The 47602-nt window shown below is 58.6% G+C and carries 26 protein-coding genes; 14 read left to right on the top strand and 12 right to left on the bottom strand.

The annotated features are described in order from the left end of the window. Positions 1-399: 399 nt before the first annotated feature. Entirely contained in the window at positions 400-1329 is a 930-nt protein-coding gene (locus FHC48_RS20725; protein WP_220420583.1) for a LysR family transcriptional regulator, read from the bottom strand. A 90-nt stretch (positions 1330-1419) separates the two neighbouring features. On the opposite strand from FHC48_RS20725, the gene FHC48_RS20720 reads away from it, so the two are divergent. The 3 genes from FHC48_RS20720 to FHC48_RS20710 all read left to right on the top strand — a co-directional run bounded on the left by FHC48_RS20720 (position 1420) and on the right by FHC48_RS20710 (position 3081). Next, the gene (locus tag FHC48_RS20720; protein ID WP_008502292.1) at positions 1420-1896 is read left to right on the top strand and encodes a GNAT family N-acetyltransferase; all 477 of its coding nucleotides are present in this window, start codon (positions 1420-1422) and stop codon (positions 1894-1896) included. 124 nt (positions 1897-2020) lie between these two features. Beyond that, entirely contained in the window at positions 2021-2689 is a 669-nt protein-coding gene (locus tag FHC48_RS20715; protein WP_008502293.1) for an epoxyqueuosine reductase QueH, read from the top strand. A gap of 119 nt (positions 2690-2808) precedes the next feature. Then, complete coding sequence (locus tag FHC48_RS20710) at positions 2809-3081, top strand: YqjD family protein (protein ID WP_008502294.1); 273 nt, start codon at positions 2809-2811, stop codon at positions 3079-3081. 29 nt (positions 3082-3110) lie between these two features. Here FHC48_RS20710 and FHC48_RS20705 read toward each other — a convergent pair whose 3' ends face one another. Next, the gene (locus FHC48_RS20705) at positions 3111-4574 is read right to left on the bottom strand and encodes an EAL domain-containing protein (protein ID WP_059364318.1); all 1464 of its coding nucleotides are present in this window, start codon (positions 4572-4574) and stop codon (positions 3111-3113) included. Positions 4575-4850: 276 nt separating this feature from the next. Here FHC48_RS20705 and FHC48_RS20700 point away from each other — a divergent pair, with 276 nt between their 5' ends. Next, entirely contained in the window at positions 4851-5735 is an 885-nt protein-coding gene (locus FHC48_RS20700) for a hypothetical protein (RefSeq protein WP_023327430.1), read from the top strand. A gap of 35 nt (positions 5736-5770) precedes the next feature. Here FHC48_RS20700 and FHC48_RS20695 read toward each other — a convergent pair whose 3' ends face one another. From FHC48_RS20695 to FHC48_RS20680, 4 genes are all read right to left on the bottom strand, one after another. Next, entirely contained in the window at positions 5771-6946 is a 1176-nt protein-coding gene (locus FHC48_RS20695) for an HlyD family type I secretion periplasmic adaptor subunit (protein WP_220418733.1), read from the bottom strand. Further along, positions 6943-9123, bottom strand: coding sequence for a type I secretion system permease/ATPase (locus FHC48_RS20690; protein WP_059364320.1), 2181 nt, complete (start codon positions 9121-9123; stop codon positions 6943-6945). The genes FHC48_RS20695 and FHC48_RS20690 overlap by 4 nt, the downstream gene beginning before the upstream one ends. 72 nt (positions 9124-9195) lie before the next feature. Then, complete coding sequence (locus FHC48_RS20685) at positions 9196-27201, bottom strand: Ig-like domain-containing protein (protein ID WP_220420582.1); 18006 nt, start codon at positions 27199-27201, stop codon at positions 9196-9198. Positions 27202-27322: 121 nt separating this feature from the next. Then, positions 27323-28660, bottom strand: a complete 1338-nt coding sequence (locus tag FHC48_RS20680) for a TolC family outer membrane protein (protein ID WP_023344095.1) — start codon at positions 28658-28660, stop codon at positions 27323-27325. Between the two features lie 738 nt (positions 28661-29398). On the opposite strand from FHC48_RS20680, the gene FHC48_RS20675 reads away from it, so the two are divergent. Together FHC48_RS20675 and FHC48_RS20670 are read left to right on the top strand one after the other, a co-directional pair. Further along, positions 29399-30142: a DeoR/GlpR family DNA-binding transcription regulator gene (locus FHC48_RS20675; RefSeq protein ID WP_059364322.1), complete on the top strand. Its 744-nt coding sequence runs from the start codon at positions 29399-29401 to the stop codon at positions 30140-30142. Between the two features lie 13 nt (positions 30143-30155). Next, a complete protein-coding gene (locus FHC48_RS20670) occupies positions 30156-31223 on the top strand; it encodes an oxidoreductase (protein ID WP_059364324.1) in 1068 nt (355 codons plus the stop codon). Between the two features lie 98 nt (positions 31224-31321). Here FHC48_RS20670 and cybB read toward each other — a convergent pair whose 3' ends face one another. Next, positions 31322-31852: a cytochrome b561 gene (gene cybB / locus FHC48_RS20665; RefSeq protein ID WP_021242559.1), complete on the bottom strand. Its 531-nt coding sequence runs from the start codon at positions 31850-31852 to the stop codon at positions 31322-31324. A 189-nt stretch (positions 31853-32041) separates the two neighbouring features. Between cybB and gap the strand changes: the two genes are divergently transcribed. Next, positions 32042-33043, top strand: coding sequence for a type I glyceraldehyde-3-phosphate dehydrogenase (gap, locus tag FHC48_RS20660; RefSeq protein WP_023327422.1), 1002 nt, complete (start codon positions 32042-32044; stop codon positions 33041-33043). 49 nt (positions 33044-33092) lie between these two features. Here the strand turns inward: gap and FHC48_RS20655 are convergent, their stop codons facing one another. After that, entirely contained in the window at positions 33093-33887 is a 795-nt protein-coding gene (locus tag FHC48_RS20655; protein WP_059364328.1) for a YdcF family protein, read from the bottom strand. Between the two features lie 327 nt (positions 33888-34214). On the opposite strand from FHC48_RS20655, the gene FHC48_RS20650 reads away from it, so the two are divergent. From FHC48_RS20650 to FHC48_RS20630, 5 genes are all read left to right on the top strand, one after another. Further along, positions 34215-35534: an MFS transporter gene (locus FHC48_RS20650; RefSeq protein WP_059364343.1), complete on the top strand. Its 1320-nt coding sequence runs from the start codon at positions 34215-34217 to the stop codon at positions 35532-35534. Positions 35535-35692: 158 nt separating this feature from the next. Continuing rightward, positions 35693-37345, top strand: a complete 1653-nt coding sequence (locus FHC48_RS20645) for an MFS transporter (protein ID WP_008502308.1) — start codon at positions 35693-35695, stop codon at positions 37343-37345. Between the two features lie 22 nt (positions 37346-37367). Continuing rightward, on the top strand, positions 37368-38450 hold the full coding sequence (locus FHC48_RS20640) for an HlyD family secretion protein (RefSeq protein ID WP_025911245.1): 1083 nt from the start codon (positions 37368-37370) through the stop codon (positions 38448-38450). Beyond that, positions 38447-39826, top strand: coding sequence for an efflux transporter outer membrane subunit (locus FHC48_RS20635; protein WP_059364329.1), 1380 nt, complete (start codon positions 38447-38449; stop codon positions 39824-39826). The genes FHC48_RS20640 and FHC48_RS20635 overlap by 4 nt, the downstream gene beginning before the upstream one ends. A gap of 147 nt (positions 39827-39973) precedes the next feature. Then, on the top strand, positions 39974-40633 hold the full coding sequence (locus FHC48_RS20630) for an O-methyltransferase (protein WP_008502311.1): 660 nt from the start codon (positions 39974-39976) through the stop codon (positions 40631-40633). Positions 40634-40715: 82 nt separating this feature from the next. Here FHC48_RS20630 and hrpA read toward each other — a convergent pair whose 3' ends face one another. Further along, complete coding sequence (gene hrpA / locus FHC48_RS20625; protein ID WP_059364331.1) at positions 40716-44618, bottom strand: ATP-dependent RNA helicase HrpA; 3903 nt, start codon at positions 44616-44618, stop codon at positions 40716-40718. A gap of 205 nt (positions 44619-44823) precedes the next feature. On the opposite strand from hrpA, the gene azoR reads away from it, so the two are divergent. Next, entirely contained in the window at positions 44824-45429 is a 606-nt protein-coding gene (gene azoR, locus FHC48_RS20620) for an FMN-dependent NADH-azoreductase (protein ID WP_008502313.1), read from the top strand. A 90-nt stretch (positions 45430-45519) separates the two neighbouring features. Next, positions 45520-46206, top strand: coding sequence for an RluA family pseudouridine synthase (locus FHC48_RS20615; RefSeq protein WP_059364333.1), 687 nt, complete (start codon positions 45520-45522; stop codon positions 46204-46206). A 7-nt stretch (positions 46207-46213) separates the two neighbouring features. On the opposite strand, the gene FHC48_RS20610 is transcribed toward FHC48_RS20615, so the two are convergent. The 3 genes from FHC48_RS20610 to FHC48_RS20600 form a co-directional block, all read right to left on the bottom strand. Next, positions 46214-46753, bottom strand: a complete 540-nt coding sequence (locus FHC48_RS20610) for a DUF2058 domain-containing protein (RefSeq protein ID WP_059364335.1) — start codon at positions 46751-46753, stop codon at positions 46214-46216. Between the two features lie 154 nt (positions 46754-46907). Continuing rightward, on the bottom strand, positions 46908-47189 hold the full coding sequence (locus tag FHC48_RS23565) for a type VI secretion system tube protein Hcp (protein ID WP_259281190.1): 282 nt from the start codon (positions 47187-47189) through the stop codon (positions 46908-46910). Between the two features lie 315 nt (positions 47190-47504). After that, positions 47505-47602 (bottom strand): IS1 family transposase (locus FHC48_RS20600; RefSeq protein ID WP_000851394.1); only part of this gene is annotated, 98 nt, incomplete at its 5' end.

The raw sequence follows: 47602 nt of genomic DNA, 5'->3' as shown, positions 1-47602 counted from the left end.
CGCTTACTGCTGAATTCACTGTCGGCGAAGGTAAGTTGATGACTCATGATGAACTCTGTTCCATGGCTCCAGATGACAAACATGATCTCATATCAGGGACTTGTTCGCACCTTCCTTAACACCCTTAAGTTATCAATATCATATACCTCGCCACCATCTTGTATTGATTTTTATGGTGAAGTTGATGTTTTAACCTCTTGCCCCTCGCTCGCCTTTTTTCACAAAAGCTGTTTTCCCTAATTTTGTCTGACCAAGATTAGCATTATTTAATTGCTTCGCTAATTCAACTTTATTCACGAGGTGCCGGAACATGCGCTGCAAACGGATATCTACCTGCCGTTAAATTGACGATCCGGTACTGACCGTCCTTTCTGCCGGGCGGCACTGCGCTTACCCGGCCTACCGTCCCCTGGCAGCCTGCGCCAGCGTTTGCAGTTCCTCCTTCAGCCAGCGCGTTGCGCCCCGCTGGCCGCTGCGTTTATGCGAGTAAATTTTCACTTCAAACGTGCGTATCGAGAACGGTAAAGGAAAAATCCTCAGGCCTGCTGCCGTAACCAGCTTCTCAGCGGCGTAACGAGGAATGGCCATCAGCAGGTCACTTTCCGCTACGATAAACGGTGCGCTGAGCATCGACGGCGTTTTGATCGCGATTTGTCGGGTATAGCCCAGCTGCTCAAGCCGTACGTCAAGAACGCCCTGCTTCTCATTCCATGGCGTCACCACCAGGTGTCGGGCAGCGAGATAATCCTCCAGCGTCAGCCGCGTCCGGCGCGCGTTGCTAATGACCACATACTCATCTTCAAACCAGTCGATCTCTTCCAGCTCCGGGTGCCGGATATCATCCTGAGTGCTGAAGCCCAGCGCCAGATCCACCTCGCCCGCCAGCAGTCCCGTCAACGCCGGGCTGTGCGGCAGATAGCGCAATTCGAAACGCAAGCCCGGGGCCGCAAGCTGCAGTTTGTGCATCAGCGCCGGGAAAATGCACAGCGCGGTAAAGTCCGTTATCGCAATTTGTAAGCACTCCGAACTGCTGGCTGCATCAAACTCCGGCTGCGGAGTCAGCTCATGATTCAGGAACGACAGTGCGGAAGCAATGGAAGGCGCGAGCTGAGAGGCATACACGCTGGGGGACATGCGGTGCCCTTCGCGGAAAAACAGCGGGTCATTCAGGGTGGCACGCAGGCGCGACAGCGCATGGCTGAGCGCGGATGTGCTCATCGCCAGCTCGTCAGCGGCCAGCCGAACGGAGCGGTGGCGGTAAATCGCGTCGAAAACGGGCAGCAGGTTTAAATCAAGACGTCTCAGGGCCGGATGCATAATATTCATCATTTGTTGATTTCATTGCACTTAATTCTTCAGACAATACGCCGTATGCTTAACGCCATCAATCAAGACGCACGCTAAAAAGCAGGAAAAACAATGAGCATCACCCTTCGTCAGGCACGCCCCGAAGATGCGGCAGCCATTTACGCCATGATTTATGAGCTGGCGGTGTATGAAAAAGCCCCGGAAGAAGTGGTTACCACGCCGGAGGAGATCCGGGAAACGCTCTTTGGCGCAGGCACAAAAACCGAAGCGCTGATCGCGGAGTGTGAAGGCAAAATCGCCGGCTATGCCGTGTTCTTCACCAGCTATTCAACCTGGCTTGGCCGCAACGGGATTTATATGGAAGATCTGTATGTTTCCCCAGCTTATCGCGGCCTGGGGGCGGGAAAAGCACTGCTGAAACATATCGCCCAGCTCGCCGTACAACGGCAGTGCGGTCGCCTTGAATGGAGCGTGCTGGACTGGAACCAGCCCGCCATCGATTTTTATCTGAGCATTGGCGCGCTGCCGCAGTCCGAATGGGTGCGCTACCGTCTTGACGGAGAAGCGTTGCTCAAATTTGCCGAATAGCGGCACGTCATACCCGAGAAGATCCCGCCCCGCGGGATCGCGCTTTCCTGCGTCGATCCCGTCTCAACAGATTATGAATTTATGCTACCCTTCCATAAATTTCATAAACATAGTGCAGAACGCCATGACGACAGCCCCTTTTATCCGCCCTCAACTCACCCTGCCAAACGGCGCTGACAAACTGCTGCTGCACTCCTGCTGCGCCCCCTGCTCCGGTGAAGTGATGGAGGCTATCCAGGCGTCGGGCATTGAGTACACCATTTTCTTCTATAACCCCAATATCCATCCGCAAAAGGAATACCTCATTCGTAAGGAGGAAAATATTCGCTTTGCGGAAAAGCACGGCGTGCCGTTTGTTGATGCCGATTACGACACCGATAACTGGTTTGAGCGCGCGAAAGGCATGGAATGGGAACCCGAGCGCGGCGTTCGCTGCACCATGTGCTTCGATATGCGTTTCGAGCGTACGGCGCTCTATGCGGCAGAAAATGGATTCAGCGTCATCAGCAGCTCGCTGGGGATCTCCCGCTGGAAGAACATGCAGCAGATAAACGACTGCGGCCAGCGTGCGGCCGCGCGTTATCCGGGTATGGTGTACTGGGACTATAACTGGCGTAAACAGGGTGGCTCCTCGCGCATGATTGAGATCAGCAAGCGGGAACAGTTTTACCAGCAGGAATACTGCGGCTGCGTTTATTCGCTCAGGGACAGTAACCTGCACCGTAAGTCACAGGGACGCCCGCTGATCCGCATTGGGAAACTGTTTTACGGTCAGGATGACAATGAGAAATAACGGGTTCCGGGTATAGAGATATATCCGAAAACCGCCCTTTCAGGTGCCGAATTTAGCCTTTCGTCTGCCGTATCCACAAAGAGCGGCTATCCTTTAATTATCAACAAAAGGAGGCAAAAATGTCTGATTTCGGTACTGATAAAAACACCCAGTTTGCTGAAGATAAAGCAAAAAATAAATTTGATGAACTTGCAGGTTCAGCGCAGCAGCAGTTTGGTGAATTCGTTGATTCACCAAAACATCAGGTTAAAGGTGCTGCTAAAAAATATGCCGCTCAGGCCAGCGATGCCGTTTCCGATGTCACTGAAGCCGTCAGAAACAATCCCCTCACCGGCCTCGTTGCCGCGGGTGCAATCGGTATAGTTCTCGGCTTGTTGCTGGGCCGGAAATAACCCAGGGCCCTTCGGGGCTTTATTTTTTCTTAACTAAACAACCTGACCATGCGGTCTAACTCCTCCTCTTTCACGGCGCGTGATAAATAATATCCCTGAAAGTTCTTGATGCCCAGCTCGACTAATTTCTCAAACTTTTCTTCACTATCAACCCCCTCTGCAATACAGTCCGTTCCGGTCATGTCGCTGTAAACCTGTATCGCTTTAATCAAATTATAGTCATTGTCGTTTGCCACAAAATGCTCAACGATGTCCCGATCCAGCTTAAGCCCATCGAAATGCACCTGGCGCACCGGGAACATGGTTTGATGGTTAGAGAAGCAGTCATCCAGGAACAATCGACACCCCGTATTGCGTAAAAGCCGCATGGTTTCAGGGATCCTTTTGTCCTTCGTCACGTCAATATCTTCTGCAAATTCAAAAACCAGCTTTTCGGCCCACTGCGGTTTGAGCAGCATGCCGATGGCTTTCCGTGCCATATCAGGCAAAGCATTCCCGGACGCCAGACGAGGCGGAATATTCACTGAAAAATAGTATTTCCCGTTATACTTATTAATACCTGAAACGGCGGCATGGATGACCAACGCCGTAATTTTCAGCCAGATTTCATGATTGGAAACATCCGTTAAAAAACTGGCAGGCTTGACAATTTTACCGTTTTTATTCCAGCGAATCAGGATTTCAAACCCAACCCCTTTTTTATCTCGATCGGTAATAATCTGATATGCCGGGAATATTTCCCGATTACGTAACGCATTAAAAATTTCGGCTTCTTTTTCCGTGAACCCCACTTTTTGACGCGGGTGTTTATCAGGTTTATCTGCTTTAAAATTGTGCGGATCGTGTAACCAGCGCTTAATTAAACGTAATTTAAGCACACCTTCCTTTCGGTGGGTGTAAACCGTTTTATTCGACAATCCCATTCTATCGCACATTTCCTTTACGGACATACCACGATAGAAATTTAATAAAACGTCAATCTCTCTTCTTGTTAACCACTTTAGATTTTCTTCCGAGCCAATATCCATGTAGCGTTCGCGTAATACACGTGAACGATCCTTAAAGCTTTTGTAATGGGTATTAAAACAGCCTACTACATCCGAAACGCTGGCTACGCGAATCAATGATAATTGATAACTGTTATTTAAAAGACTGCCCAGCGTGCGGTACAGCCAGCCGTCAGGAATATCACCATACAGGGTGACATGCCGAATAACGGGGAGTGCATTGAGTACCGAGGCCAGTCGCTTCAGGCTTTCCAGGAGATTGACGACACCTTTCCCGAGGAACACCACGATATGGGCATCCTGATTTTTAAGGATATTTTCAACATCCTGTTGGGATGCCTCATCTCCGTTAAAGTGAATTTGGGAAGCGTGGATTCCGTACTTATTGAGGATCGAACAATACCCCTGAAATGTGAAGCCGCAGGCTGAGATGACAAATTTATGTTCATCGCAAACCCCATTTTTGAGAGACATTTTTTGGGTCATAACCTGCTCCTGGGCACCAAAGCGCCATTTCTGTTTGAGTATGCGTAAAATCTATTTCATCTGTTGCGTAGTATAATTTTACAGTAGCACCCAGGGTTAAGAAACTGTTATCAGTCTAATTCACCGGAACATCTTTGCGTTAATCACAAACGTTTAACTATACTTTTCTTTTCAAATAACCACGGCAAATATTTTATTCTCAGGGCATAATGAAAATTCCGAAAAAGAAGACTGGACACTTCATCTATCGGCTCATTCAAATACGAGAAAAATGCTATGGATAATCATATCTCATCCAGGGCCTTGCTACATCGAAGGGATGTCATAAAGAGCAATCCACGATTCGGTGAGGCAATATTAGAGCACTACACAATTAATGACACCATCTACAAAAAACAACCTTTGTTCTACAAGACAATGCTACAAGAATCACGGTTCAACATTATTCTCTCCATGTGTTGTTTTATTTTTGGAAATCAGGCCGAGTCAGTTTCTGAAATTAAAGAGTTATGTTCTCGCTATAAGATAGCCAGCCCCAACAGCGTTATTGCGATCATTACGATACTCAGAACCACCGGGCGCATCAGGACCTGGCGCTGTACGGAAGACAGACGAAAGACGAGAATCGCGCCAACCGAAAAAGGCCTGAATGAACTAAAGCGTTATATGTCCGGCGCTTTTTTGCCCGTCAGTATTCTTTATCCGACATTTAATATTAATGTAAACCTGCTGGATAATGATATTTTGAGAAGTAACTTCTTCCGCCGCGCGGCAGAATATCTTTTTCGGGGATTAACGTTCAGAAAGGTTTTGCCTGAAGTAGGATTATTTATTGATAAAGATGGTGGCCGTATGATTATGCTTTATCTTTACCTGCAGGCTATGAAAAACAAATCCGCCCATGGTGCCGTTATTGACTATTCAGCCAGCACGCTCGCAAAAGAATTTTTTGTATCGCGCATCCACGTCAACCGGATTATCAAATCAGCTCAGGAGGCAGGCTATCTGAAAGATCGGGGTGATGGTCGGCTATCGGTCTATCCGGCGTTTATCGAACTCGTCGAAAATTATGCCGGATTATATTTTGCGTATGTCACGCATTACATCAACGTGGTTCCTAAAGAGCGACGCCACCTTCACAACGTGACGTCAACCGTATAATTCACCAGGCGTTCGGTGTTCCGAACGCCCTTCACCTATCGTTCCCGCAGCGCCTCTTTTGCCTTATTCAGCGGTTTCAACAGATAATCCAGAATGGTTTTGCTGCCGGTTTTAATATCAACGGTGGCAATCATGCCCGGAAAGACCGGGAATTCCTGACCCTGCTTATTGGTCAGATGGTTACTGTCGGTACGAATATAGACGCGATAGTAATAAACATCTCTTTTCACCTCATCCTGCAGGGTGTCCGGTGAAATCATGGTCACTTCCCCTTCCAGCCCGCCGTAAATGGAGTAGTCATAGGCCGTCACTTTCACCAGCGCCTTCTGGCCAGGATGGATAAACGCCACATCGCGCGGCGAAATTTTCGCCTCAATCACCATCTGATCGTCAAGCGGAACCAGACTCATCAGCTTGCCGTTCGGCGGGATGACGCCGCCCACGGTCGTGACGTCAATATCCTTTACGATCCCGCGAACCGGCGCATTGAAGGTCAGTCGGGTCAGGGAGTCTTCCCGACCCTTCATCACCGAACGCTGGGCTTCAATCTCCGCATTGGCTTTCTCCAGCTCTTCACGGGCGCGGACGTAATACTGGTTTTTCATCTCGGTGATTTTATTCTCAAGCTCATTTTTTTGACGCTCAAGACGCAGCACCTCCACCTTGCTGGCCGCCCCCTGGGTCACCAGCGGACGGGTCAACGACAGCTCGCGTTGCACCAGCTCGGCACCCTGACGTAAACCAGCCAGCCCTTTTTCAAGGCTCTCGCGACGGGACTGATAGAGCGCCGTTTCCTGCTTAACCAGCTCAACGTCGTCATCCAGCTCCTCGGGAAACGTCAGCTCCGTGTCGTTAACTTCGGCCTTCAGGCGTGCCGCCGTGGCCAGCGCCGCATTCAGACGCGACTCGCTCTCCAGCACGCTCGACTCGGTTTTTGTCCGATCGAGCTGCGCGAGCTGCTGGCCGCGCTCGACGATGTCGCCTTCGCGCACCATCAGGCTGTGGATAATGCCGCCTTCCAGGGACTGGATGACCTGCTCATGAGAAGACGGTATCACCTTACCGCTGCCGGTCGTCACCTCATCAAGTTGGAACAGGCTCGCCCAGGCGATAAACGCCGCCAGCAGGGCGAACAGCGACCATGCCACCAGCGTGGCGCGCGGAAGGCGCGGCTCCTTCAGTCGGCTATTAAAACGGGAGAAATCATTCATGCTGCGCCCTCCTCTGCAACCGCCGCCGGTTTCATGGTCACGGTGCGCTGTGCTGTCTTTTGCGGCGCCATGCCGTGCTGGTGCAGGATGGCGTCGCGCGGGCCGTCCATCACGACCTTGCCGTTTTCCAGCACGATGATGCGGTCGACCAGGTCCAGAATCGGCAGGCGATGCGTCGCCACCACCAGCGTCCGGCGCTTACCCAGCCATGTGTGAAGATGCTGAATAAACTGCTTCTCGCTCATTTCGTCCAGCCAGGCGGTAGGCTCGTCCAGCAGCAGAATAGTCGGCGAGGTGATCAGGGCGCGCGCCAGCAAAAGCGCCTGTCGCTGACCGCCGGAGAGGCCCGTTCCGCCCTCGTTGATGATAGTGTTCAGTCCCATTTTCTGTTTGCGCACAAACTCCAGCGCGCCGCTGTTGACCAGCGCCTGGTGAATCTCATCGTCGGTCGCCAGCGGGTTACCCATCAGGATGTTGTCCCGCACGGAGCCAAAGAACAGACGGGCCTGCTGGCTCAGCAGCTGCATGTCGCGACGCACGTCGGCCGGGTCGAGATGATTAAGGGCAATATCGTCCAGCAGAATGCTGCCCTGCTGCGGCTCCTGCATGCCCGCCAGAAGCTGTAGGAGCGTGCTTTTGCCGGAGCCATTGCGCCCGAGCACCGCCACGCGTTCTCCGGCGCGGATCTGCAGCTTGCTGATGTTGAGCACGGTGAGTTTCTCTTCCTCGTCGTAGTAAAACCCGACGTCCTTAAGCGCATAGTCGCCGCGCAGGTGGGCTTTGTGCACCTTCTTGCCGTGCTGCGGATCGTCAATCGGCCGCTGCATCAGGTCGTCCAGCCCCTTGCGGGCCACTTTTGCCGACTGCCAGCGCGAGAGCACGCCTGAGATCTGCGACAGCGGCGCAATGGTCCGCGACGCCAGAATCGAGGTGCCCACCAGCGCACCGGTGGTCATGTCACCGCTGATGACCAGATAGCAGCCCACCAGCAGCACCACCGCGTAAACAATGGACTGCACCTCCTGCGTCCAGGTGAGCAGCAGGCCCGTCAACCAGCGCTGCTTCATGCCGACGCTGGCGGCGACGTCGTTGGTGTTATTCCACTGGTTCTGGAAACGCTGCTCGGCGCGCATCAGCTTGATGTCTTCAATGCCCTGCACCGCTTCCACCAGCGTGGCGTTACGAATGGCGGATTCACGCATCCCTTCGCTGGAGAGTTTCCCCAGCGGGCGCTGCACCAGCAGGCCCGGAATAAGCAACAGCGGCACGGCGAGCAGGACCACCAGCACCAGCGGACCGCCAATCATCCACAGAATGAAGACGAACAGCAGGAAGAACGGCAGATCGGAGAGGGCCGCAATGGTCGTCGAGGTGATCAGCTCGCGCACCGACTCCAGCTCGCGGATCTGCGCGATAAACGATCCGGTTGATTTTGAGCGTGCGCCGTTTTTAATCCGCAGCGCGTGGGCAAAGACGCGTTCAGAGATACGCAGATCGGCTCGCTTCCCCACCACGTCAGAAATGTGCACGCGCAGCATGCGCATGATGAATTCGAACACGATGGCAATCATCACGCCGCCGAACAGCACCCACAGCGTGGCTTCTGACTGCGACGGTACCACCCTGTCGTAGACCTGCATGGAGAAGACCATGCCGGAAAGCGCCAGCACGTTGGCGACCAGCGCCACCAGCATAATGTCGCCGTAGCGTCGCCAGTCCTTCAGCGCCAGCTGCCAGAACCAGTTTTTTTCATACGGTTTGATGTAGTCATCCACGCGGGCATCCGGCGTGGACTCGAGCGGGCGCAGCACCATCAGGCCCTTTAATCGCGACCCGAGCGCCTCGCGCGTCAGCGTCGTCTCCAGGCCGCCGTCGCCGCTGAACTGCAGGCTGACGTTGCCTTCGTTGTCCATGCGGTTGATCACCGCAATCTGCCCGCCGGTGAATTCCGCCAGCAGCGGCAGACGCCACGGATCGAGGGATGCCGCTTCCGCCGCCACCACGCGCATCCCCAGCCCAAGCTGGCGCGCCATCTCCTCCAGCACCAGCTGGCGCGGCGACTGGCTTTCATGGTTAATCGTGACCCGAACGTGCTCCACCGAAAAGTCCAGCCGGTAGTGCTTCGCGATGATGAGCATGCCCTGCAGCCAGGGTTCGTACTGTGGATGTGTCTTCATAATCTCCGGGGTAACGCAATTCGTCTAAAGAAACGCCAAAAGGCCGCGGGGATCGCTCCCCGCGGCGTTGTTTTACGCAATTAACAGTTGATGGTTCGCCAGCAGCGTCGCCAGATCCGTCTGCACGCCGTTCAGCGTCACCAGGGTGGTTGGCGAGAACTGACCGCCGGTACCGTCCAGGTCAACCTGGATCTCGGTATTGCTGCCGTTCTGCACCACGCGGATGTAATCGCTGATATTGCCCGCGCCGCTGTCCAGCGTGGCCACGCCGTTCACATAGCTCGCCGAGCCCGTGCCGGTATAGCCGCTGCCGGAGAGCAGATCGCGCAGGTCAATACGATCCGTGTCCGCCGTCCCTTCCCAGGTGCCGACCGTAAAGCCGTTCACCACGTCGTGACCGTTACCGCCCGTGGCATCCGAAGCGTTGATCAGCTTGTAGAGCAGCGTATCGTGACCGCCGCTGCCGATGTTGAAGGTGTCGTTTCCGCCACGGCCTTCGAACCGGTTATCACCGCTGTTGCCGGTGATGACGTCGTCGTAATCCGAGCCGTTAATCCCTTCAATGTTCAGCAGACGCGTGGTGCCGAAGCCGGTGTCCTGCGCGGTTGAGAGGCGCAGGTCAACGGTCACGCCAGAGGTCGCATTGCGGTAATCCACCACGTCCATCCCGCCGGTGTTGCTCCAGGTGTCATGGTCGGAATGGGTAGTCCAGCCGCCGGAACCGTTGTAGGTATACGTGCCATTTTCGGCGATGAAGGTGTCGTTATACCCGGTTCCGGTAATGGTTCCGCTGTGGCCGCCGGTGGCCGCTTCGGCCGTCAGGACGTAGCCCTCTTTGCCGTTGCCCGCCTCCAGACCGCTCCAGGTGACGTTATCCGACACGCCGTTGGTGATCTTCAGGATCTCGGCCGAATAGGTTTCATTCGGATCCAGCCCGTAGAAGCTCACCAGCGCGGACGTATCGTTCGACCCGATACCGGACTGGGCGTTGATGATCTGCGAGGCCACCAGCACGCCCGCGGCGTTGTAGAGGTTGACCGTATTGCCGTAGTAGGCGTTGATGCCCTCGCTGTCGACAATGTGCAGATGCATCGCGGTGCCGTCAGCAATGGTTTTGCTGTTTTGCACCAGCACCACCTTGCCGTTCTGCTGAGAGACCAGCAGGTCCTGCGCGCCGTCCCAGTTGTAGTCCACTGCCGCCACGCCGGTGGCGTAAGCAATGCCGGACGCCAGCTGGCTGGCGGTCCAGGTGGAGCCGTAGCCGTTGTTGGTGAACAGCGTCGCCGTCTGCGAGCCGCCGTAGGTGCTGAGCTTGACGATGTCCATCTGCCCGTCGCCGTTCCAGTCCACCGCCACCGACAGATAGCCCGCCGCTGCGTTAGACGCCTCCACCGCGCTCTTGGTGGCCGAGAACTTCCCGGTACCGTCGTTGTAGTAGATCACCCCGCCGTTGTTGTTGTAGCTGCTGCCCAGGTACAGATCCATGTAGCCATCGCCGTTGAAGTCCGCCCACGTCATGGACGCCGCCGTGGTGGTATTCGAGGCATTGGGCACAAACACGTTCGTCAGGTTCTGACCGATGGAGAGTGTGCCGTTGCCGTTGTTGTTGATCACGGTTAACGAGTACGCGCCGCTGCGGTTGGTGTGCTGAACCACATCCACGGTGCCGTCATTGTTAATATCGACGCCGGAGATTTCACGCATGGTGGTGAACTGTCCCCAGAACCCCGCGCCGCCGTAGGTGCCGTCAGGCGAGAGTACCCCGTTTTTGTTGATCAGATAGGTAATGGAGTCCGCGCCGGAGTCACCGTACGCCAGGTCCAGATACCCATCCCCGGTTTTATCGTAGGCAATCACGCCGCCGTACCAGATGGTGGTGCCCATTGCCAGCTGGCTGGCGTTATAGGTGCTGCCATCGTAGGTCCACATCACCTGCGTTGACCCGGCGTAGGTATTTTCCGTCGCGAAAATGTCCTGCGTGCCGTTACGGTCAAAGTCGGCGGCGGTCTGGCTCACCACGTAGTAGTTACGGGTGTTAGTCAGCGTATTGCCGGCATAGGTCGAGCTATCGCTGCTGGAGTAAGACTGGCCGTTAGCGATGATATTCCACAGACCGCTGCTGTTCATGCCGAGGGTCATGGTGGAGTTGTTGCTGTTCCCCGCCGTGGTTGCCCAGTCGGTGTTCACCGAGGTGGTATCAATCACCAGGCTGCCGGTCGCCGTACCGGTGGTATTGCCGTTACCCGCGCTGCTCTTCACCTGCGCGGTCACGCTGTAGCTCGCCACGCCCAGCGCATCGCCGTCCGGGATCTGCAGATACCAGGTGTTGTGATCCGGGTCGACCACCACCGCACCGCCCGTCTGGGAGGTGTAGGTTTTGCCGTTCACCGTCACCACCAGGTATTCACCGTTCACCAGGTCAGCGGAGACGGTACCGCTGACAATCGGGGTGGTATCCGACGTGGTCTGCGCGGTAATCGCCGCCGTGGTGGTTGGAATGCTGGTATCGACGTTCAGCACAAAGCCGTCCGATTCCGTGTAGTTTCCGGCCCTGTCGGTGACGCGCACGATGTAGGTGTGATTCCCGTCGCTCAGGCCGTTGTCCTGGAAGGACCAGCTTGCGCTGCCGTTCATGGTCACCTGGCCGAGCAGAACCCCGTCACGGTAAAGCTGCACGATCTCGCCGTCGTCCGGGGCGCGGTTCAGCGTCCCGTTGATCAGCGGCGAGTTATCGTCCGTTGCCACCGCGCTGCCAAAGGTGCCCTGACGCTCGCCTTCGCCGTCGGTATAGCTCACGACCGTACCGACCGTGGTCGGCGGCGTGGTGTCTACCGTGACGACCTGAGACGCGGTGGAACCCACGTTGCCCGCCTGGTCGATAATCCGCACCTGGTAGGTGTAGTCTCCATCAGGCAGATCGCGGGTATCGGTGTAGCTCCAGCGCTGGTTGGTGACCGTGGTATCGAGCCAGGTATTCCCACCGTCCAGGCTGATCTGCACGCGCTCGTCGTTTGCCAGCGCGCTGCCCAGCGAACCGTTGATGGTCAGCGTGGTGTCCATGGTGATGAAATCACTCCCGGACTGGCCGGTATCGTCGCTGATGCTGTCGATGGTAACGCCGTACTGCGGCGCCTGCGTGTCCACCGTCACCGCCTGCGAGGTGGTGGCCCCGACGTTACCCGCCTGGTCGACAACCCGCACCTGATAGTTATGGCTGCCGTCGGTCAGGGTACGCGTATCGCTGTAGCTCCACTGGGTGCCGCTGACGGTGGCGTACACCCAGGTCGTGCCGCCGTCCATGCTCACCTGCACGTACTCGCCCACGCCGAGTTCAGCGCCGAGCGTTCCGTGCAGGGTGTACGAGGTCGAACTGGTCAGGAAGTCGTTATTGTCGAAGCCGGTATCCACGGTGATGTTATCCACCGACACCGTGATCGCCGCATCCGGAGCAATCGTATCGACGGTCACCTGCTGATGGGCGCTGGCTCCCACGTTACCGGCGGCATCCACCACGCGAACGTAGTAGTCATAGGTCTGGTTACCCAGCGTGCGGCTATCGACGTAGTACCAGCTGTTGCCGGTGACAATCACGTTCTGCCAGGTGACGCCGCCGTCGAGGCTGATCTGGGCGTATTCGCCGTCGGCCAGCGTCGCGCCGAGCGAGCCGTGCAGCGTCAGGGACGTGTCGCGAGTGATAAAGTCGCTGCTGCTCAGGCCGGTATCGTCGCTGATGCTGTCGATGGCGATCGTTTTGCTGGCGTCCGGTGCAACCGTATCAATGGTCACCACCTGAGAGGCGGTGGCGCTGATGTTGCCCGCATCGTCAATCACGCGCAGCAGGTAGTTGTAATCCCCGTCGGCCAGCGTGCGCCCATCGACGTACGTCCAGCTCAGGCCGCTGACGCTGACGTCGATCCAGGTGACGCCGCCGTCAAGGCTGATCTGCGCGTGGTCGCCGCTGCCCAGCGACGCGCCGAGCGTGCCTTTAAGGCTGATCTGGTTGTCGCTGGTGATAAAGTCGCTGCCGGACAGGCCGGTATCCTGCGTAATGGAATCCACGGTAATGGTGGTTGCCGCAGGCTTCGTCAGGTCAATCACCACGTCCTGGCTGTCCGTGGCCCCCACGTTGCCCGCGTTATCAATCACGCGGACCTGGTACTGATACGTCCCGTCCGTCAGGGTGCGGCCATCGGCGTAGCGCCAGGTGGTGCCGGTCACGGTCAGGTCGATCCAGGTGACGCCGCCGTCGAGGCTGATCTGCGCCTTCTCGTTATTGCCGAGCTGCGCGGTCAGCGAGCCGTTGACGACGACCTGGCTGTCGTTAGTGATGAAATCCGTTGCGCTCAGGCCGGTGTCGTTTTGCAGCGAATCAATGCTGATCCCCATCGACGGCGCGGTGAGATCCACCGTGACGGTATGGTTATCGCTGGCGCTGTTGCCGATGGTGTTGCTCACCTGCGCGTTAATGACGTAAGAACCGCCGTCTGCCAGCGCGGCCACGTCAGCGCTTCCCACCGTGTAGCTCCAGGTACCGTCATTCTGGACGGTAGCCGCATAGGTTTTACCGTTCAGCGTGATGGTCACCGTCTGGCCTGCCGGCGCATCGGTGGTGCCGCTGATGACCAGCGGCGTGCCGTGCTCGGCGGCGTTGACGATGTCGTCCTGCGCAAAGGCGTTAATGGTGATGGTTGGAACATCGCCGTTCAGCGTCACGTCGTGCGTTGCGCTGCCCGGGTTGCCCGCCTTGTCGCTCACCGACGCGGTGATGGTGTACTCCCCGTCGCTCAGGCCGAGGAAATCACGGCCCGGCACGAAGACCGACCACGATCCGTCCGCCCCGACGGTCGCCTGATAGCTGTGCCCGTTGAAGGAGACGGTCACCGTCTGGCCCTGTTCCGCCGTGGTCGTGCCGCGGATGGTCTGGCCCGCCAGCTGCTCCGCGTTGTTGACGATATCGTCATCGGCCACGGTGCTGATGGTCACGGTTGGCGCGACGGTATCCACCGTTAAGGTGTGCGTGGTCTGGCCGCTGTTACCGGCTTTGTCGTTGACCGAGGCGGTGACCGTCAGCGCACCCTGGCTCAGGGTGGCCAGGTCGGCTGCCGGCACGTCGAGCGTCCAGGTGCCGTCGCTGCCGACAAGCGCAGTGTAGGTTTTTCCTCCCAGCGTCACGGTAACGGTCTGACCCGCCTCCGCGCTGGAAGATCCGTGCACGGTCAGCGGCTGCTGCGCTTCCGCGGCGTTCAGCATGTCGTCAACCGACAGCGTCCCAATGCTCACCACCGGCGCAGTGGTATCCACGCTGATGCCGTGCGTTGCCGACGCGCTGTTGCCCGCGCTGTCCTGTGCCGACACCGATACCTGATAGCGTGCGCCATCGGCCAGAGCGCCCACGTCGGCGGCCGGTACGGTGGTCGTCCAGGTGCCGTCGCTCTGGATCGTAGCCGTATAGGTCTTGCCGTTCAGGGTCACGGTGACCTGGGTCCCGCTGGCGAACTGCGCGCTGGAACCGTTAATCACCAGTGACGAACCGGCTTCAGCCGCGTTGATGACGTCGTCACCGCTAACGGTGTTCACCGTCAGCGCCACGGAGGCGGTGTTGACCACCACGTCATGGGTCTGGGTGCTGCTGTTACCCGCGCTGTCGGTAATGGTCGCGCTGAGGGTCACGGTGCCGTCGGTCAGCGCGGAAATCACGCTGGCCGGAACGCCCACGCTCCAGTTGCCGCTGGCATCAACGGTGGTGGTGTACTGGTGCGAACCGAGGGTGATAACCACTTTATCACCGACGTTCGCGCCGGTTGCCGACCCGCTGACGATCTGCGCCTGGCCGTGCTCCACGCTGTTAATGACGTCATCGCCCGCCACCACGTTAAAGCTGACGGTCGGCGGCGTGGTATCAAGCGTAATCGTCTTACCCGCGCTGCCCGGGTTCCCCGCGGCGTCGCTCACGCTCACCTGCACGGTGTAGCCGCTATCCGCCAGTGCGGTCAGATCGCTGCCCGGCACGTTCACGCTCCAGACGCCGCCCTGCTGCACCTGGGCGGTATAGCTCTTCCCGCCCAGCGTCACGGTGACCGTCTGCCCGGCTTCCGCCGTGGTGGTGCCGGAAATGGCCACGCCCGCAGCCGCTTCGCTGGCGTTAATCACGTTATCGCCTGCGACCGTATCAATGGTCACGGTTGGCGCAGTGGCGTCCACGCTGTATTCGCGGCCCGCCGAGGCGCTATTGCCGTGCGCGTTGGTGACGCTCACCTGCACGCTGGCGTCACCGTCCTTCAGGCCCGCGAGATCGGCGGAAGGCACGGTGGCCGTCCAGTTACCGTCGGCATCCACCTTCGCGGTGTACGTCTTGCCGCCGAAGGTAACGATAACGGTCTGGTTTTCCTCCACGTTCGACGTGCTGCCGGAGAGCACCAGATCCGCGCCTTTTTCCGCCGCGTTAATCACGTCATCGGTGGCAATCGCATCGATGCTGATAGCCACCGCCGCCAGATCGACGGTCACGTCATGGCTGATGGTCACCGGGTTGCCCGCCGCGCTCTGGCCTGCAACGGTCACGGTGACCGTACCTGCTGCGAAGGCCGCGACGTCTGCCGCCGGGATCGCCGCGCTCCAGGAACCGTCTGCCAGCACGGAGGCCGCATAGGTTTTGCCATTGACGGTCACGGTGAGCGTTGTGCCTGCCGCCAGCCCGTCGCTGGTGCCGGAGACGATCAGGTTTTGAGTATGTTCGATGCTATTGATCACATCGTCGCCCGCTACCGTATCAACGCGCAGGCCCGGCAGGTTAGCGTCGATCGCGATCTCGCGCTCGCCGGTCCCGGTGTTGCCATGGCCGTTGGTGACGGTTGCTGACACGGTCAAATCGCCATTGCCCAGCGCCGTCAGGACGGACTCCGGCACGTTCACGGACCAGGTCAGATCGTTCTGCACCGTTGCGGTGTAGGTGTTGCCGCCAATGGTCACGTTGACGGTATTGCCCGCTTCCGCGTTCGTTACCTTGCCGCTGAGGGTCTGGCCCGCGGCCACTTCCGCCGCGTTAATGACGTTATCGCCCGCGATGGTGTTGATGGTGACGCCCGGCAGCGCGGTATCCACCTGCAGATTCGCGGTGTTGCTCACGCTGTTGCCCACGCCGTTGGTCGCGGCCGCGCTCAGGGTGTAGTTGGCTTCGCCCAGGCTCGCCAGATCCGCCGCCGGGACCGTCATGCTCCAGGTGCCGTCTGTCGCGGTCGTCGCCGTGTAGTTTTTGCCGTTGAGGGTCACGGCCACCACGGTGCCTTCTGCCAGGTTGGCGCTGGTGCCGCTGACGCGCAGATCCTGACCCTTCTCTACCGCGTTCAGCACGTTATCGTCGCTGATGGCGTTGAAGCTGACCGAAGGCAGACCGGTATCGACGGTCACGTTATGCGTGCCGGTGCCGGTATTGCCCGCCGCGTCGGTAACCGATGCCGTGACGGTCACGCTGCCGTCGCTGAGGCCGGAAATCACGCTTGCCGGAACGCCCACGCTCCAGTTCCCCGCCGCGTCCAGCACGGTGGTATACGTCTGGCCGCCGATGGTGACGGTGACCTTATCGCCCGCTGCCGCACCGGTGGCGGTACCGCTGATGATGTGCGCCTGGCTGTGTTCTGCGAGGTTAATGACATCGTCGCCCGCCACGGTATTGATGGTCACCGCAGGAACGGTCACATCCACCGTCAGGTTGTGATCAACCGATGCCGGGTTGCCCGCCTTGTCGCTTACCGATGCGGTAACGGTCACGCTGCCGTCCGTCAGGGCCGCAACATCGGCCGCCGGAACGTTCAGCGTCCAGCTGCCGTCCGCGCTGACGGTGGTGGTGTAGTCTTTGCCGTTCAGCGACACGGTGACCGTCTGGCCCGCTTCGGCGGTGCTGGTGCCGGACACGGTCAGTTCGCTCTTCGCTTCGGCGGCATTCAGAATGTCGTCCGTCGCCAGGGTGTTAATCGTGACGGTCGGCGCGGTGGCATCCACGCTGTACTCACGTCCCGCCGAGGCGCTGTTGCCGTTCACGTTGGTGACGCTCACCTGCACGCTGGCATCGCCGTCCTTCAGGCCAGCCAGATCCGCAGACGGTACGGTCCAGGTCCAGTTGCCGCTGTCGTCTACTGTCGCACTATAGATTTTGCCGTTCAGGGTGATGGTCACGGTCTGCCCGGCTTCCACGTTGGTAGTCGCACCGGAGAGCACCAGATCCGCGCCCTTCTCCGCCGCGTTAATCACGTCGTCGGTCGCAATCGGATTGATGCTGATGGCAACGGTCGCCAGATCTACCGTCACATCGTGGCTGATGGTAATCGGGTTACCCGCTGAGCTGTCGCCGGTAACGCTGATTTTGACGGTGCCTTCCGGCCACGCGCTCACGTCCGCTGATGGAACAGCCGCGCTCCAGCTGCCGTCCGCCAGCACCGTCGCCGCATAGTCTTTACCGTTGACGGTGACGGTCAGCGTCGTGCCCGGCGCCAGCCCGTCGCTGGAGCCGGTGACGATCAGGTTCTGCGCGTGCTCGATGCTGTTGACGACATTGTCGCCCGCCACGGTATCCACGCGCAGTCCCGGCAGGTTAGCGTCGATAGCGATCTCGCGCTCGCCGGTCCCGGTGTTACCGTGGCCGTTGGTAACGGTCGCCGTCACGCTCAGGCTGCCGTTACCCAGCGCCGTCAGCACGTCAGACGGCACGTTGACAGACCAGGTCAGATCGTTCTGCACCGTTGCGGTGTAGCTGTTGCCGCCAATGGTCACGGTCACGGTATTGCCCGCTTCGGCATTCGCCACGGTGCCGCTCAGGGTCTGGCCTGCGGCCACTTCCGCCGCGTTGATGACGTTATCGCCCGCCACGGTGTTAATGGTGACCGTTGGCAGCGCGGTGTCCACCAGCAGGTTCGCGGTGTTGCTGACGCTGTTGCCCACGCCGTTGGTGGCGGTCGCGTTCAGGGTGTAGTTGGCCTGACCCAGACCGGCCAGATCCGCCGCCGGAACCGTCAGGCTCCAGGTACCGTCTGCCGCCGTCGTCGCCGTGTAGTTTTTGCCGTTCAGGGTCACGGTCACCACGGTGCCTTCCGCCAGGTTGGCGCTGGTGCCGCTCACGCTCAGATCCTGACCTTTTTCCACCGCGTTCAGCACGTTATCGTCGCTGATGGCGTTGAAGGCCACGGACGGCAGACCGGTATCGACGGTCACGTCATGGCTGCCGGTGCCGGTGTTGCCCGCCGCGTCGGTGACGGACGCCGTGACGGTCACGGTGCCGTCGCTGAGGCCGGAAATCACGCTCGCCGGGACGCCCACGCTCCAGTTCCCCGCCGCGTCCAGCACGGTGGTGTAGGTCTGGCCGCCGATGGTGACGGTCACCTTATCGCCCGCGGCCGCGCCGGTGGCGGTGCCGCTGATAACGTGTGCCTGGCTGTGTTCAGCCACGTTAATCACATCGTCACCCGCGATGGTGTTGATAGTGACCGCAGGAACGGTCACATCCACCGTCAGGTTGTGGTCCACGGACGCCGGGTTACCCGCCTTGTCGCTGACCGATGCGGTCACGGTGACGCTGCCGTCGGTTAATCCTGCCAGATCGGCCGCCGGAACGTTCAGCGTCCAGCTGCCGTCTGCGCTGACGGTGGTGGTGTAGTCTTTGCCGTTCAGCGACACGGTGACCGTCTGGCCCGCTTCGGCGGTGCTGGTACCGGAAACCGTCAGATCGCTCTTCGCTTCGGCGGCGTTCAGAATATCATCCGTCGCCAGGGTGTTAATCGTGACGGTCGGCGCGGTGGCATCCACGCTGTACTCACGTCCCGCCGAGGCGCTGTTGCCGTTCACGTTGGTGACGCTCACCTGCACGCTGGCGTCGCCGTCTTTCAGACCCGCCAGGTCGGCGGCTGGCACCGTGGTCGTCCATTTGCCGTCGGCGCCTACGGCTGCGGTGTAGCTCTTGCTGCCGAAGGTGATGGTAACGGTCTGGTTTTCCTCAACGTTCGAGGTCGCCCCGGAGAGCACCAGATCCGCGCCCTTCTCGGCGGCGTTAATCACGTCGTCAGCGGCAATCGCATCGATGCTGATGGCAACGGTCGCCAGATCCACCGTCACATCGTGGCTGATGGAAACCGGGTTACCGGCGGTGCTCTGGCCTGCAACGGTCACGGTGACCGTACCTGCTGCCAGGTCACCCACATCCGCAGCCGGGATGGCCGCACGCCAGGTGCCGTCGGCCAGCACGGTGGCCGGGTAGGTTTTGCCGTTTACGGTGACGGTCAAGGTGGTACCTGCGGTCAGGCCATCGCTGGATCCGGTCACAATCAGATTCTGCCCGTGCTCGATGCTGTTGATCACGTCGTCGCCCGCCACGGTATCCACGCGCAGGCCCGGCAGGTTAGCATCGATCGTGATATCGCGCTCAGCGGATCCGCTGTTGCCGACGCCGTTTGTCACGCTGGCGGTCACCGTCAAATCGCCGTTGCCCAGGGCGGTCAGGACAGATTCCGGCACATCGACGGACCAGGTGAGATCGTTCTGCACCGTTGCGGTGTAGCGGTTGCCGCCAATGGTCACGGTCACGGTGTTGCCCGCTTCGGCATTCACCACCTTACCGCTGATGGTCTGGCCGGCAGCCAGCTCGGCGGCGTTAATCACGTCGTCGCCCGCTATGGTGTTGATAATCACGCCCGGCAGAACGGACTCCACGTTTACCGTGTGCGACGCGCGGGTGCTGTTGCCGACGCTGTCCGTCGCCGAGGCGGTGACGGTATAAAGCGCCTCGCCCAGCTGACCGACCTCACTCGCCGGAACGGTGGTGGTCCATTTTCCGTTATCGTCCACCTGCGCACTGTACGCTTTGCCGTTGAGCATCACGGTCACTACCGCGCCTGCCGCCAGGCCGGACGCCGTACCGGAGATCGTCAGATCCTGGGTTTTCTCGGTGCTGTTGATCACATCGTCACCGGAAACGGTGTCAATGGTCAGCCCCGGCGCGGTCAGGTTCACCGCCACACCGTGCGTGGCGCTGTTGCTGTTGCCCGCTTTATCGGTCAGCGCCGCGGTAATAGTGTAATCCCCGGCGGCCAGCGCGGTAACGTCTGCCGCAGGCACGCCCACGCTCCAGTTGCCGGAGGCATCCAGGGTGGCGGTGTACGATTTGCCGTTGAGGGTGACGGTGACCACGTCGCCCGCCGCCGCGCCGGTCACGGAGCCCGTGACAATCAATGCCTGCGCGTGCTCGGCGCTGTTGATCACGTCGTCGTCGGACACGGTGTGAATGGTCAGCTGCGGGACGGTGGTATCGACCAGCACGTCGCGATCCGCAGAGGCCGGGTTGCCCGCCTTATCGGAGACCGCCGCGCTAATGGTGTAGTTACCGTCGGTAATCGCGCCGACATCCGCGGAAGGCACGGTCACGCTCCAGCTGCCGTTTGCCTGCACGGTGGTGGTGTAGTCCACGCCGTTCAGGGTCACGGTGACGGTCTGGCCCGCTTCGGCGTTGGTTACACCATTAACGACCAGATCCTGCTGCGCCTCGGCCGCATTGATGATGTTATTGTCGCTGACAATCTCGATAGACACCGTCGGCGCGGTGGCGTCCACGCTGTACTCGCGGCCTGCCGACGCGCTGTTGCCGTTCACGTTGGTGACGCTCACCTGCACGCTGGCATCGCCGTCCTTCAGGCTGCCCAAATCGGCAGACGGCACGGTGGCCGTCCAGTTGCCGTCGGCATCCACCGTCGCGGTGTACGATTTGCCGCCGAAGGTGATGGTAACGGTCTGGTTTTCTTCCACGTTGGTGGTGGAGCCGGACAGCACCAGGTCCGCGCCTTTCTCCGCCGCGTTAATCACGTCGTCAGAGGCAATCGGGTTAATGCTGATGGCGACTGTCGCCAGATCCACCTTCACGTCATGGCTGATGGAAACCGGGTTGCCCGCCGCGCTATGACCTTCAACCTTCACGGTAACCGTGCCCGCGCCGAGCGCGCTGACGTCGGCCGCCGGAATGGCCGCCGTCCAGGTGCCGTCCGCCAGTACGGTGGCCGCGTAGGTTTTGCCGTTGACGGTGACGGTCAGCGCCGCGCCCGTTGCCAGACCGTCGCTGGAACCGGTGATAATCAGATTTTGAGCGTGTTCAATGCTATTGATCACATCGTCGCCCGCCACGGTATCGACGCGCAGGCCCGGCAGGTTGGCATCAATGGTGATGTCGCGCTCGCCGGTGCCGGTGTTGCCGTGGCCGTTAGTGACGCTGGCTGACACCGTCAGATCGCCGTTACCGATGGCGGTTAAGACCGAGGACGGCACGTTGACCGACCAGCTCAGATCGTCCTGAACCGTCGCGGTATAGGTATTGCCGCCGAGGGTAATAGTGACAGTGTCACCGCTCGCCGCACCGCTCACTTTCCCGCTCAGGGTCTGTCCGGCAGCCACTTCCGCCGCGTTAATCACGTCGTCCGTTGCGACCGGATTGATGGTGACCTGCGGCAGCGCGCTGTCAACCAGCACGCTGTGGCCGGTGCTCGCGCTGTTGCCCGCGGCGTCAGTTACGCTCGCCGTCACGGCGTAGCTCGCTTCGCCCAGCGCCGAGACGTGTGCCGCCGGAACGGTCACGCTCCAGTTCCCGCTCGCGTCGGTGGTGGCCGTATAGTTAATCCCGTTCAGGGTCACCGTAATGGCGGTTCCTTCCGGCTGGTTGCTGGTGCCGGACACCTGCAGATCCTGACCTTTCTCGGCCGCATTGATCACGTCGTCAGCCGCCAGGGTATTGATGGCGACCACCGGCGCGGTCAGGGAGACGTCAAATTCGTGCGTCGCAGTGGCGCTGTTACCGGCTTTGTCGGTGAGGGTCGCGGAGATCGTCTGGTCGCCGTTGACCAGCGCGCCCACGTCCGCCGCCGGAACGCCCACGCTCCAGCTGCCGGACGCGTCCAGCATGGCGGTGTAATCTTTACCGTTCAGGGTCACGGTAATCACGTCGCCCGCCTGCGCGCCCGTGACCTTACCGGAGACGATCAGCGCCTGGCCGTGCTCGGCAATATTCACGATGTCGTCGCCCGCGACGATGTTGAAGCTAATCTGCGGTACGGTGGTGTCCACCAGCACCGATGAGCCCGCGCTGGCCGGGTTACCTGCTTTATCGGACACGGTCGCCGTGACCGCGACGCCGCCGTCGGTGATGCCCGCGAGATCGGCCGCAGGCACGTCGAGCGTCCAGCTGCCGTCCGCCTGCACCTGCGCGGTGTACTGATTGCCGTTGAAGGTCACCGTGACCGTCTGGCCCGCTTCGGCAGTAGAGGTCCCGCTCAGGGTCAGATCCTGCGCCGCCTCTGCCGCATTCAGCATGTTATCGCCGCTGATGGTGTTGATGGTCACCGTCGGCGCGGTGGTGTCGACGCTGAATGCCTGCGCCGAAGACGCGGCGTTGCCGTTCACGTTGGTGACGCTGACCTGCACGTTGGCGTCGCCGTCTTTCAGGCCGCTCAGATCGGCAGCCGGAACGGTCCAGGTCCAGTCGCCGTTGACATCCACCGTCGTGGTGTACGTTTTTCCTGCGAAGGTAATGATGACGGTCTGGCCCGCTTCAACGTTGGACGTGGTGCCGGACAGCACCAGATCCTGGCCTTTTTCCGCTGCGTTAAGGACGTTGTCGTCGGTCACGCTGCTGATGGTGATGGCAACCGGCGCGAGATCGACGTCCACGACGGTCCCGATAGCCACCGGGTTGCCGGAGGCATCCTGCGCGCTTGCCTTGATATCCAGCGAGCCATCTGCCCACTGGGACACGTCCGCCGCCGGTACCGCCGCCTGCCAGGTGCCGTCCGCCAGCACCGTTGCGGAATACGCTTTTCCGTTGATGGTCACGGTGACGGCGCTGCCCGCCGCCAGATCGGTGCTGGTGCCGGACACAATCAGGTTCTGAGCGTGCTCAATCACGTTGATCACGTCGTCGCCTGCGACCGTATCAATACGCAGCCCCGGAAGCTGGGCGTCGATGGTGAAGTCGAGCGAAGAAGAACCGGTATTGCCGTGCGCGTTGGTGACGCTGGCCGATACGGTGAGATCGCCGTTGCCCAGCGCGGTCAACTGGCTCTGGGTTAACGGCAGGCTCCAGGTGAGATCGTCCTGCACGGTGGCAGTAAAGGTCTGGCCGCCAAGGGTAATCGTGACAGTGTCACCTGGCTCCGCATTTGTCACCTTACCGGTCAGGGTTTGCCCTGCCGCCACTTCCGCCGCGTTAACGATATTGTCGCCCGCCAGCGTGTCGATCGTTACCACCGGCAGCGAGCTGTCCACCAGCACATCGTGCGAGGTTGAGGCGCTGTTGCCGACGCTATCGGTGACGTTCGCCGTCACGGTGTAATTCGCTTCGCCCAGCGCCGAGACGTTTGCCGCCGGAACGGTTACGCTCCAGTTTCCGCTGGCGTCAGCGGTAGCCGTGTAGTGAACGCCGTTCAGGGTCACCGTAATGGTCGTGCCTTCCGGCTGGTTGCTGGTGCCGGAAATCTGCAGATCTTCGCCCTTCTCGGTCGCGTTGATCACGTCGTCCGCCGCCAGCGTGTTGATACCGATAACAGGCGTCACGGTATTCACCACCACATCCAGTGAACTGCTTCCGGTATTGCCGGATCGGTCGGTCACGGAGACGTCGATGGTCCAGGTACCGTCCGTCAGCCCCTGCACGACAGACGCGTGCAGGCCAAGGCTCCAGTTGCCCGCCGCATCCACCACGGTGGTGTAATCGACGCTGTTAATAGTGATAGTCACCCGATCGCCCGCTGCCGCCCCGGTGACGGAGCCGCTCAGGATCTGAGCCTGTGCATGGGCGAGCTGGTTAACGGTATTGGTGTCGGTGACGAAGTGGTTGATGGTCACCTGCGGCACGGTCGCGTCCACCAGACCCACGCGGTCGGCGCTGCTGCTGTTGCCCGCCACGTCGCTTACGGTGGCCGTCACGGTCACGATGCCATCGTTGAGGGCACCGACGTCAGCCGCCGGTACGATCAGCTGCCAGGTTCCGTCCGTCTGAACCGTGGTCTGATACGTTTTGCCGTTCAGCGTCACGGTGACCGTCTGGCCCGGTTCCGCAGTACTGGTGCCGCTTAAGGCTAAATCCTGCTGCGCCTCTGCCGCATTGATGATGTTATCGCTGGTGAGGTTATCGAGGGTAATCGCCGGCGGCAGCGTATCCACCGTGACCACGCGCGACGCGTCGGCACTGTTACCGTTGACGTTCGTGACGCTGACGCTCACCTGCGCGCGCCCGTCGATCAGGGTTTCCATGGCGCTGGCGGGCACGGTCAGGCTCCAGGAGCCATCCTGCTGCACCTGGGCGGTAAAGGTCTGGTCGGCGAATTTCACCACCACGGTCTGCCCCGCCTCCACGCCCTGCGTCTTTCCGGAGAGAGTTAAATCGGCACCTTTTTCTGCCGCATTCAGCAGGTCATCGCCGGAGACGGTATCAATGGTGACCGCCACGGCGTTGAGATCGAGTTCAATCGGGTGTTCAGCCGCAACGGTATTGCCCCAGGCATCTTTTGCGCTGACGCTAACCGTCACCTCTCCCGCGGTCCAGGCCTGCAGGTCCGCAGCAGGAACGCCAATGCTCCAGCCGCCGCTGGCGGTAACCACGGCGTTATATTCGACGTTGTTAATGGTGACGACGATCGGCGTGCCCGCGGCCAGGTGGGTGCTGACGCCGGTGACGGTCAGATCCTGCTGCTGTTCGATGGCGTTGACCACGTCATCGCCGGAAATGGTGTTCACACGCAGGCCCGGCAGCTGTGCGTTGATGTTGATATCGCGCTCGCCGGTACCGGTATTGCCGTGCGAATTGGTCACCGACGCGGTGAAGGTTAAATCGCCGTCGCCGAACGCCTTAAGATCCGCTGACGGGATTTTCACGCTCCAGGTCAGATCGCTGCCCACCGTGGCGGTGTAGCTCTTGCCGCCCACGGTGACAGAAACGGTATCGCCCGCCGCCGCGCCGGTAACGCGACCGCTGAGGGTTTGATCGACACCCGCTTCGGCGTTATTGACCAGGTTGTCGCCCGCAAAGGTGTTGATGATCACCTGCGGCAGCACGGTATCCACCAGCAGCGTCGCCCCGGCAGAGCCGCTGTTACCCACGCTGTCAGTGCCGCTGACGCTGACGGTGTAGAGGGTGTTCGCCAGATTCAGCACGTCGGAAACCGGCACCTGGACCGCCCAGATGCCGTTTTCAACGGTGGCCTGATAGCTGACGTTGTTCAGCGTCACGGTAATGGCGCTGCCGTCAGGCAGGTTGCTGGTACCGGTCAGGCTCAGCGGCTGCATCGCCTCCTGGGCATTCAGCACGTTGTCCTGGCTAATGGCGTCAATCGTAAATTCTGGCGGGTTGCCGCTCAGCGTAATACCGTGCGTGGCGCTGCCGGTGTTGCCCGCCGCGTCGGTCACGGATACTGAAATCGTGTGGTTGCCTTCACCCAGCGCGCCCAGCACGGATGCCGGAACGCCCACGCTCCAGCTGCCGTCCGCCAGCACCACGCCGGTGAAGGACTGGCCGCCAACGGCCACGGTGACCACATCGCCTGCCGACGCGCCGCTCGTCTGCCCGGAAATAATCTGCGCCTGGCCCTGTTCGCTGGTGTTCAGTATGTTGTCGCCCGCCACGGTATCGATGGTGACCACCGGCGCGGTGGTATCCACCGTGAAATCTGCGGTGACAGACGAACCGTTGCCCGCTTTGTCGCTGACGTTCACCGTCAGGGTGTGATTACCCTCGTTGAGCGCCTGCACGTCGTCCGCAGCAAGCGTGACGGACCAGGTACCGTCGCTGCCCACCGTGGCGTTGTAGTTTTTACCGTTCAGCGTGACCGTGACGATCTGACCGGCTTCCGCAGTCGTTTTGCCGGTCAGCGTCAGCGGCTGGCTGTGCTCGGCGGCATTAATGATGTTGTCCTGCGCGAGGGTATCGACAGAGAGGGTTGGCGCGACGCTATCCACGCCGATTGTCTGGCTGCCGCTCACGGTGTTACCTGTCGCGTCTTTGCCGATGACGTTGACCGTCCAGGTGCCATCGCCCAGGGCCTGCGCGTCAGCCGCGGGCACGTTAACACTCCACGTCCCGTCAGCCCCCACTTCCGTCGTATAGGTTTTACCGTTCAGCGTCACGGTGAGTGCGGTACCTTGCGCCAGATTCTTGCTGGCACCGGAGAGCGTAAAGCCCGCGGATTGCTCGCTGGCGTTAAGCACGTTGTCGCCCGCCGTGGTAGCCAGCGTAATGGCAGCCTCGGCGGTCGAGACCGTTACGGTAATGTTGCCCGCATCGGTGGTTTTACTGCCGTCGATCTGCACCACCGACCAGGTGTGTTCCCCGTCCGTCTGGGTCGGTAATTTTACCGTCCAGGTGCCCTCTTTACCGACCATGGCGCTGGCGATGGTGCTGCCGCTGCTGTCTTTGATCTGGATGGTCGCGCCCGGCTGGCCGGTACCGCTAAAGGTTGGCGTGTTGTCGTCCGTGATCGCGTTTGCTGTCAGCACGCCCTGCTTGTCGCCCGCTTTATCCGACAGCAGGAAGGTTGGCGTGGCGCTTTCCACTTCTTTCGTATTATCAATAACTTTTGTTTTAGTCTCGCCGTCGCCGCCGTTTGCCAGCAGCGCCCCGATGGCACCGCCGCCTAATGCAGCTCCCGCAATCCAGCCCCACGGGGCGTCGCTTAAGACGCTTCCCTGCTCGAGGAAAGGTTGAATGCTGCTAATCGGTGTGGCCTGCGCGGTTAGCTCGGTCACCGCCACGCCTGACGCTTCCCCGGTATCGGCAAAAGAAATATGCGTCAGTTCCTGACGATCGTTGAACACCAGCTCTGACTGGTTGTGCGTCTCAGGATCTTCAACAAAATAGTTATTGCAGCGAATCACGCTGCCATCTTTCATATAAATGAGGAGGTCTTTACCCTGGCGGACATATCGCACCACATCCTGAGCAGAACCCTGGATTTCAATCACGCTCGGGGAGGAAATAGAGACCGACAAATTTCCTTCGCCGGTTAATTTCGTTTTCTCCGCCGTTTTGCGAATGATGACATCAACAACCTTTATGTTACTCATATTTCTCTCCTTGCAGGTGTGCGGATTCCTGTGGATATGTCCACCAGACGGATGTAGCTATCCCTGGGAAAAAACACCCATTATTTTCAGACTTATTTTGCGCGACAATACGCGTCTTTTTTTAACTCAAATCGGGTAGTTTTGCGGCAGCGTTTTTCTCTATTCCAATAAGCGGCATTAAATTATCAACCGCGGAAGCATAATTAATTGCTGAACTCCAGCCATCATACTCAGCGATTATTTTCGCCGAGGTGGCCTGCCAGACATCCTGCTCAACGCTGAGCAGATCGTTAATGCTCCGCTTGCTCAGGGTGTACTCATTTTTATAAACATCACGGGCGCGCAGCGCATTTTCCAGCTGCTGTTTCCCGGCCTCCATTCTTCCCCGCGCGCCGGTCCAGTCCGCCTGCGCGACGGAGGCTTTTTGCAGGACGTCGAAACGCGCCTGATCGACCTGAGAGGAGGCCATCGCCCGCGCGCCTTCAGCCTGCCGCACGCGTGCAGAGACCGCGCCGCCCTGATAAAGCGGTGCGTCAATGTTGAGTTGGATCTGGTCGTCCCAGTACGAACGGTTGTCCGACTCGTAACGGGTACGTCCGCCCTTCAGGCTGAGGGTCGGCCAGTGCTGGGACTTCGCCGTCTCCACGCCATACTGGGCAGAGCGCTCCATGTTTTGCGCGGCCATGACCGCCGGTATCAGCGAATAATCAATGCGGTTGAGCGAATCAGGTTCAACCGCGAGGTTTGCGGGTACAGGCGAATAGTTTTCTGCCTGCATGCCGGTTAATACCGCAAGCCTTGCGCGGGCGCTGTTTAAGGCGGCCTGATACTGCGCGACCGTTGCCTGCATACCGGCAATACGCGTGCGGGTCTGGAGCTCATCGGAGGTCGAACTCACGCCCGCGTCGGCGCGCAGCTTTGCCAGCTGCTCAACATTTTTCAGGGCCTGAACGTTCTCCTTTGCTGCCTGCAGCAGATCGGCATAGCGTTTGACCTCGACATAGCTCAGCGCCGTTTTTTCCGCCACGTCAGAGAGCGTGCTCATCAGCTGGTAGCGATAGCTATCGCGCTGGGCGGAAGACTGGCTGATGCTGTTATTGGTCTTGCCAAAATCATAGATCAGCTGCGTCAGGCTCAGTCCCCAGGCGGCTGAATTCTTCAGCGACCCGCTGGAATCGGTGGTCTGGCTATGGCCCGTGCTCCCGTTCAGCGATATTTGCGGCATCCAGCCGCTGCGCGCTTCATCTATTTGTGCCTGACCAATACCGAGCTGCGCGGCCTGCTGACTAATAGACGGATCGCGATCGATAGCAAAAAGAATACTTTCTTTTAAGGTTGTCCTGGCAACCGGGGCAATACCCACCTGACTACTATTGGCGTACGCCGTATTTATGGCTAATGAAATGAATGCCAGCGCTGCTGTAAATCGGCGTAACATTGGCTTTCGTAATATCGTCATTTTATCTCCCTGACTCTGAGTGACACTGAAGCAATTACCCAAAAAGAGGTATAGATAATTAGACAAATATCTTTTTTAGCATCCTTGCCGAATTTTAGGTAAAACTCCCCATACCCATTTCCCCCTGGAGATGAGATCTGCCTGCGTCTTATTTAATTAAGAATTTACTTATTTCCTAAAGTGGTTAGCAGCATAACAAAATGTGTTATAGGCCACTACACCCACAATGTTAATGTGGTGTTACAATTAAGAAAAAAGATGGGGTTTCTGGACAAAAGTCTTAAAATGACCTTTCAGATGAAACATATAAACCGTCTGTTATTTAAGGAAAATTCTTAATTTGCTCCCTGCACATTTTTGCGTTAATTTCCGCGCGGGTCAGACACAAAGATTTTCAAAGAAGTGTCAATTTAAGTAGCCAAACAGGATGAATTGGGATTTATCGCTATTAAAAAACTAATTAAAGCAATTAATATCTATAAATATCTATTTTGTCGAAACTTAACTCCAGACAATGGTGTTGCGCTGGTTACATAATCCAAACCGTTAAATAAAACATAACAATAACATTATGATTAACAATCAAAACGTCTTGCTTATACCTGTTTAATGAAATTTTAATAATCACGCATCTGAATCATCACCTCACTCCCCGACATCAAAACCACGTTGCCCTTCTCTCTGCGTTAAAATGCTGTATTATGCAAACTATTGCGATATTTTGCAGGAATGTAACCGATGCACAAAACTGCACGACAGCGCCACGTTCTGGATATCCTGAGCGAGCAAGGCCAGGCCAGCATCACCGAACTGGCAGAAAAGCTGCAGGTTTCAGCCGATACCATCCGTCGGGATCTGACCGACCTGGAGAACCAGGGTCTGGCGCAGAAGAACCACGGCGGAGCCATCGCGCTGAATCTTTCCGCCATGAACCGTCAGGGCCGCAATACGCTGCTGCCGGAAACCAAACAGCGCCTCGGAAAACAGGTCGCCCAGCAGGTCCCTGCGGGTTCTACCCTGTTTCTGGATGCGGGCAGCACGGTAATGGCTGTCGCCTCCTTTCTTCGCGGGCCGCTCACCGTCATAACCACGTCGCTGGATATCGCCCAGCATTTTAGCGACCGGGAAGACGTTGAACTGATCCTGCTCGGGGGGAAATGGGACCACCAGCAGCGCCTGTTTGCCGGAAGCGCCACGTTGTCGTTGCTGTCCCGTTATCGGGCAGATATCGCCATCCTCGGGGCGTGCGCCATTCATGCCGAACTCGGTTTGAGCGCCGGTAAAGAAGCGGATGCCGAGGTTAAGCGCGCGATGCTTGACGCAAGCCATGCGCACTGGATTGTTGCCGACCGCCTGAAGGTCAACCGCTGCGAGCCGTATCTGGTTTCCGGGTTATCCAACATTCAACAACTCTTTTTAGATCGTCCCTGGCCTGAGCTTGGGGACCCTGGCGCATTGCAGGTCACGGTGTGCGCGAATTAACGTGGAGAAGTTCATGAGTACAGTTCGAACAATTAACATTGCGCTGATCGGGTATGGATTTGTGGGCAAAACCTTCCATGCCCCGTTAATCCAGTCTGTGGACGGGCTTAAGCTGGCCGTGGTCTCTTCTCGTGATGAAGAGAAGGTTAAACGCGATCTGCCGGACGTAGAGGTGGTCGCCACCCCTGAAGAGGCTATTCAGCATCCGGATGTTGATCTGGTGGTGATTGCCTCCCCCAACGCCACGCACGCCCCGCTGGCGACGCTGACTCTGAACGCCGGCAAGCATGTCGTGGTGGATAAGCCTTTCACCCTCGACATGCAGGAAGCCCGCGACCTGATTGCGCTGGCGGAGGAAAAGCAGCGTCTGCTCTCCGTCTTCCACAACCGCCGCTGGGACAGCGATTTCCTCGGCATTAAGCAGGTTATTGAGCAGGGCACGCTCGGCAAGGTCAAACACCTGGAGTCGCATATCGACCGCTTCCGCCCGGAAGTGCGCGTGCGCTGGCGCGAGCAGAACGTCCCCGGAAGTGGCTTATGGTTTGACCTGGGTCCTCATCTTATCGACCAGACGCTGCAGCTCTTTGGCCTGCCGCAGTCGGTTCAGGGGAATATCGCGACGCTGCGCGACGGTGCAGAAATTAACGACTGGGCGCACGTGGTCTTAAACTACCCGGAGCATAAGGTGATTTTGCACGCCAGCATGCTGGTGGCGGGCGGTACGGCGCGCTTTGCCGTCCACGGGGACAAGGGCAGCGTGGTGAAGGCCAGAATCGATCAGCAGGAAGCACAGCTGCTCTCCGGGGTGATCCCCGGCAGTGAGGCCTGGGGCGAAGACAGCGACAGCATGGTGTTCTTTGGCGCTGACGGCGCATCGCAGACGATCCCTACCCCGAAAGGCGATCAGCGTCAGTACTACATCAACGTGCGTAATGCGCTACGCGGGGAAATCGCCAATCCGGTCCACCCTGTTGAGGCATTAGCGGTGATGGCCGTGCTGGAAGCGGCGGTGACGTCGTCGGAAACGGGGTCAACGCAGACGCTGGCGTTAACGGCTGAAGAGCGTGCTCTGTTGGGTTAAAAAACAAGCCGGGTGACGCGTAGCGCTCCCGGCCTACGATTCTGGAATTGCATCGTAGGCCGGGTAAGGCATAGCCGCCACCCGGCAAGCGTTAAAGACTACGAACGCTTTTTCGGCATCATGCGCAGAAGGGTATTATCTTTCCAGAAATAGTGGTGCATCAGCGCCGCCGCGGCGTGCAGGCCAATCACAAAATAGCCCAGATTTGCCAGCGTCTCGTGCCACTCTTTCAGCATATCTACCAGGTCAAAATTGGACTCCGCCGCATGCGGCATCGCCAGGCCAAAAGCAAACCAGTCGCTGCCCCGGTTATACATCATCACAATGCCAATCAGCGGCAGCGCAATAAACAGCAGATACACCACCAGATGCCCCAGATGAGACATCCCCGTCACCATCGCTTTTGGCTTCGGTTGAATCGGTGGTGCACGGAATTTCAGGCGAACCAGCAGACGCGTCACCATCAGCACCAGGATACTGATCCCGCATGAGACGTGGATCATGTTGATCGTCGGGCGCGCGGTGCGCGGGAAGAAACCTCTGAACTCCATGGCGCAGTAGGCGACGATGATTAATAGAAACACCAGCCAGTGGATGCCGATTTGCAGGCTTGTATATTTAGTGCGCATGTGATTTCTCGATTAAAAACAGTTACCGCGCCAACATAATCTCCTTTCCTTAAAAATTCATTAACTTTTCTGTATGGTTTTTCAAATACATCCTCCCGCATGAAGCATCTTCAATTGCCGCCCTGCCCGTGATGGTCTAAGCCTGGATGAGTTCAAACTGTCACATCGACACGTTTACAGGAGAACACCATGAGTAAAATTGGCATTAACGGATTTGGACGCATCGGACGTCTTGTTCTGCGTCGCCTTCTTGAAACCCAGGACAGTAATACCGTCGTCGCCATCAACGACCTCACCTCTCCCAAAGTGCTGGCCTACCTGCTCAGGCACGATTCCAACTACGGTGGCTTCCCGTGGAGCGTGGATTTCACCGAGGATGCGCTGATCGTTGACGGTAAAACCATCGCGGTCTATGCCGAAAAAGAGGCAAAGCACATTCCGTGGAAAGCCGCGGGCGTGGATATCGTCGTGGAGTGCACCGGCTTTTATACGTCTGAAGAGAAATCACGGGCGCACCTGGACGCGGGCGCGAAGAAGGTGCTGATCTCTGCGCCCGCGGGGGACATGAAAACCATCGTCTACAGCGTGAACGACGAGACCATTGACGCCAGTGATACCATTATTTCCGTCGCCTCCTGCACCACCAACTGCCTCGCCCCGCTGGCAAAAGCCCTGAACGACGCGTTTGAAATTAAGGTGGGCACCATGACCACCATTCATGCCTATACCGGTACCCAGGCGCTGGTGGATGGCCCGCGCGGGAAAGATCTTCGCGCCTCCCGGGCGGCGGCAGAGAATATCATTCCGCACACCACCGGCGCCGCCAAAGCCATTGGTCTGGTGATCCCTGCGCTCAGCGGCAAACTGAAAGGCCACGCCCAGCGCGTGCCGGTTAAAACGGGCTCCGTTACCGAACTGGTGGCCATTCTGGGCAAGAAAGTGACCGTTGAGGAGATTAACGCCGCGCTGAAAAAGGCCACTCAGGGCAATAAATCGTTCGGGTATACCGATGAAGAGATTGTGTCGTCAGATGTGATTGGCTCGCATTATGGTTCGGTGTTTGACGCCACGCAGACGGAGGTGTCAGAAGCGGGAGACCTTCAGCTGGTGAAAGCCGTTGCCTGGTATGACAACGAGTATGGGTTTGTGACGCAGCTGGTGCGGACGCTGGATAAGTTTGCGGCGCTGTGATTTTTCCCCCTCACCCTCTCCCCAATGGGGCGAGGGGATTGTTCCGTGCCTAAATTATTTTACGTGCGCCCTTCAGGACAGGATCCTGCTGTAGCTGTTTCCACGCTGCCATGACGGCCTCGGGGAATTCAACGTGAGCAATATAATCCCGCCCGGCCGGGCCATAGCCGTTAGCGTCGTCATACAGGCGCGGCAACTCCCCCATAACCAGTGAAAGGTAACGGTCAACGGGCCACAGCCCGGTGTGGCCCTCGCTGAATTCCACGCCCTCGTTACCGTTTTGCAGCGTCGGCGTAAACCCGGGATGGCTGATCCACTGCGGTGAAACGGGCTCATCACGACACACGCGGGCAAACGTCGCCATCGTGCGGCGCTGCATCGTCGGATCCTGCACCACCAGCACCCGCCCGGTCGTTCGATGACGCTGTTTCAGCATGTTCCAGCTAAAGCGCGCGTTTTCACCGCAGTTGGTGGAGCGATCCTCAACCCACAGACGCGCCTCGGGGATCTGCCAGAACGCCCGCGCAATGTCGGCAAGAATGCTCGCTTCGGCCCGCCCTGTGACCGGTACGGTGTGGTAACGCGGATGATTGCCAATGGCGGTATATAAAAAGGGGGTCGAATGGCCGATGCCGCCGCTGATCAGAAGCGGTACATCTCTCTGGGCGGCAATACGGCAGGCCGCGTCAATGGTTGGGATCACCGCGTTTCCGGCCAGAATCACCGCATCGACTTCCGGGCTCGGACGGGTCGCGCTCAGGTCATCCTGCGCCAGCCATGCGCCGACAGTATTGATGGCCGCCAGCGTGGCATCCGCCAGAACGGGAAAATGGGGCTGAACCATGGTGAACTCCTCACGTTGTTGAAGCGCCGAATTTATCATTTTTCTGAAATAACCAGAAACATCCAAAAATCATCGGGTTGCACCTGCCTATTATGCTTTTGATTTCCAGCCCTACAAAACATTGTATTGTGCAGGCGGCATGAAAAAGCACCCAACGCTGCTTATTTCGCCGTGATCTGACCAGTTTTATCCCCCCTGCGCTTGCCAAAGACAACATCCAACCCTAAGTTGCTTAACAATTTCACAACCTTTTTTATCATCACAGGTTGCACCTGAAGCGCGCCAGGTGACACCTCTCTCATCATCAACGTGGCGGGGTTTCAGGTCATGACAGAACATGAAAGTACGACGACGGTGTTACGTAAAAATAAAAAGGTGTTAATCGCCAGCCTTACCGGGAGCGCCATTGAATGGTTTGACTATTTTCTCTACGGTACGGCGGCCGCGCTGGTCTTCAATAAGATCTTTTTCCCGATGGTCGATCCGGTGATCGGACTCATCCTCTCTTATCTCTCTTTCTCATTAACCTTCTTTATTCGCCCCATTGGTGGGGTACTTTTCGCCCACATCGGCGACCGCATCGGACGGAAAAAAACCCTCGTGCTGACCCTCTCTTTGATGGGAGGTGCAACCGTTATGATTGGCCTGCTGCCCACGTATGAGATGATTGGCCTCTGGGCGCCTGCGCTGCTGATCCTGATGCGCATCATTCAGGGGATGGGCATCGGCGGTGAATGGGGCGGCGCGCTGCTGCTGGCCTATGAATACGCGCCAGAAAAACGTAAAGGCTTCTTCGGCAGTATTCCGCAGGCGGGCGTCACCATCGGCATGCTGATGGCAACCTTTATCGTGTCGCTGATGACCCTGTTCAGCGAGGAGGATTTTCTCTCCTGGGGCTGGCGCATCCCGTTCCTGCTGAGCTCGGTGCTGGTGTTGCTCGGCCTGTGGATCCGCAAAGATATTGACGAAACGCCCGATTTTCAGAAAGTGAAAGCGTCCGGCCAGGTGGCTAAGACTCCCCTGCGCGATACGCTGAAACATCACTGGCGTGAAGTGCTGATTGCCGCCGGTTTGAAGGTGGTTGAAACCGCGCCGTTCTATATTTTCTCGACCTTCGTGGTGAGCTATGCCACCAGCACGCTGACGTATCAGAAATCGCAGGCGCTGGAAGCCGTGACGCTGGGAGCCCTGGTGGCGACCCTTATGATCCCGCTAATGGGGCTGCTCTCCGATAAGGTAGGCCGTCAGCGCATGTACGCAATCAGCGTCTTCGTGCTGGGCCTGTTTATCGTACCGTGGTTTATGCTGCTCAATACCGGCACCACGTGGGGTATCGTGCTCGCGACGGTCATCGCCTTTGGCGTGTTGTGGGCCCCTGTCACGGCGGTACTCGGCACGCTGTGCTCTGAAATCTTTAGCGCAAACGTGCGCTACACCGGCATTACGCTCGGCTATCAGCTGGGTGCCGCGCTGGCAGGCGGTACCGCGCCGCTGATTGCCACCGGCCTGCTGGCAAAATACGACGGCGACTGGGTGCCGGTGGCCTGGTATCTTGCCGTCACGGTGACCATTTCTTTAATCGCGATTTTCTGCGCCAGCCGCGTTAAGCGCGCCACTCTCATCCAGGCGCAGCCCGAACGTCTCTGACCCTTCCCGGCCCGTCCTGCGGGCCGCTCTTTTTCCTTAAATTTCCCTTCACCATTTGATTAACATGCGTAAATCATATTCACTTGAATTATCATTTGCGGGAGTCGTAGAATCGCTAGCCCGCTAATTATTCAATCATTTCTAAGGTAAACGACGTTATGCGCCTGCCCGAACGCGACCCTTATGCTCCTCGCGAGTGGCAGCCACATGAGAAACCCGCCCTGCTGGGTTCGCCCTCCACGCCCGAACACAGTACGCCAAAACGCATTGCCTATGGCGTCGTGGGCCTGCTGGTCTGCCTGACGGGCGCGCTGGGGAATGCGGTGGTGACCGCCAACCTGCAAAATTTGCAGGGGACCTTCGGCGCCTGGTCAACCGAAATCGCCTGGCTGCCCGCGGTTTATGTGATGACCAACATCTCCATCAACCTGCTGCTGGTTAAATTCCGCCAGCAGTACGGCCTGCGCGCCTTTACGGAAGGTTTTCTGGTGCTGTACGTGCTGGTCACCTTTTTCCACCTGTTCGTTAACGATCTCAGCTCGGCGCTGATGGTGCGCGCCGCGCACGGCATGGTGGCCGCCGCGCTCAGCTCGCTGGGGATTTACTATCAGATCCAGGCCTGGCCTGCGAAGCACCGCCTGAAGGCGCTGACCATCGGCATCACCGGATCGTCGCTCGCCATCCCGCTGGCCCGCCTGTTTTCAACCGAGCTGCTGCAGCTGGACGAGTGGCGCGGGCTCTATTTCTTCGAGCTGGGACTGGCGCTGATCTCCCTGGCCTGCGTCATCGCCTTAAAACTGCCGCCGGGCGACCGGCGCAAGGTCTTTGAGAAAAAAGACTTTATCACCTTCTTTTTACTGGCCCCCGGGATGGCCCTGCTCTGTGCCGTCCTCTCTCTGGGTCGCCTTGACTGGTGGTTCGAAGCGCCTTGGATCGGCTGGTCGCTGGCGCTATCGTTGGTGCTGATTGTCGCAGCCATCGTCTTTGAACATAACCGCAGCAACCCGCTGCTGAACACCCGCTGGCTGTCGAGCGGCAGCATCGTCCGCCTGGGGCTGATTATGCTGCTGATCCGTATCGTGCTGGCAGAGCAGAACACCGGCGTCATCGGCTGGCTGCAGTACGTGGGCTTACAGAACGAGCAGATGACGCATCTGGCGTGGTCCATTTTCGCCGGGATCGTCTGCGGGATTGTCACCAGCTGTCTCACCATCAAGCCGACGAAACTGGCGTGGCCAATCATCACCTCTCTGGCGCTGATGATTGTTGCCTCGCTGCTGGACAGCCAGTCCAACAACCTGACCCGTCCGGATCAGCTGATGGTAAGCCAGTTCCTGCTGGGCTTCGGCAGCGCCTTCTTCCTGGCGCCCGCTATGCTGGCCGCCATTGGCGGGGTGATCGCCGACCCGCGGAACCTGGTCAGCTTCTCGGTGATGTTTGGCATGAGCCAGAACCTCGGTGGCCTGCTGGGCTCCGCGATCCTCGGCACCTTCCAGACCTGGCGCGAGAAATACCACTCCAGCCTGCTGGCGGACCAGCTCACCACGCTCAACCCGCTGGTCAACGAGCGAATTCAGCTTTATACCCAGATGTATAAAAGCCTGATTGGCGACAGCGCGCTGCTGGGCACCCAGGCGATAACGCAGCTGCAAACGGTCACCGCGCTGGAGGCGAATATTCTGGCTTATAACGATACTTATCTGCTGACGGCGAGCATCGCTGCCGCCACGCTGGTCTGGATTTTATGGCGCTTGCTGCGCCTGCGCATCACTGCCCGTCTGGCGCTGAAGAACGCCACCGGCAACAAATAATTGAAAGAGTTCTGGAGAGTTTATGAGTCAGCAGGATGCCGCCAAAGAGCAGGCCAACACCCGCAAAAATGTGCGCATTGTTTCCGTTTTCACCGCCGCCGCCATCGGTATTGTCGGCGTGCTGGTGATCCTTTATGCGTGGCAACTGCCGCCGTTCACCCGTCACGCGCAGTTTACCGATAACGCCTACGTGCGCGGCCAGACGACGTTTATCAGCCCGCAGGTGAACGGCTATATCACCGAGGTAAAGGTTCAGGACTTTGTGCAGGTGAAAAAAGGCGACCTGCTGCTGCAGATCGATGACCGTATCTATCGTCAGCGGGTGCATCAGGCAGAGGCGCAGCTGGCGATGAAAATTGCCGCCCTGAATAACAACCTGCAGCAGCGTAAAAGCGCCGAAGCAACAATCGCCAAAAATGACGCCGCGCTGAAAAATGCCCGCGCCCAGAGCCTGAAAAGCCAGGCGGATTTAAAACGGGTGAAAGAGCTGACGGCGGACGGCTCGCTTTCCATTCGCGAGCGCGACGCCGCGCTGGCCAGTGCCGCTCAGGGTAGCGCCGACATCGACCAGGCGAAAGCCGCCCTTGAGATGTCGCGTCAGGATCTGCAGACGGTGATTGTCAATCGCGGTGCGCTGGAAGCGGATGTTGAAAACGCCAAAGCGGCGCTGGAGCTGGCGCAGATTGACCTGCAAAACACCCGCATTGTGGCGCCGCGTGACGGCCAGCTCGGCCAGATCGCCGTGCGTCTCGGGGCCTACGTGACCGCCGGAACCCATCTCACCACCCTGGTGCCGCCGCAGCACTGGGTCATCGCCAACATTAAAGAGACCCAGCTCGCGGAGCTGCGCGTCGGCCAGCCGGTGAAGTTCACCGTCGATGCCCTGAACAACAAAGCGTATCAGGGCCGCGTGGAGAGCATCTCCCCGGCGACCGGCGTGGAGTTCAGCGCCATCACGCCGGATAACGCCACCGGGAACTTTGTCAAAATTGCCCAGCGTATTCCGGTGCGCATTGAGGTGCTTGGTAAGCCTGAGGACTCTGCCCTGCTGCGTCCGGGTATGTCGGTACAGGTGACCATTGATACGCGGGAGGCGAAGCAATGATCCTTCGCCCGATAGCCGCGCTGGTGGCGGCGGTCATGCTGGCCGGATGCCAGTCCGTTGACGTCAAACCGGCGCAGCCGACGCTGCACATCCCCACCCAGTGGCGCACCGTCTCCGGCCCTGCCAGCCCGACGGAGCAGCTCTGGTGGCGTAATTTCCATGACAACCACCTGAACCGCTATGTGGATCAGGCGCTACAGCATAACAGCGACGTGCTGATCGCCCGCGAACGGATAAACGAGTATCAGGCGCGGGTCTATGCGGCCGACGGCAGCCTGTTTCCCTCCCTCGACGCGGGCGTAACCGGGACGCGCGCCCGTTCACAATCCGCGGCGACCGGGCTGCCGGTTTACGGCACATTGTACAAAGGGAGCCTGACGGCAAGCTATGACGTGGATATCTGGGGCGTCAACCGCAGCACCTCGCGCGCTGCCGAAGCCTCGCTGGCGGCGCAAAAAGCCGCGGCCGCGGCCGCGGATTTGACCGTCGCCTCGTCTGTGGCATCCGGGTATGTCACCCTGCTCTCGCTTGACGAGCAGCTGCGGGTGACCGAGTCCACGCTGAAATCGCGCGAAGAGGCGTTTAACCTCTCGAAGCGTCAGTTTGAGACGGGCTACAGCTCGCGCCTGGAGCTGATGCAGTCGGATTCCGAACTGCGCTCGACGCGGGCGCAGGTGCCCGTGCTGCAGCACCAGATTGCACAGCAGGAGAATGCCCTCAGCCTGCTGCTGGGAAGCAACCCCGGCGACGTGGCGCGCAGCGAAAGCTTTGCGGGACTGACGCCGCTGACGCTGCCGTCGCAGCTGCCTTCTGCGCTCCTGAACCGCCGCCCGGATATCGTCCAGGCCGAACGCCAGCTGGTAGCGGCGGATGCCTCGCTCGCGGCGTCGCGCGCCAGCCTGCTGCCGTCGATCAACCTGACCGCGACAGGATCGGTTCAGGATCGCACCCTTTCCGGCCTGCTGGACAACCCGCTTCAGCTCTGGAGCGTCGGAGGCAGTATTCTCGCCCCGCTGCTGAACCGCCAGGCGCTGAATGCGCAGGTGGATATTTCTCAGTCCCAGCGTAACCAGGCGCTGTACGCCTATGAAAAAACCGTGCGTAACGCGTTTGCCGAAGTGAACAACAGCCTTGATGCGATAAGTCGCTATCAGGAACAGCTGACGGAGCTGCTTGCCCAGCAGGATGTGGCCCAGGAGACGCTGCGCATTGCGCAGAATCGCTATCGCAACGGCTACTCCTCCTATCTGGACGTGCTGGACGCGCAGCGCACGCTGTTCTCGGTCCAGACCAGCGTCGTGCAGGTGAAAAATAACCTGCTGCTGGCGCAGATTGATTTGTACAGAGCGCTGGGCGGCGGCTGGGTCAGTGCCTGAAAACCTGCCCGGTGGCGCTTCGCTTACCGGGCCTACATTTCGCCCCGTAGGCCGGGTAAGCGAAGCGCCACCCGGCGTTTATTCCTCAGCCCTGTAAGCCGGGTAAGGCGTAGCCGCCACCCGGCAATCCCCACAAGGAGTCAATCTATGCAACAACAGTGGTCTGCAGTTGATAATTTCATGATTTCGTCACTTATTCCTGACGATGACGTACTGAATCAGGTGCTGGAAAACAACAAACGCGCCGGGCTGCCTGAACATGATGTCGCGGCCAATCAGGGGCAGCTGCTGGCGCTGTTCGTGCGCATGACGCAGGCAAGACGCATTCTTGAGATCGGGACGCTGGGTGCCTACAGCTCAATCTGGATGGCGCGCGCGCTCCCCCCGGACGGTAAGCTGATTACGCTTGAGGCCGATCCCACGCATGCCCGCGTTGCGCGCGAGAATATTCAGCTTGCGGGGTTAAACGAACGCATTGAATTAATTGAAGGCCCGGCGCTGAGCTCGCTGGAGAATTTCGGCGAGGTTCCGCCGTTCGACCTGATCTTTATTGATGCCGATAAGCCGAACAATCCCGGCTATCTGGAATGGGCGCTGCACTACTCCCGCCCCGGTACGGTAATTATCGGCGATAACGTGGTCCGTGATGGCGAAGTCATTAACGGTCAAAGCGACGACGCGCGCGTGCTGGGCGTGCGGCGTTTTATTGAGATGATGGGCGATAACCCGCGCTTAACCGCCACCGCGCTGCAAACGGTGGGGATTAAGGGATGGGATGGGTTTACGCTGGCGATTGTAGAACGATAACCAGCCGGGTGGCGGCTTTGCCTTACCCGGCCTACATTTCGCACTCGTAGGCCCGGTAAGCGCAGCGCCACCGGGCAAGGGTTTAACCTGAAATCTGCTCTATCGCCTGCAGAATACGCTTATCCGAAATCGGATACGGCGTACCGAGCTGCTGGGCAAAGAAGCTGACGCGCAGCTCCTCGATCATCCAGCGGATCGCCTGCACGTCTTCATCGTCGCGGCGCGCTGGCGGCAGCTTGTTCAGCCACTGCTGCCACGCCTGCTGCACGCTCTCCACTTTCAGCATCTGCGCGCGGTCGCGGTGCGGATCGATAGCCATCTTCTCCAGCCGTTTTTCAATCGCCTGCAGATAGCGCAGCGTATCGCCGAGACGGTTGAAGCCGTTGCCGGTGACAAAGCCGCGGTAAACCAGCCCCGCCATCTGCGCCTTCACGTCCGACAGACCCAGCGCCATGGTCATATCCATGCGCCCTTTCAGACGCTTGTTGATGTTGAACACGGCGGTGAGGATCTGCTCGACCTGTTTGGCAATCTCCACCACGGTGTCGTTCAGCTCCGCGCGCACCTTTTCATGCAGCTGAGCAAAGCCCTCTTCCGTCCAGACCGGGCCGCCCGCCTCGTGAATGAGTTTGTCCACGCCGCAGGAGATGCAGTCGTCAATCAGATCCAGCACCTTGCCGTACGGGTTAAAGTAGAGCCCCAGCTTGGCCTTGTTCGGCAGCTTCTCGTGCAGATACTTGATCGGCGACGGGATGTTGAGCAGCAGCAGGCGACGCAGCCCGCGCCACATCATCTGCTGCTGTTCCTGCGGGTTATCAAAAAGTTTGATCGCCACGCTGTCGCGCTCGTCCACCAGCGCAGGCCAGGCTTTTACCTTATAGTTGCCGCGCTTCTGCTCGTAGCTTTCCGGAAGCTGGCCAAAGCTCCAGATGTGCAGCCCGCTCTGCTCGATGCCGTCGTCGGCCACCGCAGAGAGCGTCTCCTGGACTTTGCCTTTCAGCGCCTCTTTCAGCTCGCTCAGGGAACGCCCTTCCAGCAGCTTTTTATTTTTATCGTCCACCACGCGGAAGGTGATTTTCAGGTGATCGGGCACCTGATCCCAGTTCCAGTCGTCGCGGTCGATGGTGGTGCCGGTCATGCGGCGGAACTCGCGCTCCAGCGCGTCCAGCAGCGGCAGCTCCAGCGGCGTGACGCGGCCCAAAAACGCTTCCGCGTAATTTGGCGCAGGCACAAAGTTGCGGCGCACCGGTTTCGGCAGAGATTTGATCAGCGCAATCACCAGCTCGCGGCGCAGGCCGGGGATTTGCCACTCGAACCCGCTCTCGTCGACCTGGTTTAACAGCGGCAGCGGAATGTGGACGGTCACGCCGTCCGCGTCGGCCCCCGGCTCGAACTGATAGGTCAGCCGCAGCTTGAGGTTGCCCTGATGCCAGAAGTTCGGGTAGTCGAGCTTGCTGACCGACTCCGCCCCCTCTTTAATCAGCATGCTCTTTTCGAAGTTGAGCAGGTCCGGCGTCTCTTTGCTGGCCTTCTTCCACCAGCTGTCGAAGTGGCGGGCGGAAATCACATCGTGGCTGATGCGCTGGTCGTAAAACTCGAACAGCGCTTCATCGTCCACCAGAATGTCGCGGCGGCGGGACTTGTGCTCAAGTTCCTCCACTTCCGCGCGCAGCTTCAGGTTTTCGCGGAAGAAGGCGTGGCGCGTCTGCCAGTCACCCTCCACCAGCGCGTGACGGATAAACAGCTCGCGGCTGAGCGCCGGATCGATCTGGCTGTAGTTGACCTTGCGCGCGGCGACCACCGGCAGGCCGTAAACGGTCACTTTTTCGGTCGCCATCACCGCGCCCTGCGCGCGCTCCCAGTGCGGTTCACTGTACGAGCGCTTAAGCAGATGCTGCGCCACCGGCTCCACCCATTCCGGATCGATACGGGCGGCAATGCGTCCCCACAGGCGGCTGGTTTCCACCAGCTCGGCAACCATGGTCCATTTCGGCGGCTTCTTGAACAGGCCAGAACCGGGGAAGATGGCGAAACGGGCGTTGCGCGCGCCGGTATACTCCTGCTTCTCGGCGTCCTTCATCCCAATGTGGGACAGCAGGCCGGTCAGCAGCGCGATATGGATTTCGCGGTACTCCGCCGGTTCGCTGTTCACCGGAATGCCCTGCTCTTTCACCACCTGGCGAAGCTGGGTATAGATATCCTGCCACTCGCGCACGCGCAGGTAGTTGAGAAAATCCACCCGGCACTGGCGGCGGAACTGGTTCGAAGAGAGCGCCTTCTGCTGCTCGCCGAGGTAGTTCCACAGGTTCACGAAGGCGAGGAAATCGGACTCTTTGTCGTGGAAGCGGCGGTGCTTTTCGTCCGAGGCCTGCTGTTTGTCCATCGGACGCTCGCGCGGATCCTGAATGGAGAGCGCCGAGGTAATGATCATCGCCTCGCGCACGCAGCCGTGCTTTTGCGCTTCCAGCACCATACGCGCCAGGCGCGGGTCGACCGGGAGCTGGCTGAGCTGGCGGCCCAGCGGCGTCAGCTTATAAACCGTCGCCTGCTCGTCGGTGGTAATCGCCCCGAGCTCTTCAAGCAGACGCACGCCGTCCTGAATGTTGCGTTTATCCGGCGCTTCGACGAACGGGAACGCCGCGATGTCGCCCAGCCCCAGGGCGGTCATCTGCAGGATAACGGACGCCAGGTTGGTGCGCAGAATTTCCGGGTCGGTGAACTCCGGGCGCGACAGGAAATCATCTTCAGAATAGAGACGAATGCAGATCCCTTCCGACACGCGGCCGCAGCGGCCCTTACGCTGGTTAGCAGACGCCTGCGAAACGGGCTCAATCGGCAGCCGCTGGACCTTGGTGCGGTAGCTGTAGCGGCTGATGCGCGCCGTACCCGGGTCGATCACGTATTTGATGCCCGGCACGGTCAGCGAGGTTTCCGCCACGTTGGTCGCCAGGACGATGCGGCGTCCGCTGTGCGGCTGGAAGACGCGGTTCTGTTCGCTGTTGGACAGGCGGGCATACAGCGGCAGGATCTCGGTGTGGCGCAGGTCGCGCTTGCTGAGCGCATCGGCGGTATCGCGGATTTCGCGTTCGCCGCTCATGAAGATCAGGATGTCGCCCGCGCTTTCGTTACCCAGCTCGTCAACGGCATCAAAAATAGCCTGCAGCTGGTCGCGCTCGGTATCATCCGCCTCTTCCACAATCGGGCGATAGCGCACTTCAACCGGATATGTCCGCCCAGACACCTCAATAATCGGCGCATTGTTGAAGTGCTTCGAGAAGCGTTCCGGGTCGATGGTCGCGGAGGTGATGATCACTTTCAGATCCGGGCGACGCGGCAGCAGCTCTTTCAGGTAGCCGAGCAGGAAGTCGATGTTCAGGCTGCGCTCGTGCGCTTCGTCAATGATGATGGTGTCGTACTGCATCAGCAGGCGATCCTGCTGAATTTCAGCCAGCAGAATACCGTCGGTCATCAGCTTGACCATGGTGTTATCGCTGACGTGGTCGCTGAAGCGCACCTTGTAGCCGATGCAGCCGCCCGGCTCCGTCTGCAGCTCTTCGGCAATACGGTTGGCGACGGTGCGCGCCGCCAGACGACGCGGCTGGGTGTGGCCAATCAGGCCTTTGATCCCGCGGCCCAGCTCCATACAGATTTTCGGCAGCTGGGTGGTTTTCCCCGAACCGGTTTCACCCGCGACAATCACCACCTGGTGGTCGCGTACGGCCTCAAGAATGTCCTGTTTCTTCTGGCTGACGGGCAGGTTTTCCGGGTAGGTAATCGCCGGGCGCGCAGCTTCGCGCAGCACAACCTTCCCTGCCGCCTGTTCAATCTCTTTCGCCATCTCCTGGTAAATGGCCTGTTGAGCATCAGGATTTTTAACCTTCTTGACGCCGTGCAGACGGCGGGCGAAGCGCTGTTTGTCGCGCAGCGTCAGAGAATCGAGCTGTTGCAGGAGCATCGGGAAGGTGAATTTTTGTTGTTCTGTCATAGCGTTAAAGGGCAGTACACGCCCTGATAAACTCTCTTTTTAATGATTGCTATAGAGTACCACACTGACGCCTTTCGTGCCTTATTCAAAAAATTCGAACATAGGCTTCGATATATTGCGCTATCTCTGTGGCAGGATTGTGAATAGAGTGTCAACAAGCAACGGGGCAACCCCCTTCAATCAAATGCAACAACAGGAATCACCCATGAGCAAAGTATTAGTTTTGAAATCCAGCATTCTGGCAGGGTACTCTCAGTCTGGTCAGCTGTCTGATTACTTCGTTGAACAGTGGCGTGAACAGCATTCTGCTGACGAAATCACCGTGCGTGACCTGGCTGCAAACCCCATTCCTGTGCTTGATGGCGAGCTGGTTGGCGCGCTGCGCCCAAGCGATGCGCCGCTGAGCCCGCGTCAGCAGGAAGCGCTGGCCCTGTCCGACGAGCTGATTGCTGAGCTGCAGGCGCATGACGTCATCGTCATCAACGCCCCAATGTACAACTTCAACATCCCAACCCAGCTGAAGAACTACTTCGACCTGGTGGCGCGTGCTGGCGTAACCTTCCGTTACACCGAGAACGGCCCTGAAGGTCTGGTAAAAGGCAAGCGTGCGATCGTACTGACCAGCCGCGGCGGTATCCACAAAGATACCCCAACCGACCTGGTTGCGCCGTACCTGAGCCTGTTCCTGGGCTTCATCGGCATCACTGACGTGAACTTCGTGTTCGCGGAAGGTATCGCTTACGGTCCTGAAGTGGCGACCAAAGCGCAGACCGACGCGAAAGCCGCCATCGACAGCCTGGTTGCAGCGTAAGACTTCACCCTCTCACCGCCCGGTGGGAGGGTTTTTCTTTTCCCCCGCATTTCGCTATCATCCGCTCCCACTCTCCAGCCGGGCGGCCTGATGTCTGCGATCATTGATTCTTTTATTGCCCCACCGTGTCACGATGACATTCAGATCCTCTGGCAGGATGAACATCTGCTGCTGATCGATAAGCCTTCCGGCCTGCTCAGCCTCTCGGGCAAAAATCCGCAAAACCTTGATTCCGTCCATTATCGTCTGGTTCAGACGTTCCCGGGCTGCACGCTGGTGCACCGTCTGGATTTTGGTACGTCCGGGCTGATGGTGGTTGCGCGCAATAAGGCCATTAACGCGGCACTGTGCCAGCAGTTTAGCCAGCGCAGCGTGGAGAAAGTCTACAGCGCCCTGCTTTGCGGCCACGTGGAAAATGATGAAGGGGTTATTGATGCACCGATTGCCAAAGACCCGGCGCTGTTTCCGCTGATGTCGATCTGCGCCATTACCGGTAAACCCGCCCGCTCCCGCTACCAGGTCGTGGAACGGTTTTATCAGGGGGCAGGATTACCGTTAACGCGGGTGAAACTGATCCCGGAGACCGGGCGAACCCATCAGCTGCGCATTCACTGCCAGCAGCTGGGGCACCCGATTCTGGGTTGCGATCTGTATGGCGGTCTTGACGTGCCGGGCGCTGAAGACGCGCCCCGGCTGATGCTGCATGCCAGCGAGCTGAATTTTATTCATCCCGCGAGCGGCGAGCCGGTTAGTGCCCGCCACGCCGCCCCGTTCTGAATGTGGTTTACCACATCAAATCGTCAGGGATTTTGAAGTCCGCGTACGGATCGTCTTCGTCCTGCTCTTCCTGGCTGAGCGCGCTGTTTAACACGATGCTGTCGGCATCGCGCTGGGCAATTTTATCGGCCACTACCGCCGGGATAATCGCGTATTCGCAGTCACCGCTGGCGTTGATGACCAAGCGGGCAATCGCCAGACGGCCGTTGATCAGCTGAGCCTGGGTTTGCTTGTCCACCTCGATTTTTTTGATCAGATTACCGTCGGTGAAGTTAAAGGTGATGTTGCCTTTCGCCACGGTGATGCGGTTTATCTCGATCAGCTGCTTCACCTGCGCCTTAAACTCTTTCGCCAGCACAGCCTGCTTCTGCTGCTCGCTCAGCAGCTTGTCACGCTCGATCTGGGCCTTCTTGTTCTCTTCTACCGCTTCCCGAGCCTCACGCGCCTGAACGCGTGATTTCTTTGCCGTGCGCTGCACTTTAGCCGCTTTCTTGCTGCTGACGAGGCCCGCTTTCAGCATCTGCTCTTGTAAGGTGAGTTTTGTCATGATTATTTCTAAACCGGTTGGAAATTTTGGGGATTATAGCGGGAATTGAGGAAAGAGTGCGATATTAGCAGATGAAACGTTACACATCCTGGCTGGGCGCCATATATCGCATCCAGGATCCTGATTGATAAAGATTAGCAGTAAAATCGTGACACTACGGTTTTTGTGATGCTGGTTTTGACCACGCATCACCATACTTAATCATGCCATCCAGGTAGTGCCATTCAATACTGTTGAAGCGTAACTTCAGGGTCTCGACCATGTTATGATGATTTGAACCAGGTATATATGTGTGATTGGCATTCACTGACATGATGACAACACTCTCCATGGATATCCGATAAACTTCACGTTCAATCCCTGCATCGTTTGTCTCATAGTAGCGAATGACCGCTTTTTGCAGACGTCTCCCGTCGCAAACATACACTGCGAACAGGGGTGAAAGTTTATCCAGCTGTTTGTGTATGATAAAAGGTTCGTGTTGTCTGGTACCCCCATTCTACCGGTATGAGGATCGACTGGCTGGCTAATGCCGTAGCTGCTGCTCATGACTTCAACCGCACCCTCTCGACCTAACGCGAGACATTCTCCTTTTAACTGCATTCCGTTTTCATCATAAAGAAACAGGTATGCGGGTAATGACATGCTACTTTCTCCCTAAGTCGAGTATATTGCCTTGGTTATCGATTATAAAAGTATAATAAAAATTCTTTTTATTTAACGTATAATGTGCCCCGGTAATGACTCCAACTTATTGATAGTGTTTTATGTTCAGATAATGCCCGATGACTTTGTCATGCAGCTCCACCGATTTTGAGAACGACAGCGACTTCCGTCCCAGCCTTGCCA

The sequence above is a fragment of the Enterobacter sp. EC_50 genome (assembly GCF_019584525.1).
GTDB classification, from domain to species: Bacteria; Pseudomonadota; Gammaproteobacteria; order Enterobacterales; family Enterobacteriaceae; genus Enterobacter; species Enterobacter roggenkampii.
This window is presented reverse-complemented; position numbering and strand designations above follow the sequence as displayed.

Bases quoted from the DNA above. Each gene is read 5' to 3' on its own strand.
- FHC48_RS20675 (WP_059364322.1), top strand. From the start codon at position 29,399: ATGCACAAAACTGCACGACAGCGCCACGTTCTGGATATCCTGAGCGAG.
- FHC48_RS20715 (WP_008502293.1), top strand. From the start codon at position 2,021: ATGACGACAGCCCCTTTTATCCGCCCTCAACTCACCCTGCCAAACGGC.
- FHC48_RS20655 (WP_059364328.1), bottom strand. From the start codon at position 33,887: ATGGTTCAGCCCCATTTTCCCGTTCTGGCGGATGCCACGCTGGCGGCC.
- FHC48_RS20725 (WP_220420583.1), bottom strand. From the start codon at position 1,329: ATGATGAATATTATGCATCCGGCCCTGAGACGTCTTGATTTAAACCTG.
- gap (WP_023327422.1), top strand. From the start codon at position 32,042: ATGAGTAAAATTGGCATTAACGGATTTGGACGCATCGGACGTCTTGTT.
- FHC48_RS20645 (WP_008502308.1), top strand. From the start codon at position 35,693: ATGCGCCTGCCCGAACGCGACCCTTATGCTCCTCGCGAGTGGCAGCCA.
- FHC48_RS20690 (WP_059364320.1), bottom strand. From the start codon at position 9,123: ATGAAGACACATCCACAGTACGAACCCTGGCTGCAGGGCATGCTCATC.
- FHC48_RS20615 (WP_059364333.1), top strand. From the start codon at position 45,520: ATGTCTGCGATCATTGATTCTTTTATTGCCCCACCGTGTCACGATGAC.
- FHC48_RS20685 (WP_220420582.1), bottom strand. From the start codon at position 27,201: ATGAGTAACATAAAGGTTGTTGATGTCATCATTCGCAAAACGGCGGAG.
- FHC48_RS20705 (WP_059364318.1), bottom strand. From the start codon at position 4,574: ATGACCCAAAAAATGTCTCTCAAAAATGGGGTTTGCGATGAACATAAA.
- FHC48_RS20720 (WP_008502292.1), top strand. From the start codon at position 1,420: ATGAGCATCACCCTTCGTCAGGCACGCCCCGAAGATGCGGCAGCCATT.
- FHC48_RS20680 (WP_023344095.1), bottom strand. From the start codon at position 28,660: ATGACGATATTACGAAAGCCAATGTTACGCCGATTTACAGCAGCGCTG.
- FHC48_RS20630 (WP_008502311.1), top strand. From the start codon at position 39,974: ATGCAACAACAGTGGTCTGCAGTTGATAATTTCATGATTTCGTCACTT.
- FHC48_RS20650 (WP_059364343.1), top strand. From the start codon at position 34,215: ATGACAGAACATGAAAGTACGACGACGGTGTTACGTAAAAATAAAAAG.
- FHC48_RS20635 (WP_059364329.1), top strand. From the start codon at position 38,447: ATGATCCTTCGCCCGATAGCCGCGCTGGTGGCGGCGGTCATGCTGGCC.
- cybB (WP_021242559.1), bottom strand. From the start codon at position 31,852: ATGCGCACTAAATATACAAGCCTGCAAATCGGCATCCACTGGCTGGTG.
- azoR (WP_008502313.1), top strand. From the start codon at position 44,824: ATGAGCAAAGTATTAGTTTTGAAATCCAGCATTCTGGCAGGGTACTCT.
- FHC48_RS20700 (WP_023327430.1), top strand. From the start codon at position 4,851: ATGGATAATCATATCTCATCCAGGGCCTTGCTACATCGAAGGGATGTC.
- FHC48_RS20695 (WP_220418733.1), bottom strand. From the start codon at position 6,946: ATGAATGATTTCTCCCGTTTTAATAGCCGACTGAAGGAGCCGCGCCTT.
- FHC48_RS20640 (WP_025911245.1), top strand. From the start codon at position 37,368: ATGAGTCAGCAGGATGCCGCCAAAGAGCAGGCCAACACCCGCAAAAAT.
- FHC48_RS20670 (WP_059364324.1), top strand. From the start codon at position 30,156: ATGAGTACAGTTCGAACAATTAACATTGCGCTGATCGGGTATGGATTT.
- FHC48_RS20710 (WP_008502294.1), top strand. From the start codon at position 2,809: ATGTCTGATTTCGGTACTGATAAAAACACCCAGTTTGCTGAAGATAAA.
- FHC48_RS20610 (WP_059364335.1), bottom strand. From the start codon at position 46,753: ATGACAAAACTCACCTTACAAGAGCAGATGCTGAAAGCGGGCCTCGTC.
- hrpA (WP_059364331.1), bottom strand. From the start codon at position 44,618: ATGACAGAACAACAAAAATTCACCTTCCCGATGCTCCTGCAACAGCTC.